Raw genomic sequence first — 57671 nt, forward strand, 5'->3', positions numbered from 1 at the left:
CAGTACAAGAAGCTGAACACCTTCCGGGGCAAATTTAATCTGCACCAGTTGCTGCAACTGGCACCGGAATTTGCTGGAACCGACAAGGTTGTGTTCACACCAGCCAATCAGGATCGTATCATTGTGCGCAGTACCTCCGAGATTACGATTGAAAAATCCGGGCGAGCTGTAGACACAGGCAACGGTCTTGAACTCAAAAACGGTGATCGTCTGACCATCCCGTTAGCCAGTGTGGACAAAACCATTTTGCTGGAATTTATTTCAGTAAACAGCTAAACGAACCCTTAGGAGGTCATATCTATGAAACCAGTAGTTAGAGAGCATATCCAACAATTAGACGTATCACTCGGCGGGGGGATCGTAAGCGATAAGATCAGAGTGGATACTATTGATAATCCTATTTTAATTATCGGACTCGGAGGTACGGGAATTGATGCCCTTCTCCGCTTGAAATATCAAATTAACCGCAGATTCAAGCTTCCAGCAGATCCGATCTCCAAGAAAAAGAGCGATAAACCGGACAATGTGGAATTTCTCGCTTTTGAAACGAATGAACAAGACCGCAACAAAAAATACAAGGGGATTGGTTTGGACCCCATCAATGAGTTTGTATTGCTGTCCAATGCGGAAATCGGCGGATTGCTGCAAAACCGTAGCATTCTAGAGCCGTACATTACCGATTGGCTGTCTCCAGAGCTGAGCATTACCGATGGTATGAACGGGGCGGCAGGGGTACGTCAGGCAGGACGATTACTGCTGTTTACCAAAATTAATCAGGTCGTTCAAAGCATTGACAAAAAAATCAAAACCTTGTCTGAGGGCACTAATAAGAAGCTTATGGTGTTCCTGCTGTCCGGTTTGTCCGGCGGTACAGGAAGCGGTACTTTCCTCGATATCTCATATATCGTCCGAGGAATTATTGAGCGCGATTATGGCTCTGCAGGTGTAGACCGTGTAAATACATTAGGGTATCTGTTTACACCAGATATTAATTTGGCGAACAAAAGCCTGAGTGAGCATACACGTGAATATATTAAAAAGAACGGCTATGCTGCACTGAAAGAGCTGGACTACTGGATGAATGTAGACAGCCGTGGTGAACGCTTTAAGCAGCAGTACGGAAATATTTTGACCGTGAACTCGCCGCTTCCGCCGTTTAATCTGTGCCATCTCATTTCGGCCACGAATACGGAAGGCAAGCTGTTGGAAAATGCTTATGATTACTGCATGAATGTCACCGCCGAAAACATCACCAACTTTATGGCGAGTGAGGAAAAACAATCCGGCGAAGAATTTGCCATTCATGACTATATCAGCAATATCCGTACCAACATCGCACAAATGAATAAGGCGTATCCAGCAAACTACGATTACAATATTATCGGGGCTTCCTCGGCGGTGCTGCCAATGGAGGAAATGACGACATATCTGGCTTATCGAATGTTTGGCAAAATGTCCAAAATGTTCGAGCAATCGCCAAATCAAGAGGATGTAGAGAAGTTTGCCCGCAAGCTGGGCGTGGATCTGGATAGCATGATCAAAAACTTTGAATCCCGTGTACCTGAGCCGCTTCCGGGCTTTGAAAACAGTGAACGGTTAAGTTATAGCAATGTCGTTAAAATGCAAGTTGTCAATATGGACACCGAGCTGGAGCAAACGTTCCTGACGCGTGCTCGCGAAGAGTATATCAAAGCGAAGAAGCAGCTTCCTGGTGAAATTACAGGACAGTTTACGGATCAAATTCGCCGTATGTTTCTGCATCCTGAGCAAGGACCGTTTTATGTATCCCGCATGATTTATACTGAAAAAGGATTTAGCTTGCTGAAAATGCTGCTTTCATATGTGGAGACGTTGCGTGAATCACTGCACCGTATTCCAACGGACATTGAATGGGCGCGTGAGCAGGCGAACGAAAAGCTGGGCGATGCCAAGAGCGCGTTTGTATCCAAGGATAAAAAGAAAAATGCGTACATTGAAGCGAAAATTAATGAATATTGGCTGCGTGCTGATGTGGAACGTACAGAGCAGCTCATTGAATTTTATGAAGACCTGTATGACCTGTTGAATAAGGAAAATAGCCGCATTTATAATGTATTTACTGAAATTTTGAACGCATTGAGCGCAATATTTGAGAAGAATGGCGATCTGCTGATTAACGGCGAGGAACAGTCCGATCACAAAGGTAACAAAACGTACTATTGGAATCTGGTAAGTGTACCGGATATTTCTGAAGTTGTGACCAAACTGCTGGATAACCGCAACGGTGACGATTTGATTCGTGATTTTGCCCAAGAATTGCTCGAAAATTCAGATCAATGGGTGAAGGATCAGGATATGGACATCATCAGCTCAATCTCCAATTTCTTGACTGATAAGTTCGGTGATCTCATTACCCGTTCCATGGAGGATTTCCTCGTCATGAAATACGGGCAAGATGAAGCCATTGAAAAATTTGTGGAGCGCTACATTGCGAGCAAACTGGATGAGGAAGCTGTACCTGTGTTCCATCTGAGCAATAGCTCTGGCAACTTGTACTTCCCGTCTTGGGGATTCGTTTCGGTACCTGTACAGTCGCCTAATATCCTAAAAGGCGTTCGCAATTATCAAAATAATGCAATTGGAAAATCACACTTTACTATTAAAGAAAGTGAAGTTCGTAACCGGATTTTCTGGCTCAATACGCGTAATGGTGTTCCTCTGTTTGTATATACGCCGCTCAAAGTGTATGAAGAAAGCTATGAAAAAACGATTCTTGACCGCGAAGGTATTGGCCGCCATCTGGTGCAAACAGGCCAGAACAACTGGACTAATCTGCCGTCGCCGATTCCTGAAAAGTCATGGGGCGAAACTTACGTCAATTCGCGTGTGCAAGCATACAATGCACGCATTCGTAATGATTTTGACCGTGCCAAGTCACTTGGTGTGATTCGAGAAAAGGATGTCGATCAGAATACGAGCAGCCGCTTCACTGTAATCCGTTCGCATGAGCTAGATCTGAATGCGATGCTGGCAGGCTACGATATGCGCTTGCATGAATCCAAGCCGAATTTGGGTGAGGTGAAAAGAGCATGGTCTGAGTTGAAACGTCTGCTGGCTGAAGGGCTGGAGCAGGCCGGAAGCAAGGACATCTTTGGCAGCATCAATGAAGAGATGGCGAAGGAAAACCTGATCCGTTCACCAGAGTTAACACAGGTGGTTCGTGAAGAACTGGTGAAATATACACAAATTGAAGCGAAAGCCGCTGAACTGGAAGCTTTGCTGGGTAAATATCAGGATGAAGAAAAATGGCTTGATCAGTTCATTCAGGCTCTCTATACGGACACGATTACGAAAAAAGGCGCTTTGTATGTCTATGATCGTGACGAAGAGGAAGAGGCTTGGGAGCCGTTTGCCAACGTCATGAAGAGTCGCAATTATGTGGAGTTTGAAGTGTTTACAAACTTCCGTGGTTTGGAAGAAAAGAAATTTGCAGCTCTAATGCGCAAGGCGGATCGCCGTGATGCTGTATTGACTTCATCTGAGGATATTACACCATTGCTGGCAAAGCTGGATGAACTGGCTGCAACTTACACAGAGGCCCGTAATCAATTGGAATATGAAAAGGTGGAGCTGGCTAACGGAGCGGAACTTTATGCATTCTATGCTCAAATGGCTGGAAAATTAAACGACATCCGCAGAAAGTTGAAGTAAAGTATGAGAGAGCAGCTGTTACGTTATGCGGCTGACTATGCAGCCGCAGAGGACCAATTAATCGGAAGCGGGGATGGACGCAGCAGCATCCATTTCCCGTCCGTGTTTCTTTTTATCGGTGATCGCATGAATCCGGTGATGAACACCATTGCAGATATCAACCGGACCAAGTGGGATAACAGCACGGGAGTAACGTATATTCAGATCCGCTCGCAGGAGGAACATGCGGCTGTAGATCGTTCGGTGGATGCTATTATTCATACGATAGCGGTACCGGAGGAAAGTGGCCACCAAACGATACGCCGTGACTTACACCAAGCCTTTTATACACATGAATCGCAGCTAATTGAGCTTAACACCGCGTTGCGCCGGGCTAGTGGACATCTGGCAGATTACGGTCGGTTGTATTCTTCGTTCGAGCGTGTCCATTTGTCGATCTTGACGACAGCGGATGACCCCATGAACGTATTAATCCCTGAAGTTACGCTGTTGGCGGAGTATATTTTTGCGCAGTCTTTTAAATCGGTACAAATGGATCTGTATGTGTTGGTGAATGAAAGCGATCAGACTGCCCAATTTGGCTACAGTAGTGCAACGTCCGTTGCTTTCATGCGAGAGCTGGACTATATCCAGAGTCCGGAGTATACGTTTACGGCACCGCTTCATATGACCGAGGACAAATTGACCATTCCGGTATCCCATGCTCCATCGCCGTTGTTCGATCTCGTCTATGTGCTGTCCGACAAGAACGAACGCGGCGTAACGGTGCCAAATAGTCTGCGAGAAAGCTGTGACATCATTTGCCACATTCAGCTTCTTAAAAACCGTTATCAGGCAGGAGATTCCTATCGGTCACAGGATGGGGGATACAACAATACATCGTTTAAAAACAACATCATGACGGAATCCGGGCGGCAGGGTTATGTGTCGGCTGGATTTTCCCGAGTCAACCGCCCTAACCAGTCAATCGCACTTACGGTGCTGTATCACTTTTATGTGAAGCTGTTAGAGCGTATGAGAACAGAGCAGGAGTGGGACATACGCGATAAGCTGAATTATTTTGGTTTAGATGCTGCTGAGCGCGGTCGCACGCGAAATGATCTAGTTCCTGGTAATGAAGCGATCACGGACATGAGTGCACTGATGACCAGCGGAGCCAGCTACGGCTCGTTGAAGCGAATGACATTACGTGAGGCGGAGGAAGCCTTGTTTGGTCAGGGCTGCGAAGCCTTTTTCCGTGATAATTGTGAACGGATTGTGCACAAACGGTTGGGAGATTTTCAGGCGAAATCAGGTCTGCAGTTGGCTGTGAATGCAGCTGCCAAGGAATATCCTGAAATCGGATTTTTCGAGCTGACAGACTGGACGGATGAAAATAAAACAGGGAATGTACTTACGGCTGTTCGGGGGCTGATTCGGGATACGTCCAATGACTTGCAGATTAGTGCCGCTGAACTGGATACCCTGTATAACGGGCGGGTGGAGGACCAGCCTTTTCAACGACTACCACTCATGGATAAGCATAATGTGCGCAGCTTGATCCGTTACCTGACCGAGACAGTTTACGGGCACAAGCTGCACATGCTGCGGATTCAAGCGGATTTGGAGTTACTTCGCCGCTATGAACTGGCACTAGAGAAATGGCATGCACAAGCGAAGCATATTACAGTACAGCTTGCCAGCCTGGAGCGTGAACTGCATCAAGCTGCAACGGACAGTATTCGGCAGGCCGACAGTTACACAGGTCAAAACCTGTTCGAGTATTACGAGCGTGTGACAGAGGATGTCATGCGTGAGCTGGAAAGCAAGCGGGGAAAATCTATATTCTTTGATACCCGGCATATGGGGCCTGTATCCGGATTGCTGGACGGGGGTCTGTCCGCATTGGTGGATCGACTTACGCAGACCTGTCGTACCTTGATTCTCAGTTCACAGCCGTTTAATCAGACCTTCGAAGAAGAATTATTGCGGCGTGCGAATGTAGCTGCTGCATATGAAAATCGGCTGGTCGTTCCGAAGGATGAGCTGTTTAGAAAACTGTATCAAACGTTAGAGGAACATGGCGGAATTAACGTACGTTTGCTCGACTATACCCATGAGCATCGGTATGAAGAAAAGTACTTCTTTGGTGACTACGAAGGCGAATTTCTTCCTTATGCGATGGATGTGGACATTACTTCACGTATTTACAAACTGGGTTTTGTGCATGAGCGCCGCAGTAGCGGGGTGGAAAAACTGCATTTGATGGGCGGCTTCCATCTGGAGGATCTGATGGTTTACCGCAACGGCAAAACGTATTATGAGACATATACTGCGAATGGTTTCGTGTTTCACGGAATCGACGTGGACCGGTTGCCGGAATTGCGGTAGCCACATATTCATCCTACTTTAATGATGGAAGGAAGCAACGATTCTTATGAAGCAGCGTAAATTTAACGTTCTCCTATTACTGTTCGGCTTGCTGGGCGCTGTAGTAGGCTTCATCTTGGGAGAGCTTATTCTTCACAAATTGATAGGGCACTGGCCGCATATCATCGTGATCGGGCTGTATTTTGGCATCATGGCCCTGTGCATTGGCCTAGGCTGTCTGATTGGCGAACTGATTTCGCCACAGTTAAATGGACATTCATGGCGGCAGCGCTACTCCGGGTTATCCTGGAAGTTACTGGTGCCTGCTACGTTGGTGATGTTGTTCGTGGCAGGTCTGCTATTGGAGTTGGGCTATCAGGTTAACCCTGAAGGGCGCAAGAGCGTACAGGACCTCGTACTTGTGATTGATAATTCCGGAAGTATGCAACAAACAGATCCTGATAATGAACGCCTAACGGCTGCCAAGAGTCTGATTGGTCAAATGGATGGAGACAAGCGGGTAGCCATTGTTTCATTTGATTCTACTGCACAGTTGGTTCAGCCGTTTACTCCCATTCGCACAGATGCAGAGAAGCAAGCGGTTTATTCCAAAATCGATAGTATGCAGACTATAATGTCAGGCGGTACGGAGATCAGACTTGCTTTGGACGAGACGATCAAGGAGATTGAAACCCAAGGCAATGCAGAAAAAGGTTCTCTCGTTATTATGCTCTCTGATGGCTTTAGCGAGTTGGATACCCAGACAGCATTGGCTCCTTATATCGCGCGCCAGATTCCGGTCAATACAATTGGGCTGAAACTGGCAGAGTCGGATGGTATAGCCTTATTGCAAAATATTGCTAACCTGACAGGCGGAACTTATTCTAATGTAGCCAATGCCCAAGGACTTACTCAGGCGTTCGGTAAAATATATAACAAAATCGGTGATCGCACACTGGTAACGGAGCGGACAGGTGAATATGCCGACAGTCTGTATTTTGCCATTTATCGTGTAACGGCTCTGGTCATTATCGGCGCTCTATTGGGATTAGCTCTTGGGCTGATGTTCGATAACCGTTTTCTTGCACGGAACTTCGCCATTGGTGGAGTCCCGGCAGGCTTGCTCGCTGGCTTTATTTTGGAAAAAGGATTATCTGGATCGCCTATAGGAGACTTGATGATTCGTTTGTTGGCAGCGCTCGTACTGGCAGCCCTTATTGCTATCTTTTCGCTTGTTCTGCCGATTGCGGAAAATACTCGCCGATCTTCCGGTGGAGGAAGTCAGGGTGAGTCGTCAGGACGCCGGAGAGGGGCAGCGGAAGCCCCGACGCGCAATCGACGCAGCAGTGGATTTTAGAACGGGAGGCTGGAACTTATGCAGTATAGGGAAGCACAGCCCGGTGATCCTATTATTTCGGAGCTGAGCCACAAAATTGATGACAACCGGGTTGTGTTACGCTGGCAGTGGCCTGAGGGCGCAGCCGTGGTATATATTGCGAAACAATCAGCCGATGCAGGTGTGAATGGGCAAAATGAAGGTGAAGTTTTACCGCCTTTTTCAAGCCTAAAACTTTTTACACGCGAGGAGTATAAGGCTGCTGGCAGCTATCGTGACCGAATTGAAGGCATTGGACGCGTGCGGTATACCGTGTATCCGGCTGTTCGGGAGGATGGAGACACTTACGTGATCCGTCAGCAAGACGGAGCCAACCAACTGGAGTTGAGCACCGGAAGGGCTAAAATCAGATATGCGGTTCACCATAAAAAAGGCTGGTTTCGCAGCCGCAAAACCGTCCAAATTCAGGTGACAGCCGAAGTTCCTGTCCCGCAGGAGGCGCTTTGCTACGTGAAGAAGCGTGGGGGCTATCCCGCAGATCGGGACGATGGAACCTTGTATCCGTTCACAGCACCTTTTGTTGCGGGACGGAATGTTTTACCCGCTGTTGAAGTGGGGGGAGATGAATATGTGCGGCTGTTTTTTACGGACGGCCAGAAATATGGCACGGTATATGAATTAGTTCCTGAATGAAAGGAGGCCGCAACCGATGAGTTTTCTTAGCAATTTATTCAGAAGAAAGCCACAGGCAGCGCCAAGGCCGTTATTTTATGATATTGTGTGCCCTTATTGCTTTAGTAAATTCTCCCCGGAGGAAGTAGTATTCCGTGCTTCTCATCACCGTGAAGATGACGAGGACTACGCTTTGGGTGAAGATGAGCTGTTGAACAAATATCGGGAGCGTTTTGGCTTGGACAGTGTGCATGATATGGAGGCGATTTTACATCCCCTTGATGTTCCTGAGGAACATCGATTGTATTCTGATCATGTACTGACAGGACTGACCGACCGTTATGGCGAGCTGACGCGTCACCGACTGTGCCCGCACTGCCATAACGAGTTGCCCGTGACTGCGGGTAAGGTGCCTAGCAATATCATTTCGATTATTGGAGCTTCGCAGGCAGGGAAATCTGTTTATATGACCTCCCTGATTCACACGCTGCAACATGTTACGGCCGATCATTTTGACGCGGCTTGCATGCCACTCAATGCAGAGATCAGCCGAAAGTTCCGCACTATGTATGAGGAACCCTTATTTGAAAGAGGCGATCTGCTTACATCGACACAAAAAGAAAAGATGCAGGAGCCTTTTATCTTCCAGTTCGTATTTAAGGATGAGGAAAAGCCGCCACTGACGCTAGTGTTTTTTGATGTCGCCGGTGAGGGAATGGTAGATCAGGACTATCTGGGACTGCATGGACAGCATATTAAGAATTCTGCAGGTATTCTCTTTATGGTCGATCCACTACAAATCCGCTCTATTCGGGAGCGCATTAAGATTAACCTTGGCGATAAGCCGGGTGAGTGGGTCTCACAATATGATGAACCGCGTGACGTTGTACTTACGATGTTCGGTGATTTTATCGCCTATCAGGAAAAAGGGAAAACGGACATTCCGACCGCTGTCGTCCTGACCAAAAGTGATATGCTTACTGCGTTGGCAGATGAAGAAGGCACATACATCAAGACGAACAGCAATATTTTTAATCCGATGGAGCATCGCAAATATATGGATTTGGATGAGTTTGCGAACATTGATGGCGAAGTTCGGCGCTTCATCGAAAAGGTGGATAAACCGTTCAAGGGCACGATGGATGTATATTTTACGGATACGGCCTATTTCGCGGTTTCCGCGCTGGGTAGCAATCCGGTTGAGCAAAAGCTGCAAGGGTTGGTTAGTCCGATCCGTGTGGATGAGCCATTTATTTGGCTGCTTTATAAGTTGAAGTACATTGAGGGGAGAGAATCACAGTGAGTTATGCTACCTCTCATTTGATACAACAGCAGATGTACACACGGGAACGGCGTGGTATTTTCCGTTCTACGGAAGGCTTCGATACAGTGGCTAATTCCAAAGGATTGGATGCTTCTTTTATTAAAAAGGTGCTGCATCCCTTATGTGTATATGATGCGCCTGCTGCTTTGACGGCGCGCGGCGAGAAACAGGAAAGTGTCTATCCGGAAGCCATACATCTGGTACGGACGGAGTCCGGGGATGTAGTACTTGGCCGCAGTATTTATAAGGCTGCGGATTTTACTGGGCTACGAAGCGCCCTTTTCACGCACAACTATGTGATTCCAGCCGGACATGGTGAATCTCCGTCTGACTATAAGCAGTGGCTGAACACCTCCTTTGTTGATACTTATGATATTGAGCAGGGAACGGATTTGCCGGAATTGGAGCGCCTACCAGGTGGAAGTGTATTTCCGGCTGTTGACCCGTCTACAGTGCTGGCTCAATTGCAGCTGAGCGAAGAAGTGTTCAAACAGCTTTTATACGCAGTCATGATGTCCGCAGCGGGTCGCAAAAAGGTATACGTAGCGCTGAATGTTCCTGTAGAAGCGGTCGGATCTTCAGCCAAGCAGCTGCTGGGTGTGTTGTATGCGGCACTGCCTTATGCATTTCGGAACAGACTCGGATTTCTTACATATGCACAGGAACCGAACAGCAGAAAAGGTATTCACTTGATGTTTGTTGAGCCTTTTAGTTTGCGTCCCGGTGATCGGAATGTAGAAAAGGACTTTGTATTTGACCTGTCTAATCATAGTCGAATACTTAATGTGGATGCAGAGCAGGTGAGACAGCCGTATTTTGACTGGATCGTCCGTACGTTGTTGAATGGTGAGACGCCGGACGATTTCTTCAAATTTGCCGAGCAAATGCTGACAGGTATGGAGGCCGGGCGTGATTTGACGCCATCCAGCTATCATGAGCTAATTACGTTGTACAGAATTGAGCAGGGAGAGCGGGCATTATACAACGAACAACGAATCACTGTGTTACGAAGCCTGACTGATTATTTATCGCCACCCGATGCGCTGCCACGTAAAATGAGGCTGAATGATCTGTTTCTGTCGTTCTTTGATCATGAATTTGATCGGGTGAAGGATGGATATATTCCGGATGTAGGCCTGGTAGATAGTTTCAAGGACTATTATAAAGTTCATGCACGCAGCAGCGAAAATCGGTTGGTGGAATATTTAATCCGTTCGCTAAACAATGCTTATACTGCCAGAAATACGGAAGCAGTCACGTATATTTATCATACAATTGAAGAGAATCCATCATTAGGCAAGGCATATTTTACGAAAGTGTTGGGTAATCCGGCACTGACAAAAATGCTGTTCATTCCCTACATGGACAGTCAGATGAAAAGAACACCGGATGCCAAGGGGCTGCTGGCTGTTGTGCACGAATGGGGCAGTAGGTATATCGAAGTGTCGGCGAATGCCGATTTTCAGCTTTTGGCAGAATCTGCACTGATGGGCCGACTGCGTGCGGAAAGAAAACCAGTAGAGGCTGTGGCTGCCATTCACCAACGCTTGCGTCAATGGGACAGCAACTCTGCCGTAGGCAAACTGTCCCCGCTGGAGCAATCTGGATTGACAGAACGCTTGCAGGAAGCGTCGGATCGGTATTTACTTACCGAAGTAGAGCTAAAGGAAATATCACCCGATCAGGTCGTACAGATTCCTTTTTTCACACGGCCTGATTTGGTGCAGTGGGTTGGAAAGCTGCCTGCTCCTCTTAAGGGACAAGCTGTGCGATTAGTTGCGGCTTATGATTGGTTTAACACGGAGGACCCGGAACCGTCGGTGCTGGACGGTCTGGAGCCCGGCGAAGTAGAAAAGGTACAGGATTGGGCTTACAGCTGGCTGCCCCAGCAGCTTGCGGAAGGCCATTTTGCCCGTCTGTTGCCTGCCTTTTATCGTTCTGACGGGCCGGGAGATGGAATATTGGATTTCGCTCGCCTGGTCAGTTCGATTCGCAAATGGGCAAAGGATAACGATACGATGTACCGCTTTATCCGATGGTCGGAGGAACACCCTGAGTTTGCTACTCCACGCGGCGGTTTTGAACCATCCTACAGACGTGCGCTACTTCTATTCTTCCAAAAGGAAGGACGAGAGGGACTGCATAAAAAAACGCTGTGGCGTCAATATTTTGAACCTGCGAAGCCTGCCTTTAAAAATTTCTATTTGGCAGCAAAGCGTGAGACGGACACGCCTCTGGTCAAAACGCTTCGTCGTTTCCGTAAAGGTGGGGTGATTTCCGGGATCGTGCTGATTGTCATTGCAGGTACGCTAGGCGGCCTGAAAGCAACCGGGGTGATCGGATCTGCTGACACACCTGCGCCTGTTGCCACTCCGAAGCCTGTACAACAACAGCCTGTAGAGCCTACAGTGCCCGTAAAAAAGGAGCCTACGGCGATAGTGACACATGTGCCTAATACCAAGTCCACTACGAAAATGGTCAAGCTGTTGTTTGCGTTTCAGACATCGACAGAGCAGGCAGAATTTAAGCCGAAGAAGCTCGTCATTGTCGGTGCGGATCAGCAGGAGCACTTATACGAAAATTTTACACTTGCTGAACAGAACGACAAGGAAGCAGCCAGTAAGGCGAACAATGATCCATCCGGTGATGTAAACACTGGGAGCGCCACTACAAAAAGCACGACAGCAGATGGACAATCCACGGACAATGGTTCCACAGCTCGTGGGGGTACATCCAGTGGAAAAAGTGGTGATCAATCTCGAGCAGTGACTGGCAACACGGACGGAGGCTTGACTTCGGAGATTACTACTGAGGGTAGTGGCAATGGAGCAAATACAGACACAGACACTGACACACCATCGGAGTATGATCTGAAGAAGTATCCTTATCGTACGCTATTGACCCTTTGGCAGCGGTTGGAACTGAATGATGCTAGCACGGTTACCGTTGATGGAGAAGAATATCCGCTAGTTCAAGTGAAAACTGCGGACTAAGCAACTATAAAACAGAAATGAATGATGAATGAAGTAAAAGACGGGTTTCCTTCAAAGGACTCGTCTTTTATTGTGCCTATATTTCCATAAAGGATGAATTTGTAATTCAAAATTAACCCTATCTAATAAAGCATCATGTTACGAAAGTATTGACACTAAGTAGACAGCTGATTAAAATTAGTTGGAATTCAAACTATTAAAATTAGATAGATATGGAGGTTCGTAGTGAGATGGGAAGCGAGGTGTATCCCGTTTGTCTTCCTTGGGAGGAAGAGAGCACGATGTATTTAATTAAATGGATTTTCACTACCGTCAGGCGCGAAATTGAAATAGCACTGCGCCCTTTGGGGCTCACCTCCCCACAATCGCAGACGCTCTATATACTGGCGATGTCGCCTGGAGTCACCAATACGGATTTGGAAAAGCTATTGCTTATTGATAAATCAAGCGTTACTAGCCTGGTTAACGGGATCGTTAAGAAAAACTGGGCAGTACGCAAAAGTCACCCGGAAGATGCACGCATGAAGCAAATCTATTTGACTGAGGAAGGCTTGAAGATTCACAAGGTAGCTGAACGTACTATTGAGGCAATTAAAAGCTCGGTAGGGGAAACGTTATCTGTCGGAGAATCGGAGACGCTGCGCGGCCTGCTTAAAAAAATTCTCCGCGACTACCACCCTGCGGACGCCCGTGCATGAGCGAATATATAGAGATTTTACCCGGATAGGGGTATTCAAAAGCAGTGAATTACGATCTTAGATAAGAGGTTTACAGGAGAGGGAGACAACCAAATGATAAATGAACAAACTTATCCGAATGCGGATAAGCTTATGCGTGTGCTAGCTTTCTCACTTGTTTTTTCAGTGATGAACGCTTTTATGTTTAATGTCGTTATGCCTGTGATTCGAGAGGAGTTTCATATTAGTGCTTCCGATGTAAGTTGGTTGCTGACTGGCTATATGATCGTGTATGCGGTTGGCTCGGTGACCTACGGCAAATTGGCAGATAAATATCGTCTTAAGGATTTGCTGACGTTTGGGATTATCTTTTTTGCACTGGGTTCGCTTATTGGACTGTTGGCCAATCAATTTTGGATGCTCATTGTAGCTCGTTTGCTTCAGGCTGCAGGGGCTGCTGTTATTCCGGCCACTGCTATGATCGTCCCAGTCCGTTATTTCTCGGCTGAAAAAAGAGGACGTGCTTTGGGCGTCACAGCAATCGGCTTGGCGTTAGGTACTGCACTGGCTCCGATTATTTCCGGTTTGATCACAGGCTTTGCAAGCTGGCGTTTTTTGTTCGTCATTTCCATGCTGCCACTGATCGCATTGCCGTTCTTTCGTAAATATTTGGACGATCAGCGTGGAGAGGATCAGAAGTTCGATTTTCTTGGTGGATTATTGCTGGGTGGAACAGTAGCCTTCTTATTACTTTCGATTTCGCAAACCAATATGATGTTTTTTCTGGTCGGTATGGTGCTGTTTGCACTGTTTATATGGCGCATTAACACTGCACATGACCCATTCATCCAGCCGAAGCTGTTCCGTAACAAACAATATTCATACGGGCTCCTTATCGCTTTTTTAGGGACGGGGATTAGCTTTGGATTGCCGTACTTGGCACCGCAGTTTCTGAACAGTCTCAATCAGCTTACGCCCGCAATAATTGGACTGGTTATGTTTCCGGCTGCTATTGCTTCGGCTCTATTGGGTAAAAGAGGGGGGCGTTTGGCGGATAGCAAAGGAAATTCGTTTCTCGTCTATACAGCTGTATCGCTTTTGTTTATTTGTTTTATCAGCTTGTCTACGTTTGTGGGTGCGTCTCCGTATCTGATTTTGTTTTTGCTTATTTTCGGAAACGTAGGTCAGACCTTCATGCAAATTGCCATGTCCAACACGATTTCTCGTACCTTGTCGAAAGACCAGATTGGTGTTGGAATGGGGCTGCTATCTCTGCTGAATTTCATTGCCGGAGCGATTACGACAAGTATCTTGGGCAAAACGCTAGATAGTTCGTCGTCCTTTCATCTGAATCCTGTCGTATCTAATGTGCAGGTGTTCAACTTTAGCAATATTTTTACGGTGCTTGCACTGATTGCGCTTGTGACGATGGGACTTTATGCGTTGCAATTCCGAAGGGGTCCACGCGGTAATACGCCTGCTGTTGAACAAGGATAAACATTTGATGTAACCTCATGCCAAAACAAGGGTATAATATAGAAGGAAAAGTTCATCTATGGAAGGACGGAGTGTCCGGCATGACAAGAAACCTTCAATATGTACCCTATGGTTATGAGCCTCCGATCGAGACGCATAAAGGGACCATGGTCTACTATGATACGTTCGAGCAGATTACAGCCAGAGAGCTGGAGCTTTTTGCCGAAACGGGGGCTGCATTATCTTTTACAAAGCTGGTGCTGTATCCGCTGCATGAAGAAACCGTCAGAAGAATGTGGAAGCAGCCGGTACGTTCGTATTACAAGCGGGTGGACGAGCTGGGAGAGTGGCAGCGGGAGCAGGCTTTGAGTGCTGTTGTCATTGAGAGCTGGGAAGGTAAGCGTAAAAAGTATACGCCGATTGAAGCAGCTATTCGTTTTTTGGCGGAAAAGTATACGACCCCACTTTTTTTGTACATGAGTCCTGAAATGGCAAATTTGTGCGCTTCCTATGCATCGTTTGGAGAATGGATTAGAAATGTCAGATTGGTGCTTTCGAGCGAACCACTACAACTTCATCCGAAGCTTGCACAGTACCGTAATCGCTGGAACACGGTAGAAGAAGCGATAAACCGTGACTCTAAGGTTGACAAAGCGGAGCATGAATTATAGAATAAAACTAATCGTAAAAATTACTATTGTAATTGTATACCATGTATTCCAATTAAGGAGGAAGAGAAATGCGCGTAATTGTTACCTTGGCATGCACCGAATCCGGTGACCGCAACTATACAACAACTAAGAACAAAAGAAATCATCCGGACCGTCTTGAAATGAAAAAATACTCTCCGCGTCTGAAAAAGTACACGATCCATCGTGAAACTAGATAATTTGAGGCCTGCTGTATAGCAACCTGAATTATCCTGCTTCCTGAGCGAAGCCTGTTAAGTTTGCAAAAGCCTGCGTTATGGAACCGGCGAAAACTTGAATTAGTCCAGTGGACAGAGCGTCTAAAGTTAAAGCTTGCATCTAAGAGAACGGCTTTTTTTTACGGCTGAATGATAGATGCTGAGCTACATGGCACGCTTTGCCTTTTGAATCGAAAGCACGTGGCTACCGACTTCTCCTGTGCTGGTGTCAGCATTTGGGACGAGCCGGAGGACCATTCACTATATGCTTATATAACGATGAAGGCTGACGAAAGATCCGGAGCGTTCGTGCAATGGGCGATGCGATATATGCGGCATCGTTTGCTTGTCGTTTACGAGCTTGAGCGCAACCGTTATGATCTGTCGTCTTTTTTTCTGGGACATAACCGTTCCTTTTGCCAACTGATGGAGTATTGCGCCAGTACGTTTGAGTTTGAAACTAAAACTACATGAAAGATTAGGTGAAACTAATGAAAAAAGATATTCATCCAACATTGAACAAAGTTATCTTTTTGGACCCTAGCTGTGGATTTACTTTCCTGAGTGCTTCTACTAAATATTCGCAAGAAACGATGGAATGGGAAGATGGTAACACATACCCAGTTATCCGTGTAGATACTAGCTCCGCTTCCCACCCGTTCTTCACTGGTAAACAAAGAAACGTGGATATCGGTGGTCGTGTGGATCGCTTTAACAAAAAATATAACCTTAAGTAAGAACAGTCGAGCGTTGTGTTCATGGATTATGCTCATAATCCGTGAATATCGCTTTTTAAAAACCTCCTGCATCTGCAGGAGGTTTTTTTGTCTTAATTTAGACCTGTTATTTATAGCGAAATGAAGCACTGTTCCCATTGGTCGGTAATGGATGCTTTGTCGAGTTGCTCCCCAATGAGCGTGACATATCCCTGACTCACGGGAAGTGCAGTCGGCTGCCACTCCAAGTGATTTCCTGAAAATTGCAAAAGCATTGTCCCTTCCTGAGGAAGCACGCAATAACCTTTCGCTCGAAGCAGAGAGGAGCCTAGCCCGGTCAGAAAGCGCTCCAATCGTTGTTTTTCGAGTGGCTGAGGAGAATATTGATGCAGCGTTAAGCTCTCCAAATGGGAAAACGAGTGGGTCTGGTTGGGATCGTGGCTGTGGCTATGACTGTGTGCAGAAATAACTTTGAACGGCGTACTTATAGAGGTAATACTGGGTCGTCCGGAACTTTTGACGGGAATGGGGACAGACAGTGCATCTGCATCAGTGGGCTGGACCTGTGCAGGTGCTGGTTGAGGTGTCTGTACAGGTTTCGCGGCAACGGATGTGGAGGCCAGAACAGGCTCTAGCAGTGGTTCAAGGTCAACCCGGCTATATTCAGTAGTTTGCAGCTTGGCCGTATCGTTGAGCTTGCGGATGCTTTTGACGACCTTCGTCACTTCACGGCTGCTTGCTGCATCCGTCTTGTTCACCACAATGAAGTCTGCGGTGCGCAGTTGTCCGTGCAGGGTGCGAACCAGTTCTTTATCAGCCGTAAAACGGCTATTGTATTCATGGAACAGCTCAGCATCCACAACACTGATGCTGTGAACCAGATAAAGCTGATCTGCCAGTAGAGGGGAGCGAAGCTCCTCCAGTACTTGTTCGGGGTTGGCTACCCCGGTGGTCTCCATGAAGATCAGATCTGGCTCCTGGCTGAGCAGGGTATGCAAAGCCCCTGCCAGTTCATTTCTTTTGCTGCAACAAATGCAGCCTTCTAGCAATCCTTCTACTGTTACGTCAGGCATTTCCTCTGAAATTATAGCGCTGTCTACATTATATTCACCCATTTCGTTCATTAAAACAACAGCACGAAGGGGAATTTGGCGGGTATGGGCTAACAGGCGCAAAAGCAGTGTTGTTTTGCCGCTTCCAAGAAAACCACTGATTAAAATAACAGGAACTTTGTTCATCATTTTTCCTCCTTGGCGGGGTTAGTGTGTTGTGTTCAAGCGATCAAAGGTAGCTACCGAGTCTGCTTGGGTATAGACATAAGGGGATTCTGGCTGCTCGACAGCGGTTATTTTTTCGGATCGAATTTCAAGTACGGGAGCGTTTCCCTTTTGTGCGGTATGCAGTGTTCCTTCAATGGTCACCCAGGTATCCTTGTCAAAGGACGGGGCTTTCTGGGATTGGACGATGATCCCGAAGGGCATGGCATCGGCAGTACAGCACATGACGAGGAATCTTCCTACTGCAAAAAGCCCTTTACCCGGCAGATTGTCGTCTTTATACACAAAGCCAGTCACCTGTACTTTTTTTCCTTCAAAAGCTTGTTTATATAATTCAATGGCTCCAATAGTTTCGGAAAAAATCTCTGGCTTGATCTGTATGATAGGTTGCTGATACAGGCGTTTCGCCAGTTCGGCGAATTCCGCATTGTACTTATCAGGCGGAACGAACAGCTTATCCAGCGTTTCCTGACTCCATTTCCCCTCTGGAGGGGGCGAAGTGGGGACAGAAGATGCAGTTGATAAAAGGGAGGAGGTGGATGCTTTCGTGGTCTGTGTATCTGTTTTCCGTCGGATGTCCGGGTTGGGATACGTGAAGGACATGCCTTTTTTGGCGGCCATATCACTACCAAGTGCCTGATTGGGCAGCAAAGAACCGAATAGGAGCGGAATGAGCAGCATTCCATATACGAGTGTTTTTTTGAACCAGCTTTGCGGCAACGGGTGCTCACAATCACATACATCCTCACCGTCCCGCCCCCCAACGATTCCGTGCCATGCCATCGCCAATGCGATGAACAAGAGGGGTACAGGACAGAGTAGGAGTAGCTTTTGCATATGGGGAGCTAGGTAGTAATGAAGTGCATTCGTGCGGCTTAATGAGATGATGTATACAGCCAATCCGATCATGAGCAAGGAGCGAATGCCATATTGCCAGCGGATGCTAAAGGTTGAATTCACGTTTGTATTCACCTCCCCAATAACCATTCAGCAGCTATAGAACCCACTAGAACAAGTGAAACAATGAGCAAGGCCAGGATGGCGACAAATTTGGTGCGGAAGGTGCTTAGTAGCATGAGCGTGCCTTTGAAATCTAGCATCGGACCAAGTACAAGAAAGGCCGCCAGTGGACCCAGTGTAAAGGTATGTGAAAAAGCAGTGGCTACAAAGGCATCAGAGGTGGAACACAGCGACAGTATGTAGGCAAAACCCATCATAAAGGCGTACGATCCGACCGTTCCTTCACTTAACGAAAGCATCTCATTACGTGGGATGAAGGTTTGGATGCAGGCTGTCAATAATGCGCCGATAATGAGATATTTACTCATGTCCAAAAACTCGTCCCCAGCATGTACAAAAAATCCCCGCCATGTGCGATTATGCCGATGAGTCTGATTGTTCTGCTTTTGCTGGTTAAAAGAGAGTAACGACCGTTTGAGCGGATGTACTCGCACAAAGGCATACACGATCAGTCCGATGATCGCGGAAACGGTAAAAGCCAAACCCGTTCGAACGGCAGTGACCTCGGGATGGGAAGGGAAAGCCATCATCGTCGCAGCCAGTACCACGGGATTGATAATGGGCCCGCTTAAAATAAAAGTGATACCCATATAGGCAGGCATTCCCTTGAGCATTAATTGGCGAACGACAGGGATCATGCCGCATTCACAGATGGGAAACAGTATACCTAGTAAGGAGGCCAGCAGGACACCCGGTACAGGATGTGCAGGCGCTATTTTGCGAATCCATGTCTCCGGTACAAGCCACTGCAAAAGGGATGAGACGAGCACACCGATCAGGAGAAACGGAACAGCTTCCAGAAAAATACCCATAAATACCGTTTTTAATGGCTGCAGCTGCCCCATATCTAACAAACGAAGCCACTGGGGAGATAGCGTGACAAGCACAGGGATGAGAAAGGCAAACGGAATCATAAAAGGCAGCATCTTCAACAGCGTACTGTTTTTCATTCCACGTCTCCTTGGGAATAAGGGTTCTTATCTACAGCCTATGCCTGTAAGGGGACAATCATGCCCGCCGGATTGTGTGTGAATCACCTCCCTATATTGACAAATCTGAGCATGCTCATATATATTTATACTCATTAATAGTAATTATTACGATTAAAATCCGATAAATGATTGCAAGAAGGAAATTTTTAAGGTACGATCCATATTAAATGTTGCAAAGACAAGGAGGGGTTATATGATACCGATTGTTGTTTTATCCGGTTTTTTGGGTAGCGGTAAAACCACTCTTCTTCAGCATGCGCTGGCTTACTACAAGGAAAAGGGTCTCAAGCCAGCCATTTTGATGAATGAGTTGGGTGATGTTAATCTGGACGGTAGTTTGGTGAATGGACAAGCACCCATGAAGGAAATGCTCAGTGGCTGTATATGCTGTACCATTCGCGGGGACTTGGGCGTCGAGCTCATGAATCTTGCTGAGGAATATAAGCCGGACGTGATTATTGTAGAATGTACCGGAGTGGCTAACCCGATGGAGATTGTAGATGCAGTGACAGACGCCTCAATTTATTCTACTATGATATTACAATCCGTTATCACGGTCATAGACGCGCGTCAATTTTTGGATTTTGCCTCGGGGAACGAGAGAAGCAAATCGCTTCGTTTGATGCAGGATCAGCTTCGATGCGCTTCCAAACTGATTATTAACAAGACCGATTTATTGGCTGCGGGCGAGTTACAGAAAGTACAGGCCCTCGTAAAAGAGTTAAATCCATATGTTTTGACTGTGAGCACGCAACGAAGTGACGTGGACGCTGGAATTTTTTTCTCCACTCAAGGAGAGGAGCGTATGGATGTTTCGCGACATAAGGAATCCGCAGTTGATATTGAGAGTGAACATCCTCATTTGGAAAATCATCTGCACACGTATGACCATGATGACCATACAGATCATCAGTCTCATGACCATGACCACGAACACGAACATGGGGAGCATTATCATTCCTACGACCATGTAGTTGTTCACACGCATTTTTTTGGACAACCTGTGCCACGCTACGAGTTTGAACAGTTGTTCCGCAGTTTGCCAGCTGAAATTTATCGGGCCAAAGGAATTGTGCGGTTTCTGGAATCAGAGGGTCAGATGATGTTTCAATTTGCCTATCGGGAGATGGAAATCATTCCGATCCGCCCGCAAAAGCCAGTGAACGATGTAGCGGTGGTCATGGGTGAGAATTTCTCTGCTTCCGCGGTCGAGGAACAATTGAGAAAGCTGGAAGCGGCCGAAAAGCCATTGAGTAATTCATGACTTCGAGAACGAGTCACCTTAATCCATCAAGACCTAATCCATCGCAACATCATTCTCGTGCACACCTAGCGGGCAAGCCTACTTGGGGATTTACAACAATTCTGCTGCTGACTGCTGGGCTGTTGCTTTCGGTCACACTCGCGGTCATGCTGGGCCCTGTAGCTGTCGCACCGGGGACGATATGGCGAATTGCACTGTCCCATCTTCCCTGGCTGGACCAGTGGATACCCGTGACATGGACCAAGCCTGAGCAATATATCGTTTGGGAAATCCGCTTTCCGCGCGTGTTGTTAGGTGTTGTCGTAGGAGCAGGACTTGCTGTTACAGGGGCGACTATACAGGCATTAATTCGTAATTCGTTAGCGGATCCCTATATTTTAGGAGTCTCGTCTGGGGCTTCGGTGACAGCCACATTGGTAATTGTGTTCGGAGCTTTCGGATTTTTAGGACGACTTGCGCTGCCTTTATCTGCTTTTATAGGATCGTTAACTGCAATGCTTATGGTGTTCGCGTTAGCACGTGTGGCTGGGAGCATATCGACGACCCGCTTATTGCTGGCAGGGGTGGCGGTGTCTATGATGCTGTCGGCTGTGACTAGCTTTATCGTGACGATGGCCCCGAATGAAAAAGGCATTCGTGACGCGATGTATTGGATGATGGGAAGTCTGGCAGGTGCTCAATGGGACACGCTTTTCATTCCAAGCCTTATTGTAGTCGTTGGAACGGCTGTGCTTCTGACCCGATACCGGTCGCTGAATGCTTTGCTAACGGGTGAAGAGACCGCAGTAACGCTTGGTGTGAACGTACAGGCGTTCCGCGTATTACTGGTTGTGGTGGCGTCTCTTTTAACCGGGGCAGTCGTATCTGTGAGTGGCTCGATTGGCTTTGTCGGACTTATGATTCCGCACATCGTTAGACTGATAGTGGGATCAGATCATCGGCGTGTACTGCCCGTCAGTCTGTTAGCAGGAGCTATTTTTGTCGTGTGGGCTGATGTATGTGCCCGGCTTGTGCTGGCTCCACAGGAGCTGCCGATTGGTATTGTGACGGCTGTGTGCGGAGGACCTTTTTTTGTGTGGCTGCTGCGTCGTAGTTCCTACTCGTTTGGAGGCGAAAAATGAATATAGAAGTCGAATGTGTGACCTTCAGTATTCACGACAAACGGCTGATCGACGACATCTGTCTCCAGGTAAAAGCAGGGGAACTAGTCGGATTGATCGGTCCGAATGGTAGCGGGAAGTCGACGTTGCTCAAAAATATGTATCGTGTGCTAAAGCCTGACAGTGGTGTGGTTACGTTGGATGGCCAGGATATGCTACGGATGAAGTATAAAGAGACAGCCCGACAAATGGCAGTGGTGAGTCAGGATACGCCGCAAACGTTTGATTTTTCAGTACGGGACATCGTCCTGATGGGTCGCCATCCGCATAAGAAACTGTTGGAAGCAGATACTGTCGTCGATCATGAACTGGTCGAGCAGGCGCTGGAGCGGGTAGGCATGAATGCTCAGGCAGATCAGGGCTTTGCCACCTTATCCGGCGGCGAAAAGCAACGGGTATTGATCGCCAGAGCTTTGGCCGGGCAGGCGAAATTTCTTGTTTTGGATGAGCCGACGAATCATCTGGACATCCGGTATCAGCTGCAAATTCTGGATTTGGTCAAAACACTTCGGATAACTACGCTAGCTGCACTGCATGATTTGAATTTAGCGGCATTTTATTGCGATCGAATGTATGTATTAAAAGAAGGCAAAGTGGTAGCCTCCGGCATAACAGAGGATGTGCTTCAGCCAGACCTGCTGTGGAGTGTATTCGGGGTCGAGACAGAAATCTGCATTCATCCAAAAACCGGAAAGCCGAATATTACCTTCTTACCGGATTCTCTCAGGAGAGGAGGCCATCCATGATGTTAACAGAAAAGGCGATACGATGAGGTAAGATTAACTACAAATAAAAGAGGAGACGGTACATATGAAAAGATATAGCAGGCCCGCGTTACCGCTGGTTATGCTCGCTTTGGCAATGATGCTGTTGTTATCAGCCTGTGCAGCAGGAAACACGGCCCAAACAAGCGATCCATCCGCAAACGGGCAGCAACCTGCCGCATCCCAATCAGCAACCAAGGAGACGTCGGTAGAGCTTGAGAACATGGGCGTTAAAATGGCATTTCCCGAGGAGCCTAAACGCGCGGTTACACTGAACCAGCACGCGACTGAGGTTATGCTGGCTCTTGGACTGGAATCCTCTATGGTAGGAACTGCGTATCTGGATGATCAGATTTTGCCAAAATATAAGGCTCAATATGACAAAATCCCGGTACTGGCCGAACAATATCCGTCCAAAGAGGTGTTTATGGCCGCTGCACCGGATTTTGCCTATGCGGGCTGGAAGAGTGCCTTTAATGATAAAAATCTGGGTTCCCGTGAGGAGCTAGCCAAACAAGGGGTGCTGACCTATATACAGGAGTCCTCAAATAAGTCGGGCCCCACATTAGAAGATGTATATCAGGATATACTAAATATTGGGCGTATTTTTAGGGTTGAGGAGCGTGCAGAAAAGCTGGTAAATGAAATGCGTGAACAAGTGCAGTCCATTCAGACTCAAATTGGTGTTGTTGAACAGGCACCCAAGGTGTTTGTTTATGACAGCGGAGAAGACAAGCCCTTTACGGCTGCCAACAATTATCTAACGTCTTTGATTGAAAGTGTGAAGGCGAAAAATATTTTTGATGATATCGACAAAAGTTTTACTGAGGTAAGCTGGGAAGAGGTCGTAAACCGTAATCCTGACGTCATTGTCATTCTCGACTATGGAGATACTTCACTGGCGGATAAAGAGAAACTGCTTCTGAACAAGCCTGCGCTGGCTGGTGTGGAAGCGATCAAAAACAAACGGTTTATAGTCCTGCCATTATCCGCAGCGGCTGAAGGCGTGCGCGCTCCGATCGCGTTGAAAACCTTGGCTGCAGGCTTGTACCCGGACAAAGTGAAGTAAACAAACAAAAGAGTTGCCAAAACATTGACGAACCTTGCCTAAACTGTTAAACTTGCTAATGCGTAAAGGTTACGTTTATCAAACGCCTATTTTTTTATTACCAAATCGTAATAATTACGATAGATGGTTTAATGATCATAAACGACCTGGAGAATCTGCGCAAAGGATGATTGCTCAGATGGCTCCAGGCTTTTTAAAGGAAAAGGAGATTTGCGTCATGTTATTGGCCTCATTGGAACAGGTCACATTTGGCTACGGAGATGTTCCTAACTTGGTGGATGCCAATGTTGAAATTTTTTCGGGAGAATTTGTAGCCATTACCGGACCGAATGGTGCTTCCAAGTCAACCATGCTCAAACTGTTGCTCGGCTTGCTTCAGCCTTGGAAGGGCAAGGTATTCATGTCTAATCGTACAGGTGAAGGCAAAAAGCTCGTTGTTGGATTTGTATCCCAACAAATTGCCGCCTTCAATGGCGGATTTCCAAGTACGATTTTGGAATTTGTCCGTTCAGGAAGATATACTCATGGCTCTTGGTTACGCCGTATGCGGTCTGAGGATCATGATCTGACGGAGCAGGCGCTGCGTCAGGTAGGCATGTGGGATTTGCGTCACCGTAAAATCGGCGAATTGTCCGGTGGACAGAAGCAGCGTATTTGTGTGGCAAGAGCGCTCGCTCAGGAATCGGATTTGCTCATTTTGGATGAGCCTACGACCGGAATGGATCAGGAAAGCCGCTACCACTTCTACGATCTGATGAATCAACAGGTTAAGGAATATGGAAGAACCGTGGTCATGGTGACCCATGGACTATCGGAAGTGCAACATTATCTGGATCGAATTATTGAGCTTGAGAGGAAGGAAGATGGCGGATGGAAATGTTGCACTACGACTTCATGCAGCGGGCATTTTGTGCCGGTGGGGTAATTGCACTGCTGGCCTCGGTGCTTGGAGTATACTTGATGCTACGGCGTCAGGCTCTCATGGCGGACATGCTATCGCATGTATCGCTGGCAGGGGTGGCAGCAGGTGCCTATTTAGGCATTAACCCGACGATAACCGGATTTATTGTTGCCGTAATCGGCGCGATTATCGTTGAGTACGTCCGCAGGTCTTATAAAACATATAGTGAGATATCTGTGGCTATTATTATGGTAGGTGGCCTCTCGACGGCCGTTATTTTAATGAATCTGAATCAGAGCATCAACAAAGGATTTTCCGCTTATTTATTTGGTTCGGTAGTAGCTGTCAATCAGACAGAGCTGATGTTGATGATCGTTGTGGCTGTGATCGGAGGTATTTTCTTTTTCGTGTTTCGGCGCCCTTTGTATCAGATTACTTTTGATGAAGAAACGGCGAAGACCAACGGTCTTCCTGTCAAGTCCATCTCATTTGCATTTAGTATTTTAACAGGGATGATTGTAGCTGCTGCAATGCCGATTGTCGGTGTGCTGCTTGTCTCCTCACTCATCGTGCTCCCTGCAGCGCTGGCGATTCGAATTGCACCGAGCTTCGCGGCAGCCATCTGGATATCTATGGTCACTGCATTGATCGGCGTATTTATGGGTTTAACGGCATCGTATGAACTTAGTACACCCCCAGGGGGGACAATTGCCATGGTGCTGTTATTATTCCTGATTGTAGGAGTTGGTATACAAAAGCTGGTCCGCAAGCTGGGCAAGCAACAGGCTTCGCGACGGCAGAATGCGGCAGGTCAGTGAGTGTAATTACAGTGAGAATAACTAAAAAATCTAACGGATAAAGGAGTAATGAATATGAATACATGGTTCAAAAAATCATTTGTATTGTCTGCGGGACTAGCACTTATTTTGTCTGGCTGCGGAGCCAAATCTGATAATACAGCTACAAACGCTTCCCAAACCGAGCCGAATGCGGCACAAACAGCAGACAAGCTGAATGTGGTCACCACTTTTTATCCAATGTATGAATTTACCAAGCAAGTTGCTGGAGACCATGCTAACGTAACCGCGTTGATTCCAGCTGGTGCCGAGCCGCATGACTGGGAACCGAGCGCCAAAGATATGGCACAGGTAAAGGATGCTGACGTGTTTGTTTATAACGGTATCGTCGAAGGCTGGGCAGAACAGGCTTTGAGTAGCGCGTCCAACGATAAGCGTGTTGTAGTTGAAGCGAGCAAAGGGTTAAACCTGATGGAAGGCACCGCTGAGGAGGAAGAAGGAGAAGAAGCACATGCAGAGGAAGGCCATGATCACGATCATGTGATGGACCCTCATGTATGGCTTAATCCAGTCTTGGCCCAAAAAGAAGTGGAGTCCATTGAAGCAGGGCTTGTAGCAGCCGATCCAGCAAACAAAGCTGATTATGAGAAAAACGCTGATGCTTATATCGCCAAGCTGAAAGAGCTGGATACCGAGTTCAAAACAGGTCTGAAAGATGTAAAACGTAAAGACTTTATTACGCAGCATGCTGCTTTTGGTTATTTAGCTAAGCAATATGGTCTGACCCAAGTACCCATTGCCGGATTATCTCCAGAGCAAGAGCCTACACCGGACAAGCTGGCGGGTATTATCAAATTCGCTAAAGAAAATAATGTGAAAACGATTTTCTTCGAAACTCTTGTTGATCCGAAGGTCGCTGAGACCGTAGCTACTGAAATCGGTTCAAAAACCGATGTACTGAATCCGCTCGAAGGATTGACGGATGAAGACAAACAGAAGAACCTGGATTACCTTGGTGTGATGAAAAACAATCTGGAGGCTTTGAAAAAAGCTCTGAATGAATAAGAAATGCTAAACGAATAAGTTTATAAACTGAGGTCGGAATGATACCGACCTCAGTTTTTTTTATAACTATCCAAGAAGATTGTGCTTTTATGGCTAGTGCTCAAGATACAGTAGATATATAGTCCTTTGTAATTTGCTTTTCAGAAATGATTTACGTCATTGTGAAACGTTTTTTTGAAAACTAATTCTGTAGTAGCTAGTTTCAAATTTCTTTTATAATTCATTGGTAGCGTTTTTATTTTTACAGATTCTTTCTATTAATATTACCAGTTTATTCACCGATATTGAAGTTTGGGCGTGCATATCATTTGACAACGGATTGGAGAGATTAATTTGGCAGCAGTTATAGTAGTGGATGATTCTTTGTTTATGCGTTCTGTGCTTAAAGATATTCTTTTGGATTTAGGTCACGCTGTTATTGCGGAAGCAGAAAACGGGTATGATGCTGTTTTGAAATACGCACACTTTCGTCCCGATTTAATCACCATGGATATTAATATGCCTAAGATGGACGGGCTTGAGGCTGTTAAAAAGATCATAGAACTTGATCCCCAAGCCAACATTTTGATGTGTTCTGCTTTGGGGCAGCAGGAAGCGATTATAAAAGCATTTCAGGCAGGTGCAAAAGACTTTATTGTTAAGCCATTTGAGATGGAAAGGGTCGTGAATGCAGTCACAAAATTGCTTGATAGTTAATGAATCAAGATTTTTAATACATAATTATTGAACATGTAGAAGCAGGAATTCCATGCTTATTTTCACGAATATGGAGATGAATAGGATGAGCAATCGAGTGTTGTCTCAAAAAGTATTTATAGACGAACTGATCGCTACGATCAAGAAAGGAGGGCTTGTCCCTGTAAATTATGAACAACTCGTCAGCGAACAAAGAGAAAGAATGGATGCTCTTAACAATGAACTCACCCTTCGAATTGAGGGATTAGAGACAGATTTGATCTCTGCTTCGACATATTCCATTCCTTTTGCCAATGGCGAAATTATGTTTCTTGCTCGCTATATTGTACTCATTGGGGATCATACCGAGGGATACTTTGTGTTCTATCGAGCAGAAGACTGTGAAAGCCCAGAGGAATATCAGTTTTTAACAAGCTCTTATCAACTTCCCCATTTATTACTTGAATTATCTCTTTCTTTAAAAGAACATGGTACTAATGAGCCGCTTGATATTCTCACTTATTGGAATGGCCCTGTCCATCCTCTGAAAGATTTGAATAAAGAAGATATTAAGCTATCCACTTATGAATTTTAATTCCCTTGAGAGAGTCAAATCCCTCAGGGGATTTTTTTACATTGATAATCAAACGCATGTTCGCATATAATACAAACAAACGTTCTGATAAGGAGTGAAGGATCATGTTGGAAAAATACGTGGGGCAGATCGTGGAAATCGTGTATTTGGATCGGAAGGGCAAACTGTCTCATCGGCGTATTGAGGTGCATCGTGTGCAGAATGGCTTGATACGAGCCACCTGTTTACAGACAGGCCAGCCACGTGTTTTTCGATTAGATCATGTATTGGCATGGCATCCGGTAACCAGAACAGCATAGGAGGGGCTTACGATGGGGAAAAAGCTTGAAGGAAATGGCATATGGGAAAGCTCGCGCATGATTTTGCCTGAGCATCGGGAGGCATATTTAAGACTGATGAAGGAGCAAGGAAGGCGCGGCAAGCCGACACTGGACGATCAGGAAATGCAGCAGATTGAACAGGCCATCATCGTATCCTATAACGAACGTAAGCCTATTACGCTAAAAGTGTTCAATCCATTTGATGATGAGGAGCTGCGTGGACTGGTCACGGTGATTAATACAAGTCGGCGAGAAGTGAAGCTGTCCCGTGGGGAAGAGGATTTTAGCTGGATTAAGTTGGAGGAAATTATCGAGGCGGATATATAAAAACAGTCTGACTAAGTCGGAGTGTTTTTTACATTTGTCCCGCCGTTTTTTAAAATAAGATTGTAGCTCTATGAATCCATATTTAAAATGAAACTGTAATTGCAAAAAGGAGGAGTTCAATATGAAAATAAGTAAAAATAATGCTGAACATTATATATGGGGAGATCAATGTGATGGTTGGCGCTTAGTGAAAAATAAGGATTTGAGTATTATTCATGAGCGGATGCCCGGAAATACTCATGAGGTCAGACATTATCATCATCATGCACGCCAATTTTTCTTTATTTTATCAGGTACAGCGGTACTTGAAGTGGATGGTGAACAAATCCAATTAGGATCTCAGGAAGGGTGTGAGGTTCCTCCTATGGTACCTCATCAAATGTTTAATGAAACGAATGAGGATGTTGAATTTTTGGTTATCTCTCAGCCTGCGAGCAGAGGCGATCGGGTTCTGACCGAATAACTTAGAGTATAAAAATAAAACCAGCCTAGCACATATAAATCAAGTGCCGACTGGTTTTTTATCAATAAATGTCCTTAGCATCTGCTGGGAGAGCTTTTACGCGATGGAGATAGTTCGTAACACGTTGATCGTCCAGAGTCGGATATTCGTAACCATAATGGTTCGCTACTTCCAAGGCAACTTCTCTAAATAAATTTCCCATGATCAAAAGAGACTGCCACATATGTTCATAATCTGCATCCGCAAACGTTTGAATGTAGAGCGTCCAAAGTCGAGGCTCAAGATGGTTCTCGAAATATTTTCCCTGCTTTCCCGGATCTGCCGCGAAGTCGGTTCGTATACCAATATGCCATTCCAGCATCAAGTGAAGCGCATCTCTCACAGGCCGATCCAGCATAAATTTGGCATAGGGCAGCTCCTGTCGCCATAACCCTTTAGCTACATAAGTACTGACCCACCAGAACTCGTTGCAGGAATCCGCATAGACTTGGGCAGTTGGAGGTATCGTCTTATAATCTTGAAGACTTGGCGGTGGGAAAGGCTCCACCAGTCCATCTTTATCCAGCAGCAGTACACTTAAGCTGTCTCGGGTACAATTGGCGATGTTATTCGCAGGGTAGAGAGTAAGATCTATGCGATTGCCGTCCGTAAATAACATGAGAAAAGCAAAGCGATCATGGGGCGTCGAAGTAGGTTCCATATGCTCATCGGGCGTCTGCATAATGATCAATTCACCAAAATGGTTGATCCAGCGACGTTCCTGAATAAAGCTGTCCATGGAAGATACGAGAAAGACGATATCATAATCCTGAAAAACGTCTCGTGGAGCATGTGGATTAGCGCGTGAACCATTCATAATCACGGCACGCACCTGTTCGTCCTCTTGAGCAAATTGGAGAATGGTATGCAGCATCTCTTGTTCACTTCTCACTATAGTTGTCTCCACAAGCGGTATCGAAAGGAAAAAAACGTAGATAAGACAGCAGTAGAAATAATGGCCACCAGTTCAATGATCATCAAGAAAAACGACCTCCTGTAGTTCAGTTTATCTGGAAAAAGTCTCCTGTACTTACAATAGCCTATACACAGAAGCTACTCAACTGTACTGCCAAGGCCCTGAAGTAACTTTATTTTTCGTTTTGGTTTCATCATATATTTCTATATAGTTTTGGTCATATAGGGGTGATTCCAAATAAGTCCCTTTCATTTTCGCGATCTACGAAAATACTGAGCATGTATACAGAATTAAGACCTTTATCTAATACACTGGATTTTCTTAATTTCATTTCAGCAAGAGCATTGAGGTACTTTGAATTTCATTTTTGTCTTTTACCAATTGGTCTGTATAGTCTGGCGATTTACTAATGAGAATAGTATTAATCTTGGCTGTATCCATGCGATCCAAAACGACTTTTCTAAAAGAGGTATCCAGATTTACGATATAAACCATTCCGATTATAGCTGCGATCAGAATGATTGCAGACTTAACGATGTAACGATTACGTCTTCTCATAGGCTATATCTCTCCATAGTTGTAGAGTTGATGAGCTTCAAGGCTTGATACCGACTGCAAGCATATGCGGGCTCATACCGATCACAGATTCCTGCTCTTCAACCTGCTGTGCTATATCCAGCAAACGGCTACGATGGGAAGGGATCGCCCACTTCTTTTCAAATCCGGGTGCAATCCAGCCGGGTCCTTCCACGCCCAGTACACGAGGCTTCGGCAATCCAGCCGCCTGCCAGTCTGCACGCAAGGCATCCGATGTATGAAAGTAGGACCGTGTGATAAAAGAGGGATAGGCCGCCGGTCGTACATGCTGACCATCTGTCAGCTCCTGTCTAACCATATTCATGAACTCATCTTCCTCCACAATGGTATTGCGCTCGTCGTACACCGATAGTCCCCACAGTAGCGAGCCAAACCTGGAAATAGCTGAAGTAATCAGCGTTCCGCCCTTCTTTAAGACACGCGCCGCTTCTTGTAGTGCTTTTACTCGTTCCTTCTGTTCCGTTAAATGATATAAAGGTCCCATCAATAGCACGATGTCCGCGCTTTCATCTTTACGATGAAGATTTCTGGCATCCGCGGTTTCCAGCTTACTGATGATGGGGTTATTCAGTTGCTGCTGACGAGCGAATTCAATGGCTTGGGAAGATAGATCAAATAGATGAACTTCGTATCCCAGCTCCGCCAGCCACGAAGAATAGACCCCTACACCGCCGCCGATATCGTAAATAACATGAGTAGACTCGCTGAGATAACGTGAAATGATTTCTTTTGATCTTTCCAGTTCTATTTTTCCTATGCCTCGCTCTAACCTGCCTATTTCTGCACCGCCATCATAATAAGCCAGAATTTCATGCGTATCATTTTCAAGCATAGCGCACCTCATCTCAGGTGATTGGAATAATATAACATTATCACTTACATCATGAACAAGTCTACCGTATTTAGGATAAAGAAATCGTCGGAAGCATTGGGAAAGAAAAAGCTGTTCCCCAGTAGCTAGACCTACTTTTTGGGAACAACCCATATTTAAATGATGTTTGTTTCCAGCATCCCTTCGAGATCTTCTTTGGTGAGATGGTAGTGTGCATTACAAAAGTGGCAATGAGCTTCAGCTTGTCCATCGGTATGGATCATATCTTCTATTTCCTTATTCCCTAAGCTGATAATGGCATTGGTAACACGCTCTTCTGAGCAGGGACAATGAAATTGTACAGGCATGGTTTCCAGTATGTTCAGGTTGCTTTCTCCCAAAATCTGACCCAGAATCTGCTCTGGCGTAAGACCTTCCATGACCATTGCGGAGATGCTTGGAATGCTCTCAATGCGTCTCTCGATAAAACTGATAACTTCCTCCTGCGTATCTGGCATCAGCTGAATAATGAAACCTCCAGCCGCCTGAATAGAGTTATCCGGGTTAACAATAACTCCCGCTCCTACAGAAGAGGGGATTTGTTCGGATTGGACGAGATAAGATGTGAAATCCTCGCCCAGCTCACCCGATATGAGAGGGATTTGTCCAACAAACGGGTGTTTTAAGCCGATATCTTTGGATACAATGAGCGCTCCATCTGTTCCTACAGCTCTGGCGACATCTAATTTCCCTATCTGATTAAGCTCAAAATGGGTTTGTGGATTTTTTACATAACCCCTAACTTCACCTTTGGAGTTGGTATCGACAAGAATAGTGCCGATAGGCCCGCCACCGTTGATTCTGATCGTCAGTTTATCCTCATCTTTAAGCATGGCTCCCAGCATGACGCCGACCGTCATAGAACGTCCCAATGCAGCCGATGCTGTGGGCCAGGTATAATGACGCCGTTGGGCTTCACTTACCGTTTCCGTTGTTCTCACGGCATAAGCCCGTACCTGATTATTGTAGGCAAGAGCTTTTACTAAGTAATCGTTCATGTTCATGTTCCTCTCTGATAATTAGTGTTCTTTACAAGACCATTTTTTCCTGAATCCAGTTCTCCAAAGAAGTAATTTTGGCATCATATCCTTCTTTAAAAAAGTCAGCGGATAGTGACGCGATGGTTTCCCTTTTCAGAACGGCCTTCCAGGAGGCTTCCGCTTCTTCCATCAAATTTGTCAGTAAACAACACTGATCGTCTTTCTTTAATTCAAGCATTTCGTTGTATATACCACTGGAAGAATAAAGGGTTTGTTGTCCCTCAATCGCTAGGTAAATATCAAATACCCGTATATCCTCAGGTTTTTTCTTTAATTTGAACCCGCCCTTGACACCAGGTACAGAAGTAATCAAATCGGAGCTAACCAATTTTCGTAACAGTTTATGAAAATAAGTAGGTGAAGCACCTAACTGCTGGCTAATGGCCTCCCCAGGTAAAACAGCTTTGTCCGGCAGCATCGTGAGTAGAAGAAGAGCGTAGACAGATTGTTCGACACCTGTTTTCATATGCACTAGCAATCACCTCAATATTTATAACCAGGCTAATGTGGATAACCATTATCCACATATTTGCATAATAGATGAGCTTATCATAAAAGTAAACTGATTTTTGATAAAAACTAAAAATTTAAATCATTTGCAATTCATAACGGGACACATTATTATAATTGACGTATCAATTGATAGGTCAAAGAATTAAGGCGTTGAGGGAAATACGTATAATAATATTTTGACAGGGGGTTTATATATAATGACTACGCGGAACGTTGCACTATCTATATTAGATCTTGCACCTGTCATTGAAGGCGGCACTCCTGCCGATTCCTTCCGCGACACGGTGGATCTTGCCCAGCATGCAGAACAATGGGGGTACCATCGGTACTGGCTAACGGAGCATCATAACATGCAGGCAGTTGCTAGTGCAGCTACGTCCGTGATCATCGGGCATGTAGCTGCACATACAAACAAGATTCGGGTCGGTTCAGGCGGTATTATGCTGGCGAACCATGCTCCACTCATGATTGCGGAGCAGTTTGGAACATTAGAGTCGCTCTATCCGGGACGAATTGATCTGGGACTTGGCCGTGCTCCAGGCACGGATCAACCCGCGATGAGGGCACTGCGGCGAGGGCTTCATAGTACTGGGGAAGATTTCCCCGAGCAATTGAATGAGCTGCGTTCTTACCTGAATCCAGCGCTAAGCGGAGCAGTTCCGGGAGTAAGAGCGGTTCCTGGAGAAGGGCTGGACATTCCCATCTGGTTACTGGGATCAAGCGGATTCAGCGCACAGCTGGCAGGTCAGCTTGGGTTGCCGTTCGCGTTCGCCAGCCACTTTGCCCCGGCTCATTTGCTACAGGCTTTAGAGTTGTATCATCGCAATTTTCGACCATCTAAAGCACTGGATAAGCCCTATGTGATGGTCGGTGTTAATGTGCTTGTTGCAGATTCTGATGAGGAAGCGAAAAGGCTCTTTACATCACAAGAACAACAGTTTCTAAATGTGCTGCGCGGGCACAGCGGAGGACTGAAGCCACCAGTTGATGACATGGAGAAACTCTGGAGTGAGCAGGAAAAGGAGGCGGTTCGTGGTAATATGCTGGGGTATTCAGCCATTGGCAGTCCTGACACCGTCAAGCAAAAGATAGATTGGATTATAGACCAGACTAGAGCCAATGAGCTGATTACAACCTCTCAGGTATATGACCATCAAGCGCGCCTGCGCTCGTATGAGCTGCTAGCCAAAGTAATGCGAACAGACGATTAGTTGGTCAAACCATAAGGCCGTGCTGAAAAAGGTTCTCATAACCTGATCTGGCATGGCCTTATTATATTTTAAAGCTTATATTTACGAATCAAATAGGTTGGGGTCCAGCTCCACGCGTGACAGTAGCTGTTGATTAGATAGCTGCCGTAGGGTGAAAAGGCTTTGTTATGGGGATCGTACAACTCTCAGAACGTGTCCGCTCCATTCTGATGGGAGGCATACTGCTTTACCTGCAGGGATGTTATAAAGCCACCCTTCAAAAACCAGTGAGAAGACGATTTGGAAAACTGCGGGACTAGGTAAGCTAAAAGACTTAGAAATCCCCACAATTTGTAAGAATTTCTCCATTTGGAGGGTTGCGAAAATGTTGGAAAAGCGAGTCTATTCAGACATGGAATGTTGTTGTAACATAAAGTTACGCACCTTTCTTGTTGGCATGGTTGATTTGACACTTCCATGATACCAAACAAGTAAGGTGTTTTTTGTCAATACGGAAAAATTTATTCGATTTTTCCTTACTCACTCAAAGGGTTAGGCTGATTTTCTAGGTGCGAAAGTTGAGTTAATAATTTGTTAGATATGATTGTTTGTTTACCCACAAAATTTAGACATTTATTCAGTCAATCGGTCCGATCAAACCTCAACCTAATCAGCGGATATGACGGTGCTTGGAATTCGTGTATTCGCAGCCGTTGTTCATCACAAAAAATTATTGTTCAAAAGTTTGGTGGGATGAATTGAGCTAAAGAATTATATGATGAATGGTGAGAGTGGCGGCCGGAAGTCCAAACACTCCCAGCCTGACGAACCCGCCGTTCCTGCCACAGGATCACCTGCTTGCGAACCAGCGGAAGCCTTACAAATTTAAGAAGCTTTTCTAACCGTAGGAATGATTCAGCTATCCTGTACTAGAACATCGGCCATTGTAGCCACATATGTATACGGGAAACGCCTGTGGTGTACAGCTTTAGGGAGCAGCAACTTAAGAAAGGGTGAAAGTATGGAAATATTTAGTCAGCAAATTCAATCGCATACTAACCGGCGTCTTGCAGTAATTGATACGAAGTTTCCATGGAAGCTAAGTGGTTTTCGATATTGGGAGAACTTTAATATATTCGAGCAAAGGCCTGATACTTTGTTCTTTGCAACTGAACCTAATGATGATTATTTTCCTTCTAAAGTTTATCCTTTTTCTGATTTTATGAAAGTTGCAGTGTCTGAGGGGGTTACAGATGTATATTGTGTTTTCTTAAATTTAACACTTAGTTTGCTTGGGCATGGCTTTCTTCCGGATGGAAGTTATTTGCCAGGAGCAAATCCTAATCTAAATATTAAGCCATTCTTAGATGACCGAAATATTAATCTTCATGCTACCTTGTACCCTGGTGGCGGACTGGATCCATGGACAAAAAAAGAGTTTCTTTCCATTGCAGGACAGCATTGTTCGACCGTATTTACAAACATCAATGAAGTTATGGAATCGATTGTTGGAAGTATTTATTATCCCGTTGTGATTAATACCGACTTATATACATTCAAACAGAAGAAAGTTGAAATGCCTATACAGTTAACATTCTGTGCTTTTAATGCCATTAGAAAAGGTTTCCCCATTATGGCAGATGCATTTAATCGACTTACGGATGATTTTCATCTTAATCTAATTGGTGATTGGGAAGATCAATTACTTCTATTGAAAAATAAGAATTATACATTCTATGGCCTACTTTCCCCTGAAGAGTTAAAGTCAGTGTACGAAAGAACTCATATATTTCTAAATTGCAGTGTTCCGGATCGATTTGCTTTAGATGGTTTTCCAACTACGGCTGCCGTTGATGCGATATCGACAGGATGTGTACTTGTTACGGCAAACCCCCGAAATGATAGATTTATTCTTGAGGAAGGAAAGGATTATTTTGAAGTTGAACCTAACGGGTACGCAATTTCTGAGAGGTTGTTTTGGATCCAGGATCACTTTGAAGAAGCGTTGATTGTTGGAAAAAATGGTTCTAATAAGATAAAAAGTAAATTTAATGCTAGTCAAATAGTGAAATCAAAGCTTGCTAACATATTTAAGTAATTTATAAATATTTGGGTTTTGACTATATTAACTCACGGTTTTCAGCTTTGAAGCAAGAGCTGCGAGAAGGGGATACCGCAAATCGATGGGGGTTTCATTATTTATGGAATGAGAAACAAAAGCAGGAACAATTTGAGGATTTAAAAAACAAATCTGTAAGAGTGTTGTAGCATGACGCAAGTGGTATTTGTAACAAGGATGAGGGCACCCCTTTCTCTTAGGGTGCTTTTTTTATGGTTTGGAATGATATAGGAAGGGGCAAATCTTTCATTTCCTTTCCTTGAGAGAGAATTAGGAGATTTCCAAAACTTGAGAACAACGAGTAGATTGAGGCTCGATCGGACCGAATGACAGAATAAATAATATCTTATTTTTTAATGGGTAAACAAACAATCATATCTAACAAATTATTAATATAATACATGGGAACTCCAGGTTCCTTTTCTATTTTCGTCCTAGTATTTTACTTGATTGCATGGAGTTATTGTTAATAACCAGTAAAGGAGGCGTTAACTTAATGGCAATATTAACAACTGGTCCTATTGAGAACAGTCCTGTTGGTGGGGTCAGGCCGATCCAACAGGTCACTGTTAAAATGGTAAACCGTGACTTAGTCAATTCTTCAACAATATTAATTCAGGGATTCATTTTAAATGGTTTACGAACATTACATGTACTAGAACAAATAGCTTTAGCCCCCAATGCAGTTGTTACGAGAAATTATCTAGCGAACTTCGACGCATATGAATTCGTTTTTACCACAAGCGGTTTGGCAGAAGAAAGTACTGATATTTCTGTTTGGGGAAAAAACGGGAGTGGTACAATCATTGGTGCTCAGCGTATTGTTGCGGATGAGCAGTTAGAGTCTTAAAACTCAACAAATGTATAGAGGTAAAGCCACAATCATATCACATGTTTTAGAAATAAAATAGAGGGAACATGATCTTGAGATAGACCTCATTGTTTACAAGAAAAGCTTGCTTTTACTAGAAAGGAGGGAATATCTAAATGGCAGTATTATCTACTGGACCCATTGCAAACGATCCTGTTCTAGGAGTCAGACCCACCCAACTGGTCACAGTAAAAATAGATAACCGAGATTCTGTAAATTCTTCTACTGTTTTGATCGAGGGTTTTGTTTTAAACGGCAGTAGAACAGTATATGTACAACAACTAGTTGTAGTGGGACCAAATGCGGTTATAACTAGGAATTTCTTTGCAAATTTAGACGCATTTGAATTCGTGTTTACCACAAGCGGACCAGCAGTGAATGAAACTCAAATTTCTGTTTGGGGTAAAGATGCATTGGGGCAATTAGTACCTGCGCATCGGTTAGTATCTGATGAACTTTTAGGAACCGATCAAGGCGTCCAAGGACCTCAGGGTGTTCAAGGCGACCAAGGACCTCAGGGCGTACAAGGTGACCAAGGACCACAGGGAGTTCAAGGCGTACAAGGTGATCAAGGACCTCAGGGCGTCCAAGGCGACCAAGGACCTCAAGGAGTCCAAGGCGACCAAGGACCTCAGGGTGTTCAGGGCGTTCAAGGTGACCAAGGACCTCAGGGTGTTCAGGGCGTACAAGGCGACCAAGGACCTCAAGGAGTTCAAGGACCACAAGGTGACCAAGGACCTCAAGGAGTCCAAGGCGATCAAGGACCTCAAGGAGTTCAAGGTGTTCAAGGCGACCAAGGACCTCAGGGTGTTCAAGGAGTTCAAGGCGACCAAGGACCTCAGGGCGTACAAGGTGACCAAGGACCTCAGGGAGTTCAAGGGGTCCAAGGCGAACAAGGACCTCAAGGAGTTCAAGGACCTCAAGGAGTCCAAGGCGATCAAGGACCTCAGGGTGTTCAGGGCGTACAAGGCGACCAAGGACCTCAGGGTGTTCAGGGCGACCAAGGACCTCAGGGAGTTCAAGGCGACCAAGGACCTCAGGGAGTTCAAGGTGACCAAGGACCTCAGGGTGTTCAGGGAGCCCAAGGTGACCAAGGACCTCAAGGCGTTCAAGGCGTGCAAGGCGACCAAGGACCTCAAGGTGTTCAAGGCGTACAAGGTGACCAAGGACCTCAGGGTGTTCAAGGAGCCCAAGGCGACCAAGGACCTCAGGGTGTTCAAGGCGTGCAAGGCGACCAAGGACCTCAAGGAGTTCAAGGACCACAAGGTGACCAAGGACCTCAGGGTGTTCAAGGCGTGCAAGGCGACCAAGGACCTCAAGGAGTTCAAGGACCACAAGGAGACCAAGGACCTCAAGGAGTTCAAGGTGACCAAGGACCTCAAGGAAGGGTGTTCAAGGACCAAGGTCAAGGAGTTCAAGGACCAAGGACCAAGGACCTCAAGGACCTCAAGGAGTCCAAGGCGATCAAGGACCTCAAGGAGTTCAAGGCGTGCAAGGCGACCAAGGACCTCAAGGTGTTCAACAAGGTGACCAAGGACCTCAGGGTGTTCAAGGAGCCCAAGGCGACCAAGGACCTCAGGGTGTTCAAGGCGTGCAAGGCGACCAAGGACCGTTCAAGGACCACAAGGTGACCAAGGACCTCAGGGTGTTCAAGGAGCCCAAGGCGACCAAGGACCTCAGGGTGTTCAAGGCGTGCAAGGCGACCAAGGACCTCAAGGAGTTCAAGGACCACAAGGAGACCAAGGACCTCAAGGAGTTCAAGGCGTGCAAGGCGACCAAGGACCTCAGGGTGTTCAGGGCGTTCAAGGTGACCAAGGACCTCAGGGTGTTCAGGGAGCCCAAGGCGACCAAGGACCTCAAGGAGTTCAAGGCGTGCAAGGCGACCAAGGACCTCAGGGTGTTCAGGGCGTACAAGGCGACCAAGGACCTCAAGGAGTTCAAGGCGTGCAAGGCGACCAAGGACCTCAAGGAGTTCAAGGCGTGCAAGGCGACCAAGGACCTCAGGGAGTTCAAGGAGTCCAAGGCGATCAAGGACCTCAAGGAGTCCAAGGAGACCAAGGACCTCAAGGAGTCCAAGGAGACCAAGGACCTCAAGGAGTCCAAGGAGACCAAGGCCCTCAAGGAGTCCAAGGCGTACAAGGTGATCAAGGACCTCAGGGAGTTCAAGGTGATCAAGGACCTCAAGGAGTCCAAGGTGACCAAGGACCTCAGGGCGCTCAAGGCGACCAAGGACCTCAGGGAGTTCAAGGAGACCAAGGACCTCAGGGAGTTCAAGGTGACCAAGGACCTCAGGGAGTTCAAGGTGACCAAGGACCACAGGGAGTTCAAGGTGATCAAGGACCTCAAGGAGTCCAAGGTGACCAAGGACCTCAAGGACCTCAAGGAGTTCAAGGAGACCAAGGACCTCAGGGTGTTCAGGGCGTACAAGGAGACCAAGGCCCTCAAGGAGTCCAAGGCGATCAGGGACCTCAAGGAGTCCAAGGCGATCAAGGCCCTCAGGGAGTTCAAGGCGTACAAGGAGACCAAGGACCTCAAGGAGTCCAAGGCGATCAAGGACCTCAGGGTGTTCAAGGCCCTCAAGGAGTTCAAGGCGATCAAGGCCCTCAAGGAGTCCAAGGAGACCAAGGCCCTCAGGGTGTTCAAGGACCGCAAGGTGACCAAGGACCAGCTTAAGGTCAAGGTATATTTAGAGGACTCAAAAGTTATTTATAACTTTTGGGTTCTTTTTTTGTCTTAAGTTCATGTTTGCAGTCCTGCTGTAACAAAAAAAACCTTTGTCGAAGTCTCATGGAAATGATTCAGAGAGACTTCGACAAAGGTATTGGAAAATAATTGTTGGCTAATATTCTAATCAGCCTTGTTGTAATTTACGGCAACACAACCACTTTCTCTTTGCAGGACGCAATAAATTTTCCATATTGAATACAAGTTTCTAATGAATCATTTGGCTCCATAGGCCACCATCGTATGGCTCCCCTGGGAGCTTTGGAGGCATAGGTTTCGATTTCTGATGGAATTCGACCTACAACCACAATTTCGATCTCCCTAAAGTTGTTTTCAATGCCCTTTTGGAGCGTTTTAATTAATTGGGTGTGCTCTATTTCAGGACAGGAATGGGGGATAGGGAACAATATCGAGAATTTAGAAGTATCTTCTTGAATAACGTGAGCAGATTTCCGGGCAGGATCATCCGTAGAAGTCTCCCATATACGACGATAAGGCAATTGCTGTGGTAAATCGAGTTCTTTCAGTCTCATTTGTATCCTTTGAAAATAGCATCTATTTAGTTCCCCTACAAGAACCTGAATCTGCTTATTTCTTAGGAATGTAGTGTTATTCCCATGTTCGTTACGATATTGGATATATATCAAATCGGGGATGTTTGCAAATTTAGTGCAAAGAAACGTCCGGACCAGCATATCGTAATCATCTGCAACCAGTAGTTCATTGCGATGTCCCCCGATCAGATGATAACAGTCCCTTGTCCACGCACGGGGATGATTGGGTAAACCGACCAAATGTCGAATGGTTTTGCCATTAATGGTCGTATGTTTTTGTACATTTTGCCATCTGTTCATTTCATGCAGCCAGACTCGATAATGAACACTGTAGCCAAAGCCACAATCCCAGCCATACCAATGTGCATGATTGCTCCCTGCATACACTTCAGCACAATCCCCATAAACAAAGCCACAGTCAGGGTTTTGTTGAAATGCTTTGACGATTTTCTCCAGGCAGTCAGGAGTTAGCTCATCATCATGATCGACTTCTACCAAAATTTCCCCTGTACATAGACCTGCTGCAAACCTTTTGATAGCCCCTATATAACCATTGCGGGAATCCTGGCGATATCTCCGCACACGGTGATCCTCTAAAGGGAGTAAATACTCCTTGTACGTTTCATCTTCATCACCGGAATCATCCACGATTACCCATTCCCAGTTCTTGTAGGTCTGCTTCAATAAAGATTGATAAGGTCGTTGAATTTTTTCCTTTGATCTGTAGCTGGCAGTAAAGACGGATATTAAAGGTGTGTTTGAAGAAAAATGTGTAGGAGGAATCGTTCTATTCTCCGGAAGAGGATCTGTTGCCTTAAGCCAGCAGAAAAATAAATGCATAGGTTGAATTTCGTCAGGTGATTGGAAGTGTAACCAGCGTTTTTTTTCGTGACCAGGCAATGCTTTTAGTGCTGAAAATTCTCCCCACTCTTCTCCGATCGAGACGTAAACCCGAGGTTTTTGGAGGCTATTGTCTATAAGTGGCTGATCAGCCTCATACAAGTTTATTGTAATGTTATTTTCTTCCAATCTATCTATCAATTCTTTTACATGATCCTTTAAAACCTTCTTCGATACAAATAAATGAGTTGTCAGTAGCGGAGTGAAATTCAATGACATGATCATTCCCCTTTACCAGTTTCGAACATCAACGAGAGGGAGGTGCCGTTCAGACGTAAGCTATTGTTTTTATTGAAACAACCATTTTCCTGGCATCATTTTATTTCCCAGTAGTATATATGTATGTGTATGTGTTCGGGGATGTGAGAAAAATGCCAGCCCATATGAACATAGCGAATAAACCGTTTGAAACCTCCGTCGTAAACACCGAAGCATTAAAGAAAGGTGGAGTAAGTGTGGAATGCCCATTAGTAAGTGTAGTTATACCTGCATATAACCGGCCGCATACACTAAAAATCGCCATCGACAGTGTATTGGAACAAACTTACCCGAACATCGAAATTATTATCTGTGATGACAGTACAACGAATGAAGTACAAGAAATGATTGATTCTTATTTAGATTCTTTTCCCCAAGTTAAATATTATAAAAATGATAAAAATCTTTTTCTTGGAAATTGGCATAAATGTTTTGATTTGGCATCAGGTGAATATATCAATTACTTGATGGATGACGATATGTTTCATAAAGAAAAAATAGCAAGGATGCTCTATTTTTTTGAAAATTTTGAAAACATCACACTGGTTACCTCGTATCGGCAAACCATGAATGAATTAGGGGCTATTCTCCCACCGCTCTATGCAACGGAAAAGTTATACGAAGAAACAAGGATAATGGACGGAAGAATGTTGGCAAACGTTGCATTAACTCGTTGTTTAAATGTGATTGGTGAACCTACAACAGTGTTTTTCAAAAAAACAGATCTTATCGAACGGTTTGGAGTTTATAAAGGGAAACAGTATTCTCTTCTTAATGATTTAGCTTCCTGGTTGAACTTACTATCCAAAGGAAAAGCAGTTTATATTCCTGAAGCGCTAAGCTATTTTCGAATACATCCCAATCAAAATAATCAAACGCTTGGTCAAAATGCGTTCACGGAATGGTTAGATATTATGATTGCCTCGAGAGATGATGGATTTCTTGATACCAACGATTTGTTTAAAACTGCACTTCATTCTTATCATGAACGTATAAAAGGCCGTCCACAATTTGTTGCAGATATCAAGCGAATTGAAATGATATTAAAAACATTGGAATCCTAACTTGCTCATCCCATGTGCAAAGGAGGCTTGGCTTATGTTTGAAATTCCCTTCTTACGACCTAGTTTAGTAAAAAAGGAACGATTTATTGCTAATTTTGAGAAAATAGAAGAGACGCGAATTTACTCCAATTATGGCCCCTTAAATAACCTGTTTGAAGAGCGGGTCATTGCGCAAGTGTTTAATGGAATCGGTTCGGCTGTGACTGTTAGTAACGCTACCATCGGCTTGATTTTGGCTATCGCTCACAGCAAGCGACCACAGGGCAAATATGCAGTTATGCCAAGTTTTACTTTTGCTGCCACCCCACTTGCTGCTGAGTGGTGCGGGTTAGAACCCTATTTCCTTGACATTGAACCGGAGAATTGGCAAATGAATAGGGAGCAGTTAGAGCAGGCAGTCAAGCTGCTGGGAGATGAGATTGCGGTAATCGTTCCTTATGCCACTTTCGGTACAGCCATTGATTTGTCTGTATACAATAAGCTGCAGGAGCAAGGAATTCCGGTAGTCATTGATGCTGCTGCCAGTTTTGGGACTATATCTCCCGAGGAAGCCACCCATTTTGGTAAAGGCTTTGGAGGGGCCGTAGTATTCAGCTTTCATGCCACCAAATCTTTTGGTATCGGAGAGGGTGGATTGGTATACAGTTTGGACCAGGATCTCATTAAGCGAATTCGTCAGGCGGGGAATTTCGGTTTCTCCAGCAGCAGGGAGTCTGTCACCCAAGGTCTTAACAGTAAGATATCCGAGTATACCGCTGCTATCGCTTTAGCTACTCTCGATCACTTCAAAACTGTACGGGAGAATAGAAGGACGATCTACGAATATTATCTTCAAGAACTGCTCCAAGCAGACTTATTAGAACGAGGATGGTCTGTACAAAAAACACAAGGATCGGTTGTCCATCAATTTATCCCTATTCTTAGTCCGGATTCACACACGAATCAAGAGGTCGTTAAGTTATTAGCCTCTAATTCAATAGAAGCCAGAACCTATTTTTCTCCGGCGTGCCATCAGCAGAAGCAGTTCCAAAGTTATCCCCGGTCTACTCTTCATGTTACCGAGCATATTACCAAACATATTGTCAGCCTGCCCTTGTGGGAGGAACTGGATGAGATTATCGTTCGAAGAATTGTAAATGTTCTAAGAAGCTTGGGAAGAGAGACAGCCAGATGAGGAAACTCGTGATTTGGGGATCGGGCGGACATGCCAGGGAAATTAACTGGTTATGTGAAGAGTTAGGAGTTCGAGTGATAGGATTCTTAGACGAACGGCCTGAGACGAAAGGGCAGATCGTAAATGGGGTTCCTGTACTGGGGACGTTGACCGACATTAAAGCGTTAAAATATGAGGTGGAACTGATATGTGCGGGAGTGGGTGACCCAGCATTAAAGAAACGATTCGCTTATCATACAATTCAATCGGGATTTCGTATCGCAGCCCCGCTAATACATCCGCGTGTTCGTTTGTCTCGAAGAAACACCATTGGAGAGGGAAGTATGATCTTTGAAGGGGCTGTCCTGTCGGACAATATTAAGATCGGACAGCATGTGATTATCAATCGGAGTGTTAACGTGAGTCATGATGCGGTTATTGGCGATTATATAACCATAGCCCCTGGTGTGAATTTGGCAGGTAACGTAACCATAGATGAGGGGGCCTATATCGGCGTCGGTGTCTCGGTACGGGAGAGATGTCACATTGGTTGTTGGTCTATGATAGGTGGAGGTGCCTTTGTTAAAGATGATATACCCAGCTTTACCATGGCTGCAGGGGTACCAGCAGTCGTTAAAAAACGACTTGATATTCCCTGAGTAGTCTTTCTTTGGACGGACGTATTCGATTTGTAGTAATATGCTTGGCAATGAAGTGATTTACCTACCAAAAGGCCGTGCCGGAAAAGGTTCTCATAACCTGATCCCGGCGCGGCTTTTGATTAATGTACACAGATTACAGATGGATGAAAATTAAAATTTATTTTTGATTATTTTTGTATTACTTATTTTCAAATTAAAACAAAGGTGTTATAGTCTCCATAAACAAAGAATAACCACTGTAATAAAGCCTTTCAAAACTAAAACTAAACTTGGAGGTCTTTTTCCTATGGTACAAAGTCTGTGGATTTCTTCACAAGCGTCTGAGCAGAAAAGCATGCTGGAACAGCTCGTATACCGTTCTAACCTGATTGGTACAGATAGGAGTGTGTGCAATTGGGGAGGCGGTAATACTTCGGCCAAAACGACGATACCAGATTTTCGCGGGCGTGAAGTAGAAGTGATGTACGTCAAGGGCAGCGGTTCCGATCTCGCAACAATGAAAACGCATAACTTCACAGGACTTCGTATGGAGGATATTCGTCCTTTATTTGAAAGAGAAGATATGTCTGACGAGGATATGGTCGCATATTTGGCGAACTGTATGATAGATGCCAAGCATCCACGGGCTTCAATTGAGACGCTATTACATGCTTTTCTGCCTTTTAGACATGTCGATCATACGCACCCGGACGCGATTATTAGCTTGTGCTGTGCGCACAACGGTAAGGAAATCGCTAAGGAAATTTTCGGTGACCGTTTTGTATGGGTGCCTTATATCCGTCCTGGATTTAAGCTGTCGAAAATGATTGCCCAAGGTGTACTCGATCATCCACAAGCTGAATTGGTATTGATGGAAAAACATGGTCTGGTTACGTGGGGAGACACATCCGAAGCGGCTTATGCCAAAACGATCGATATCATCCGAGAAGCAGAAAGCTATATTAAAGCTCGTCAAGAGGAAAAGCAGGCGTTTGGAGGAACAAAATATAAAGCGCTTACTTATGAAGGGCGCCGTAGCATTGCATCTCAAGTTATGCCGTCGATTCGGGGAGCGGTCAGTGATGAGAAAAAGATGATTTTAACCTTTGATGACGCGGAAGATGTGTTGGAGTTTGTGAACGGCCGGGATTCTGCTGCTTTATCCCAGGTCGGGGCTGCGTGCCCGGATCATCTGGTCCATACCAAGATGAAGCCACTCTATGTAGATTGGACACCGGATGTGGAGGATGTAGAGGGCTTGAAAGTTAAGCTTGCCGAGGGTATTGCAGCCTATAAGGAGCAGTATCAAGCTTATTTCGAGCGCAATCGGCATGAGGGAGATGTTATGTTTGAGGCTGCGCCACGTGTAATTTTGGTTCCGGGTGTTGGTATGATCAACACAGGTAAAAGCTGGAGCAATGCGCAGGTAAGCGGTGCTCTGTACCATCGGGCTATCGCTGTCATGCAAGGGGCAACGACGTTAGGAGAGTTTGTTTCACTCAGTGAGAACGAGTCATATAACGTGGAATATTGGCCGCTGGAGCTTTATAAGCTGTCACTCGCGCCAGCAGAAGTTGAATTTTCCCGTAAAATTGCGTTCATTACAGGTGGTGCAGGCGGAATTGGCAGTGCAACCGCACGTCGTTTGGTGGATGAAGGCGCACATGTCGTACTGGCAGACCTGAATCTGGAAGGCGCGCAAAAGGTAGCCGCAGAGATCAATAGTAGCTACGGAGAAAACTGTGCCATTGCCGTAAAAATGGATGTGACGCAGGAGGAGCAAATTCAGGCTGCCTATGCAGAAACGGCATTGACCTATGGCGGTGTAGATATCATCGTCAACAATGCAGGCCTTGCTACATCCAGTCCGTTCGATGAAACATCGTTAAAGGAATGGAATTTAAATGTGAATGTGCTGGGAACGGGTTATTTTCTGGTTGCACGAGAAGCGTTCAAGCTCATGAAGGAGCAGACACTTGGCGGCAGCATGGTGTTCGTCGGCTCCAAAAACTCGGTCTACGCAGGTAAAAATGTAACGGCCTACAGCTCGGTCAAGGCGCTGGAAGCGCACTTAGCCCGTTGTATTGCCGCAGAAGGTGGTGAATATGGTATCCGTGTGAACACCATTTTGCCGGATGCCATTCTGCAAGGCTCGGCAATCTGGAACTCCAACTGGCGTAATGAACGCGCCACTGCCTACGGCATTGAGCCCGACCAGCTGGAGGAGCATTATCGCAAACGGACGACGCTGCTGGTCAATATTTACCCGCAGGATATCGCTGAGGGCATTGCCTTTTTCGCCTCATCCAAGGCAGAGAAAACGACAGGTTGTATGCTGACCATCGACGGCGGCGTCCCCGCTGCCTTTACACGCTAGCCGAATTAAAATGAACCTGGGTAAGCGATAGACTCATTTCAACGGCTCAACACTTAGGATTATAACGAACTAATTTAATGTACTAATCTATTTCACTAATCCAAGCCACATGTTATACACACACTAACACTTTAAAAATAGAAGTGACTTTATGGGTGGTCAGCAGCGGAGCGATCGGAAGAACAATCCGCACGCGAAGCGATCTCCCATAACTCACTTCATTTTTCCAAGGAGGAACCATGATGAGTGACAAAGCGTACGCCTTATTCGAGGAACAACAGCAACAACGAGGCATTGACCTGGAGCGAGTAAAGGCAAAGCTGAAATCGCTTAGCATAGAAACACCATCCTGGGGATATGGCGACTCAGGTACACGATTTAAAGTCTTTCAGAAAACGGGCGTGCCGCGTGATCCGTTCGAAAAGTTAGAGGATGCGGCGCAGGTTCATGCCGTGACAGGCTTATGTCCATCCGTTGCCATTCACATTCCGTGGGATAAAGTAGACAATTACGGCAAGCTTCGCAGTCATGCGGAAAGCCTCGGTCTGCGGATTGGGGCCGTGAATCCTAATCTGTTTCAAGACGAGGACTACATGCTCGGCAGTGTCACCAATGTAGACCCGGCCATCCGCCGCAAGGCCATCAACCATTTGCTAGAATGCGTAGATATTGCGAAGGAAACGGGCACGAACGACTTTAGCTTATGGTTCGCAGACGGAACGAATTATCCCGGTCAGGGGGACATTCGCAAACGGAAAAATTGGATGCTGGAAGCGCTCAGTGAAATGTATAAGGCGCTCACATCTGACATGCGCATGCTGATTGAATACAAGGCGTTCGAGCCAGCCTTTTATCATACGGATATTGCCGATTGGGGCATGGCGTATAATTACGCAACCAAGCTGGGGCCGCAGGCACAGGTGCTGGTGGATACTGGGCATCATCTGCCGGGAGCCAACGTGGAGCATATTGTGGCGTTTCTAATTGATGAGAAGCGATTAGGTGGTTTTCATTTTAATAGCTACAAATATGCGGATGATGATCTGATCGTGGGCTCCGCGAATCCGTATGAACTGTTCTTGATTTTTTATCAAATTTTAAATGCGGCTCAGGATGTGGATAAAGATATTCGGCATACGGTGGACAAAATTGCTTATTTGATCGATCAGTCGCACAATATTGAGCAAAAAATTCCGGCGATGATTCGTTCGGTGCTGAATGTGCAGACTCAATATGCGAAAGCGCTCCTAATTAATCATGCAGAAGTGGAGGAAGCATCGAGCCGCCAGAATGTGCTGGGTGCAGAGGATGCTGTGCGACAAGCGTTTGAGTTTGATGTGGCACCATTGCTCAGAGCGATCCGTGAAGAGCAAGGCTTACCAGCAGACCCGATGAAAGCTTACTTAGCGTCTGAGTATGGCACGCAGATTTTGCAAAGAGGCAAGGGTGGTGCAAGCTGGTGAGTATCCTCGCTTATGATTTGGGGGCAAGCAGTGGCAGGGTTCTACTCGGAGAATTGACGGATTCACGTATAGTGGTGGAGGAAATCCATCGCTTTTCGAATGATCCGGTCAAGGTTGGGGAACATCTGCACTGGGATCTGTTGCGTCTGTATCACGAGGTTCAGCAAGGATTGATCAAAGCCAAGCATAGGGGAGTGAATCCATCCAGTCTAGCGATTGACTCCTGGGCGGTCGATTTTGGACTGATCGGAGAAACTGGAGAATTGCTGGGCAACCCTTATCATTATCGGGATTGGCACACCCATGGGGTAATGGAAGAAGTACAGGAACGGCTGGGAAAAGAGTTTATTTTCCAGCGCACAGGCATTCAGTTTTTGACGTTTAATACCATTTATCAGCTGGCTGCTATGCGAAATGCGAGTTCACCGTTGCTGGAGCAGGCAAAGCATTTCTTGATGATTCCAGATCTGCTACGGTATTTTCTGACAGGTGAAATGTACAATGAGTTTTCCAATGTGACCAGCACGCAATTATATAATCCGTTGCAGCAAAAATGGGATGATGAGCTTTTGTCTGGAATCAACATTCCTCATTCCTGGTTTGGTGAGGTGCTGGAGCCAGGAAATGTTGCAGGAACGATCCGCTCGTCGGTTATGAACGATTTGGGCATTGGAGCGATTCCTGTGATTGCAGTAGCAGAGCACGATACGGGATCTGCTGTGGCTGCCGTGCCTGCGCTGGAGCGCTCGTTTGCGTACTTGAGCTGTGGAACATGGTCCCTGATGGGAACGGAAACGGCACAGCCTGTAATCAATGACGATACGCTTCGTTTTAATTTTACGAACGAAGGTGGGGTCAGTCGAACTTACAGGCTGCTTAAAAACATCATGGGCTTATGGATTTTACAGGAGGCGCGTAGGGAGTGGGAACGGCAGGGGTACTCCTATTCCTTCCCTGAACTGGTTCATATGGCAGAACAGGCTCCAGCATTCACTTCTTTGATTGATCCGGACGATGAACTATTTCTGCACGCCGGGGATATGAGAACACGAATTCGCCAATATTGCCGCAATACCCGACAGCCATTGCCCGAGACGCCGGGAGAAATCACGCGTTGTATTTTGGAGAGTCTGGCGTTAAAGTACCGTTACATTTTGGAGCTTACAGAACAGGTGTCAGGACAACGGTTTAATGGTTTACATATGGTCGGAGGAGGGATTCAAAATCGCTTGTTGTGCCAATGGACGGCCAATTCGATTCAAAAACCAGTGTGGGCGGGACCTGCAGAAGCGAGCGCAATCGGCAATCTTGCGGTACAATGGATGACACAGGGAAAGTTCGCCGATATATGGGAAGCCCGCTGGGTCATCGCGAATTCTATTTCCGTGGAGGAATATGAGCCTGCCGAATCAGAAGCGTGGGAGGATGCCTATGGGCAATTCCGGCGGGTAGCGGGACTTTTTGTACATTAAAGATGTGGAGTGAGATTGCCATGCTGGTCGCAGAAAGATATGAGATGATTGTGCAGCTCGTGAATGAAAAAGGAAGCATACGAGTGTCCGAATTGAGTGAGTTGTGCAAAGTAACGGAGGAAACGATTCGTCGTGATCTGGACCGTCTGGAGCAGGCGGGACGACTGCGCCGTTCGCATGGGGGAGCGGTAAGTGTCAAAAACGAGCAGCCTGAAACGCCCTATGCGGTACGGGAAATTATGAACGCAGAGGAAAAGCGCAGAATTGCCGAAGAAGCGGTTAAGCAGATTCAGCCGAATGATCGTATTTTGCTGGATGCCAGCACAACCGCCTGGTATATGGCCTCAAGTTTACCGGATATTCCTTTGACGATATTAACGAATTCGATTCGGGTAGCTACAGAGCTGGCGGGTAAGGAAAAAATCGAGGTCATTTCGACGGGGGGGCAGTTGCTTCAACGCTCGCTGTCATTTGTAGGCCCGCTCGCAGAGCGTTCCCTGGAAACCTATTATGTGGATAAATTGTTTTTCTCCAGCCAGGGGGTTCATCTGGATCGCGGTATTAGTGAATCGAATGAACTGCAAGCTCGTTTGAAGCAGAAAATGGTCAGCATTGCAGACCGTGTGATTTTACTGGCCGATGCGAGCAAATTTGGGCAACAGGCGTTTACGCATGTCGTGAACCTGTCGCAGGTATCCGAGATTATTACGGATTCGAGGTTGTCGGATCCGATTCGCAGTCAACTTGCGGAGCAGGCTATTCCAGTTACGGTTGTGTGAATTTAAAAATGTCGAGGTGGAGAGTGTCGCTCCGCGTTTCATTTGCTCTTACGCTCGCTGTTGCAGTGGGATTCTTTGATGATGTAAAACACGTTTAGGTGAGAATCCCACTGCAAGCTTATGCTTACGTAGAGAGCTTTCCTTTGGAAAGCTTTTAGGCAAACGCTGACGCTTCTCCAGATTCAAATGAACCGATCCGCTGGTATCCTCTATAAAGTAATAGCTATTCCATAGACGTAAGGGGTGTTCCGTATGAAGGTATCTTTATTTATTACTTGCCTGAGTGATGCGATTTATCCCAAGGTGGGGGAAGCGATGGCATGCTTGCTTTCCAGATATGGTGTTCAGCTGGATTTTCCGAAGGTACAGACATGCTGCGGACAGCCGTCCTATAACAGCGGCTATTGGGATGAAACGAGGGTTGCTGCCAAAACAATTCTGAAAGCGTTTAACGACAGCGATTTTGTCGTATCTCCTTCCGGTTCCTGTACATATATGATTCATCATTACCCGGAGTTGTTTAAGGATGAGCCCGAATGGCTCGATTCAGCACGGAGGCTGGAACAAAAGACGTATGAGTTTACGCAATTTATGGTACAGGTGCTTGGCGTGACCGATGTGGGCGCGTCTTTTCCGCATATAGTAACCTATCATCCGTCTTGCCATGGCACACGTTTGCTCGGCGTGAAGGAGGAACCGATGAAGATGCTTGGCAGTGTAAAGGGGCTGCAATTAGTACCACTTCCCTTTGCTGAGGACTGCTGTGGCTTTGGCGGGACTTTCGCGGTGAAAATGCCAGATATTTCGGGAGCGATGGTGACTGAAAAAGTGGACCATATCAGGGAGACCGAAGCCGAGGTACTGGTCGGACTAGATATGGCCTGCTTGATGAACATTGCCGGAAATCTTCGGTATCGGGAGGAGCCAGTTCGGGTCATGCATCTGGCTGAGCTGCTGTACGAAGGGGTGAAGCACGCATGACCGTCGTACACTCACATTCCATGAACCAAAAGGTCAAAAAACGTGCAGAGCTGGCCCTAAATAATGATTTTCTGCGGAATGCAGTTCGTTTCACTACAGAGCGTTTGCGTAACGGAAAGCAGGTGGCTTCAGAGCAACACGGAAATTGGGAAGAATGGCGTGAACGGGGCCGTCAAATTCGTCTGCATACCATTGCCCATCTGGACTATTACTTAAATCTATTTGTAGAAAATGCCCGTGCCAACGGGGTGCAAATCCATTTTGCCGATACAGCAGCCGATGCCGTACGTATTACCCTGGATATTGCTGCACATAGCCAAGCCCGTTCCGTCGTCAAATCCAAGTCGATGGTGTCGGAGGAGTTACATTTGAATCAGGCGCTAGAGGGTGCGGATATCGAGACGATTGAAAGTGACCTCGGTGAATATATTATTCAACTGGCAGGAGAGCCCCCGTCTCATATCGTCATTCCGGCGATTCACAAAAACCGCTTTCAGATTGCCGAACTGTTATCCCAAGAAGCAGGTGAGAAACTGTCCGCGGATACGACGATTTTGGCGGGCTTTGTCCGCAAAAAGCTGCGTGAGAAGTTTCTAGAAGCGGATATTGGCATGACGGGCTGTAATTTCGCCATCGCCGAGACAGGCTCCATGGTCCTGTTTGAAAATGAAGGGAACGCACGGATGGTATCCACTCTGCCCAAAACCCAAATTACGCTGATGGGCATGGAGCGGATTATTCCATCCTGGACGGATTTGGAGGTGATGGCTACATTATTGCCACGATCCGCTACGGGGCAGAAGCTGACCATGTATATGTCTGGTATTTCAGGCCCTCGGCGCAGCCAAGATGCCGATGGGCCTGACGAAATGCACATCATCATCGTAGATAACGGACGTTCACTACAGCTGGGCAATCCCGAGTTTCAAGAGTTGCTGAATTGCATTCGCTGTGGTGCTTGCCTGAATGCCTGTCCGGTGTACCGACACATTGGCGGGCACGCGTATGGCGGGACATATAGTGGCCCTATCGGTGCGGTGCTTACGCCTGCCCTTCATAGCAACATCGAAGAGTGGAACGATATTGCGAGTGCGTCCAGTCTGTGTGGTGCGTGCTATGAAGCCTGTCCGGTCAAAATACCGCTGCATGATATGCTGGTATATTTGCGCAGACGCAAGGTGGAGGCGGGACAAGGAGATAAGCTGGAAACGGCAGGGATGAAAGGTTTTGCGACCGTAGTTTCCAACTCGAAGCGATTCGCAGTGGCGATTCGGCTAGGGCAGATCGCCCAGAAAGCGATCGTCCGTAAAGGTGAAATTACCTTGAAGCTGGGCCCGTTAAAAGGCTGGAATACGTACCGTGTGGCTCCCTCTCTGGCGAAAAAATCCTTCCGTCAGCAATGGAACACGCTGGAGCATAAGCTGGAGCAGGAACGCAACGTGATGCAGCCGGATGTTCTCAGCCGAATGGAGAAGATTTTGGCAGATAGAAGTAAAGGAGGGACGCAGCATGAGTGAGCATAGTAATCCTTCTGCGCAAGCAAAAGCGGCCCATGAAGCGTGGCTTCATCAAATGGAAGAAGAATCCCGTGCCAAGCAGGTACGCTTTATGGACGGCATCGCGACGCGGCTCAAGCGTCCACGACAGACGGAGCCGCCAGTTCAGCCGTTTCGCGGGGCACCTGCATTTTGGTACGAATTCGATTGGAGCGCGGAGCGGCGCATCGAGGAGTTCACTGCTAACTTTACAAGTGTTGGCGGGCATGTCGTGCGTCTGCCGAATTTGGAGCAGACCGCAGACTGGATCGCGTGCAAAGCGCGAGAGCTGGGAGCGGCCTATATCGTCCGGCAGAATGAGCCGGACCTGGATGCGCTCCAGCTGGAATCGGCACTGCCGCAAGTCCGTTTATCGGTGTGGAACACCGATCCAGTCGAGGATTGGAAGGCCCGCGCCGCTGAGGCGGATATCGGCATCGTCATCGCCGACGAAGCGGCTGCTTACACCGGCTCGGTAGCGGTGCTATCCTCGCCGGAGAAAGGCCGTGCGGTCAGCCTTTTGCCAACCGCACTGATCATTCTTCTGCCAGTAGAGCGCTTACGAACACGACTGGGCGAGATTCTAAGCCGCTTTGACGAAGTCGGGCGTGAGCAACTGCCTGCAGGCATTCATTTTATTACTGGACCAAGCCGCTCGTCGGATATTGAAAATGATTTGACGATCGGTGTACACGGGCCAGGTATCGTCTATACGTTGTTAGTGGGCTAGCGTGTAGACCGCCTAACGAGCATGATAGAGGGGAAAACGGGTTTCAAAATCTGTTTGTCTGCGATTACTCCTAACCGAAATGCGGCCATTGTGCAGCTCGGTAATACTTTTTGTAATCGCAAGGCCCAGCCCGGTGCCTCCAGTTTCCTTGGAACGTGATTTGTCCACCCGGTAAAACCGTTCAAACAAGTACGGGACATCTTCCGCAGGAATTGGGGTGCCGTAGTTGGTGCAGATTACCACCGCCTCGTCGTCTTCGCGTCCTATGGTGATATCAAGGCGTTTGCCGTCTTTTCCGTATCGAATAGCGTTGGAAAACAAATTTTCATACAGGCGTACCATCTCGTCGGTATCGGCTAGAATCCGAACAGGCTCGACGATTCGGACACGGTAGGACATGTCTGCCTGTTCCAGAGAGGGTACAAATTCCTCAGCAAGCTGAGTGAGCAATTTGCCGAGATCTACAGGCTCCAGCTCCAGTGGCAGGCTGCCACCGCTCACACGCGTGTATTCAAACAGCTCGTCGATCAGCTTCTTAAGCGTCAATGACTTTTCATAAGCAATGTTCACATAATAGCGCAGCTCAATTTCATCCCGATAGCGGTCGGTTTCAATATATTCCAAAAAACCGATCACGGATGTTAGCGGGGTACGAAGATCATGGGATACGCCAGTGATCAGGTCGTTTTTGGCCTTGGCAGAAGCCCGTTCTTCTTCCAGCAAGAGACGGAGCTTGTCCGCCATGGTGTTCATATTTTTCGCCAAGGTACCCAGCTCGTCCGCTGAAGAAACAGGAATCGTATAGGACAGGTCTCCGTCAGCAAACTCTTGCATCCCCGTCGTAATTTCGCGAAGGTAACCAATCGTATTTTTGGTAAAAAGGAAAAAGAAATAAATATATGTAGGTAGCCCGCCTACCAGCATGATCAGTGGGGACCCAATGTGATTTACGGTCCAGCGAACCAGACGGGTGCCAAAAAATGAACGGGAAGGATTCAGCCATAGTAGCAAAGATGCTCCATAATAAGACACCATCAAAATCAGTCCGGTTAGAGCGAAAGCGGCAAGGCTAAGGGCTGCCAGCTTCCATCCCAACGTATCATATCGTTTTGCCTTCAAGACGTGAATCCTCCATTAATCGAATTTTTCCATTTTGTAGCCGATGCCCCACACCGTTTTTAGATATTTGGGTTTTCTCGGATCAGCCTCAATTTTCTCGCGAATTTTACGCACATGAACCATCAGCGTGTTGTTGGATTCCAGATATTGCTCCTTCCACACTTTTTCATAGATCTGCTCCATGCTCAGCACTTGACCACGATTACGGGCCAACAGCTCGACAATGGCAAATTCTCGTGGGGTCAGCTTAATGGATTCTCCGGCGAGAGTGACCTCATGCGTAGCAGAATTAATGGAGAGTTCATCCAGTATCATTTCATGCTCCGATACAGGGGAGGAATGGGTATATTTCCGTACTCTACGCAGCTGGGATTTAATGCGTGCCACCAGTTCCAACGGGCTGAACGGCTTAGTGACGTAATCATCGGCCCCAACGCTGAGTCCTGTGATTTTGTCCATATCTTGTCCCTTCGCAGACAACATAATAATCGGAAAATGCTCGGTTTCCCTGATCTTCATGCAAGCTTCAACCCCGTCCATATTGGGCATCATCACATCAAGCACCATCACATCTATCGATTCCCGACTGATTTGCTCCAGAGCTTCCAGTCCGTCTCGTGCCATAAGCAGTCGATATCCTTCATTTTCCAAATAAATTTGCATCAGCTTAATAATTTCAGGCTCATCGTCTACTAATAAAATGGTTCCGTTATGCATGGCCCGTGCACCCTTTCTGTTCTTTCCAGCAGTATACAATATGGCGTATTATATACTTTTTTAAAGATGGAGGCTATGGACACTCTTCTCAGTTCGCTTGCTTGGGGACGTCAGCCTTTGGATAGTGCTGTTTCAGTTGAAGAAATACGGTTTTCTTGCTTGAATTGTCTTTTTTCTATTCCCGGTAGTTGACCGAACAGGATCCAAGCAAATGGTAGGAAACGGGAGATGGTAGACACGACGAGCCAAGAGCAAAGAAGTGCAAAGAAAAAACCTCCAGCGTACCACACATGAATAAGCTGCGGAGAACCGATATGTGGTGAAAACTGCCGATACAGAAGCAGGAAAAACGGATGAATCAGATACACACCAAAAGACAGTGTGCCCAGACGTTCCAGCTTGCGAGTGACAAAGGAATGTTGTCGTCTATACATTAAAAAGGAAATCTGTAGTATTACCAGCGTGCTAGACAGGCTGTACATATTATACATAAGTTCGAAAACTAGCGAATTATACGAGATTCCGTACATTCTATTTTCGCACCACATATAGACATGCATGGTGGCTGAAATCAGCCATAAAGCCCAAATTGTGATCCATGTCAGCACTCCGGCAACACTTCGTTGCCCCTTACGCATCAGAAACCACGTTTTCAGCTGTGGGTAGTAATAACCTAGAGCAGCACCCAGCATGTAACAGGCTACATAAGACAGTGCCCAACTGCCCTTATTTTGCACCTGAAATAGAAATTTATTGCCAATTACAAATGACCACTGTAGCAACAGCCCAAGGACAATAGACCATTGTGGAAGTTGCCGATATCGCTGGAACAGCCACAGTACGAATGGAAATGCAAGATAGAATTGTATCATGATAAAAATATAATATAAATGGGTATACGCTTTGCCTGTCGCCAGCTTCAGAGCAAAGCTTTTCGCAAGTGTGGCTATATTCCATGGTTCGGAGCTGCTAGCCATAAGAGACAGGAAGAAATAAAATAGGGAGAACATGACGTAAGGTAAGAGAATATACAGCAATCTCTGCTTATAAAAGCGACTTAAGAACTGTCGTCCCATTGGACGATCCTTGTAGTTGTAGAACAGTACCATGCTGCTAAGCGCGATAAATACGGGGGTTCCATACTTCATCAACACATTGAGCGCATTGTATACAACATATAGGCTGGAATTTGTAAGCTGAACCGTTGCATAAGAAGTGGCATGTACCATCAAGACGGCTAAAATCGCCATGGCTCTGACCAACTGCAATTCGGGAATTTTTTCTTTGGTCGTAGGCTTCATAAGCTTCATTTCCTTTCAGGAGTGAACTGTATCTTGTTGAACTCTTTCTATTAAAAGATAAAGTTCTTAACAACCCTAAAGGGAACGGCTTAAGAAACGCTTATGAACTTCTTAACTTTTGTTAAGAATTGAGGATTTTGCAAAAATCCTGAATTAAGAAAAGAACTTCCATAGCCTCAAAATGAGTGGTATGGAAGTTCTTTTTTATACTCATGATTATTCGTTATTTGCAACGTTTGATAGGTGCGCGTCTAATTTGTCCACGAATAGCACCATTCGGATGACGGATCGTGTGGACATTGACGTAGGCATTACCCTCTCTAATTTGGCACACCAAATCATAAATGGTTCTGCCTCTGAGTGGACCGGTAAGATCACATGCACGGAGCACGCCGCTAACGACGCCTCTTCTAACGGTTATTCCAAACTTCGAAGGACCAAACAGTGTAGCAACAACAGGGCCATTTTCACCTCTTCGTCCCAGATGAATATGCGCTTCGGTTACCCGTGAGATATTGCGTACAGTCAGTTCAAAGCTTAATTGTTGGCTCGTTGGACGGTAACGAAATTCGGCTGTTCCTGTCGCATTTGTTCTGACAGGAGGCACTTCATTAGCCCCCCTTAAGGTGGCTCTAAACTTATTAGACATGACATCCCTCCTTTCTCAGTGTTGGTTTAGTGTATTCACAGGGCTAGAGAAGGGGCTGCACATTAGCCTATTCATCAGAAGTTGTGTGTTTTACAAGTTATTCAGTCCAAGCACAAAACAAACTTTTTCATAGTCTATGAGTATCTGATAGAGAGAGGAGGAGAAACCATGGGAACATTTATTGATGGGAGAACATCCCAAAATGCTTCGACAGCCAACTCTATTGCCATTCCGATCACTCTTATAAATACGCCTCAATTGTTCGGGCA

General features: G+C 46.2%; 54 protein-coding genes (2 of these 54 running past the window's edge). 41 read left to right on the plus strand and 13 right to left on the minus strand.

Features of this window, described 5'->3' with window-relative positions; genetic code table 11:
* From NSQ57_RS10965 to NSQ57_RS11025, 13 genes are all read left to right on the plus strand, one after another.
* On the plus strand, positions 1–276 hold the 3' end of the coding sequence (locus NSQ57_RS10965) for a vWA domain-containing protein (protein ID WP_342426014.1). It extends 1527 nt beyond the left edge of the window; 276 of the gene's 1803 nt are visible here — the last part of the coding sequence; the start codon falls outside the window, past its left edge; it ends in the stop codon at positions 274–276.
* Between the two features lie 24 nt (positions 277–300).
* Entirely contained in the window at positions 301–3690 is a 3390-nt protein-coding gene (locus NSQ57_RS10970) for a tubulin-like doman-containing protein (RefSeq protein WP_342426015.1), read from the plus strand.
* A 3-nt stretch (positions 3691–3693) separates the two neighbouring features.
* Entirely contained in the window at positions 3694–6060 is a 2367-nt protein-coding gene (locus NSQ57_RS10975; protein WP_342426016.1) for a transcription initiation factor TFIID, read from the plus strand.
* A gap of 46 nt (positions 6061–6106) precedes the next feature.
* Positions 6107–7396 (plus strand): vWA domain-containing protein, encoded by a 1290-nt coding sequence (locus NSQ57_RS10980; protein WP_029519148.1) that lies wholly within the window; start codon positions 6107–6109, stop codon positions 7394–7396.
* Between the two features lie 18 nt (positions 7397–7414).
* Positions 7415–8068 carry a hypothetical protein gene (locus tag NSQ57_RS10985; protein ID WP_029519149.1) on the plus strand — a complete coding sequence of 218 codons (654 nt, stop codon included), beginning with the start codon at positions 7415–7417 and terminating at the stop codon, positions 8066–8068.
* Between the two features lie 16 nt (positions 8069–8084).
* Positions 8085–9350, plus strand: a complete 1266-nt coding sequence (locus NSQ57_RS10990) for a hypothetical protein (RefSeq protein WP_029519150.1) — start codon at positions 8085–8087, stop codon at positions 9348–9350.
* Positions 9347–12364 carry a hypothetical protein gene (locus NSQ57_RS10995; protein ID WP_342426017.1) on the plus strand — a complete coding sequence of 1006 codons (3018 nt, stop codon included), beginning with the start codon at positions 9347–9349 and terminating at the stop codon, positions 12362–12364. Before NSQ57_RS10990 ends, NSQ57_RS10995 begins: the two co-directional genes overlap by 4 nt.
* A gap of 230 nt (positions 12365–12594) precedes the next feature.
* Positions 12595–13062, plus strand: a complete 468-nt coding sequence (locus NSQ57_RS11000; protein WP_029519152.1) for a MarR family transcriptional regulator — start codon at positions 12595–12597, stop codon at positions 13060–13062.
* 93 nt (positions 13063–13155) lie between these two features.
* On the plus strand, positions 13156–14538 hold the full coding sequence (locus NSQ57_RS11005) for an MFS transporter (RefSeq protein ID WP_342426018.1): 1383 nt from the start codon (positions 13156–13158) through the stop codon (positions 14536–14538).
* A gap of 80 nt (positions 14539–14618) precedes the next feature.
* Positions 14619–15188, plus strand: a complete 570-nt coding sequence (locus NSQ57_RS11010) for a hypothetical protein (RefSeq protein WP_029519154.1) — start codon at positions 14619–14621, stop codon at positions 15186–15188.
* 68 nt (positions 15189–15256) lie between these two features.
* The gene (rpmG, locus tag NSQ57_RS11015; RefSeq protein WP_013310116.1) at positions 15257–15406 is read left to right on the plus strand and encodes a 50S ribosomal protein L33; all 150 of its coding nucleotides are present in this window, start codon (positions 15257–15259) and stop codon (positions 15404–15406) included.
* A 204-nt stretch (positions 15407–15610) separates the two neighbouring features.
* The gene (locus NSQ57_RS11020; RefSeq protein WP_340885230.1) at positions 15611–15898 is read left to right on the plus strand and encodes a hypothetical protein; all 288 of its coding nucleotides are present in this window, start codon (positions 15611–15613) and stop codon (positions 15896–15898) included.
* A gap of 17 nt (positions 15899–15915) precedes the next feature.
* Positions 15916–16161, plus strand: coding sequence for a type B 50S ribosomal protein L31 (locus NSQ57_RS11025; protein ID WP_013310118.1), 246 nt, complete (start codon positions 15916–15918; stop codon positions 16159–16161).
* Between the two features lie 110 nt (positions 16162–16271).
* Here the strand turns inward: NSQ57_RS11025 and NSQ57_RS11030 are convergent, their stop codons facing one another.
* From NSQ57_RS11030 to NSQ57_RS11040, 3 genes are read right to left on the minus strand one after another with little or no spacing between them, the layout of a single operon-like run.
* Positions 16272–17381, minus strand: coding sequence for a CobW family GTP-binding protein (locus NSQ57_RS11030; RefSeq protein ID WP_049817075.1), 1110 nt, complete (start codon positions 17379–17381; stop codon positions 16272–16274).
* A gap of 18 nt (positions 17382–17399) precedes the next feature.
* Complete coding sequence (locus NSQ57_RS11035; protein ID WP_342426019.1) at positions 17400–18377, minus strand: TIGR03943 family protein; 978 nt, start codon at positions 18375–18377, stop codon at positions 17400–17402.
* Between the two features lie 8 nt (positions 18378–18385).
* Positions 18386–19387: a permease gene (locus tag NSQ57_RS11040; protein WP_342426020.1), complete on the minus strand. Its 1002-nt coding sequence runs from the start codon at positions 19385–19387 to the stop codon at positions 18386–18388.
* Between the two features lie 235 nt (positions 19388–19622).
* On the opposite strand from NSQ57_RS11040, the gene NSQ57_RS11045 reads away from it, so the two are divergent.
* The 12 genes from NSQ57_RS11045 to NSQ57_RS11100 all read left to right on the plus strand — a co-directional run bounded on the left by NSQ57_RS11045 (position 19623) and on the right by NSQ57_RS11100 (position 28829).
* On the plus strand, positions 19623–20693 hold the full coding sequence (locus NSQ57_RS11045) for a CobW family GTP-binding protein (protein ID WP_342426021.1): 1071 nt from the start codon (positions 19623–19625) through the stop codon (positions 20691–20693).
* Positions 20690–21814, plus strand: a complete 1125-nt coding sequence (locus NSQ57_RS11050; protein WP_318626565.1) for an iron ABC transporter permease — start codon at positions 20690–20692, stop codon at positions 21812–21814. Before NSQ57_RS11045 ends, NSQ57_RS11050 begins: the two co-directional genes overlap by 4 nt.
* A complete protein-coding gene (locus tag NSQ57_RS11055; RefSeq protein ID WP_318626564.1) occupies positions 21811–22599 on the plus strand; it encodes an ABC transporter ATP-binding protein in 789 nt (262 codons plus the stop codon). Before NSQ57_RS11050 ends, NSQ57_RS11055 begins: the two co-directional genes overlap by 4 nt.
* A gap of 64 nt (positions 22600–22663) precedes the next feature.
* Positions 22664–23686: an ABC transporter substrate-binding protein gene (locus NSQ57_RS11060; protein WP_342426022.1), complete on the plus strand. Its 1023-nt coding sequence runs from the start codon at positions 22664–22666 to the stop codon at positions 23684–23686.
* Positions 23687–23903: 217 nt separating this feature from the next.
* The gene (locus NSQ57_RS11065) at positions 23904–24611 is read left to right on the plus strand and encodes a metal ABC transporter ATP-binding protein (RefSeq protein ID WP_039273487.1); all 708 of its coding nucleotides are present in this window, start codon (positions 23904–23906) and stop codon (positions 24609–24611) included.
* A complete protein-coding gene (locus NSQ57_RS11070) occupies positions 24557–25405 on the plus strand; it encodes a metal ABC transporter permease (protein WP_341039315.1) in 849 nt (282 codons plus the stop codon). Before NSQ57_RS11065 ends, NSQ57_RS11070 begins: the two co-directional genes overlap by 55 nt.
* A gap of 54 nt (positions 25406–25459) precedes the next feature.
* The gene (locus tag NSQ57_RS11075) at positions 25460–26449 is read left to right on the plus strand and encodes a metal ABC transporter substrate-binding protein (RefSeq protein ID WP_029519164.1); all 990 of its coding nucleotides are present in this window, start codon (positions 25460–25462) and stop codon (positions 26447–26449) included.
* A gap of 333 nt (positions 26450–26782) precedes the next feature.
* Positions 26783–27145 (plus strand): response regulator, encoded by a 363-nt coding sequence (locus NSQ57_RS11080; protein WP_029519165.1) that lies wholly within the window; start codon positions 26783–26785, stop codon positions 27143–27145.
* A gap of 85 nt (positions 27146–27230) precedes the next feature.
* The gene (locus NSQ57_RS11085; protein WP_029519166.1) at positions 27231–27719 is read left to right on the plus strand and encodes a hypothetical protein; all 489 of its coding nucleotides are present in this window, start codon (positions 27231–27233) and stop codon (positions 27717–27719) included.
* 104 nt (positions 27720–27823) lie between these two features.
* Positions 27824–28018 carry a hypothetical protein gene (locus tag NSQ57_RS11090; protein ID WP_013310131.1) on the plus strand — a complete coding sequence of 65 codons (195 nt, stop codon included), beginning with the start codon at positions 27824–27826 and terminating at the stop codon, positions 28016–28018.
* 12 nt (positions 28019–28030) lie between these two features.
* Entirely contained in the window at positions 28031–28366 is a 336-nt protein-coding gene (locus NSQ57_RS11095; RefSeq protein ID WP_029519167.1) for a YolD-like family protein, read from the plus strand.
* Between the two features lie 121 nt (positions 28367–28487).
* On the plus strand, positions 28488–28829 hold the full coding sequence (locus NSQ57_RS11100; RefSeq protein WP_069010190.1) for a cupin domain-containing protein: 342 nt from the start codon (positions 28488–28490) through the stop codon (positions 28827–28829).
* Positions 28830–28890: 61 nt separating this feature from the next.
* Here the strand turns inward: NSQ57_RS11100 and NSQ57_RS11105 are convergent, their stop codons facing one another.
* The 5 genes from NSQ57_RS11105 to NSQ57_RS11125 form a co-directional block, all read right to left on the minus strand.
* Positions 28891–29760 carry an aminoglycoside 6-adenylyltransferase gene (locus NSQ57_RS11105; protein ID WP_341039317.1) on the minus strand — a complete coding sequence of 290 codons (870 nt, stop codon included), beginning with the start codon at positions 29758–29760 and terminating at the stop codon, positions 28891–28893.
* Positions 29761–30111: 351 nt separating this feature from the next.
* Positions 30112–30342, minus strand: coding sequence for a hypothetical protein (locus tag NSQ57_RS11110; RefSeq protein ID WP_029519170.1), 231 nt, complete (start codon positions 30340–30342; stop codon positions 30112–30114).
* Positions 30343–30379: 37 nt separating this feature from the next.
* Positions 30380–31213, minus strand: coding sequence for a class I SAM-dependent methyltransferase (locus NSQ57_RS11115; protein ID WP_165147210.1), 834 nt, complete (start codon positions 31211–31213; stop codon positions 30380–30382).
* A 155-nt stretch (positions 31214–31368) separates the two neighbouring features.
* Entirely contained in the window at positions 31369–32250 is an 882-nt protein-coding gene (hslO, locus tag NSQ57_RS11120; RefSeq protein WP_318626561.1) for an Hsp33 family molecular chaperone HslO, read from the minus strand.
* 31 nt (positions 32251–32281) lie between these two features.
* Positions 32282–32758, minus strand: a complete 477-nt coding sequence (locus tag NSQ57_RS11125; protein WP_080658677.1) for an Rrf2 family transcriptional regulator — start codon at positions 32756–32758, stop codon at positions 32282–32284.
* Between the two features lie 244 nt (positions 32759–33002).
* Here NSQ57_RS11125 and NSQ57_RS11130 point away from each other — a divergent pair, with 244 nt between their 5' ends.
* The 5 genes from NSQ57_RS11130 to NSQ57_RS11150 all read left to right on the plus strand — a co-directional run bounded on the left by NSQ57_RS11130 (position 33003) and on the right by NSQ57_RS11150 (position 39722).
* A complete protein-coding gene (locus tag NSQ57_RS11130; RefSeq protein ID WP_029519174.1) occupies positions 33003–34016 on the plus strand; it encodes an LLM class flavin-dependent oxidoreductase in 1014 nt (337 codons plus the stop codon).
* Between the two features lie 1000 nt (positions 34017–35016).
* A complete protein-coding gene (locus NSQ57_RS11135) occupies positions 35017–36093 on the plus strand; it encodes a glycosyltransferase (RefSeq protein WP_342426023.1) in 1077 nt (358 codons plus the stop codon).
* Positions 36094–36610: 517 nt separating this feature from the next.
* Positions 36611–36964, plus strand: a complete 354-nt coding sequence (locus NSQ57_RS11140; protein WP_029519178.1) for a hypothetical protein — start codon at positions 36611–36613, stop codon at positions 36962–36964.
* Between the two features lie 513 nt (positions 36965–37477).
* The gene (locus NSQ57_RS11145) at positions 37478–38515 is read left to right on the plus strand and encodes a hypothetical protein (RefSeq protein ID WP_342426024.1); all 1038 of its coding nucleotides are present in this window, start codon (positions 37478–37480) and stop codon (positions 38513–38515) included.
* Positions 38516–38576: 61 nt separating this feature from the next.
* Positions 38577–39722, plus strand: a complete 1146-nt coding sequence (locus NSQ57_RS11150; protein ID WP_342426025.1) for a hypothetical protein — start codon at positions 38577–38579, stop codon at positions 39720–39722.
* 130 nt (positions 39723–39852) lie between these two features.
* Here the strand turns inward: NSQ57_RS11150 and NSQ57_RS11155 are convergent, their stop codons facing one another.
* Positions 39853–41382 (minus strand): glycosyltransferase, encoded by a 1530-nt coding sequence (locus NSQ57_RS11155; protein WP_069012380.1) that lies wholly within the window; start codon positions 41380–41382, stop codon positions 39853–39855.
* 236 nt (positions 41383–41618) lie between these two features.
* Between NSQ57_RS11155 and NSQ57_RS11160 the strand changes: the two genes are divergently transcribed.
* The 10 genes from NSQ57_RS11160 (at position 41619) to NSQ57_RS11205 (ending at position 53616) form a co-directional block, all read left to right on the plus strand.
* Complete coding sequence (locus NSQ57_RS11160) at positions 41619–42485, plus strand: glycosyltransferase family 2 protein (protein ID WP_029518455.1); 867 nt, start codon at positions 41619–41621, stop codon at positions 42483–42485.
* A gap of 34 nt (positions 42486–42519) precedes the next feature.
* Positions 42520–43659, plus strand: a complete 1140-nt coding sequence (locus NSQ57_RS11165) for an aminotransferase class I/II-fold pyridoxal phosphate-dependent enzyme (RefSeq protein WP_029518454.1) — start codon at positions 42520–42522, stop codon at positions 43657–43659.
* On the plus strand, positions 43656–44297 hold the full coding sequence (locus NSQ57_RS11170; RefSeq protein WP_039275128.1) for an acetyltransferase: 642 nt from the start codon (positions 43656–43658) through the stop codon (positions 44295–44297). Before NSQ57_RS11165 ends, NSQ57_RS11170 begins: the two co-directional genes overlap by 4 nt.
* A gap of 289 nt (positions 44298–44586) precedes the next feature.
* On the plus strand, positions 44587–46656 hold the full coding sequence (locus NSQ57_RS11175; RefSeq protein ID WP_342426026.1) for a bifunctional aldolase/short-chain dehydrogenase: 2070 nt from the start codon (positions 44587–44589) through the stop codon (positions 46654–46656).
* A 242-nt stretch (positions 46657–46898) separates the two neighbouring features.
* Positions 46899–48119 carry an L-rhamnose isomerase gene (gene rhaI / locus NSQ57_RS11180; RefSeq protein WP_342426027.1) on the plus strand — a complete coding sequence of 407 codons (1221 nt, stop codon included), beginning with the start codon at positions 46899–46901 and terminating at the stop codon, positions 48117–48119.
* Positions 48116–49591, plus strand: a complete 1476-nt coding sequence (gene rhaB / locus NSQ57_RS11185) for a rhamnulokinase (RefSeq protein WP_029518450.1) — start codon at positions 48116–48118, stop codon at positions 49589–49591. Before rhaI ends, rhaB begins: the two co-directional genes overlap by 4 nt.
* A gap of 20 nt (positions 49592–49611) precedes the next feature.
* Complete coding sequence (locus NSQ57_RS11190) at positions 49612–50370, plus strand: DeoR/GlpR family DNA-binding transcription regulator (RefSeq protein ID WP_029518449.1); 759 nt, start codon at positions 49612–49614, stop codon at positions 50368–50370.
* A gap of 252 nt (positions 50371–50622) precedes the next feature.
* Positions 50623–51351 carry a (Fe-S)-binding protein gene (locus NSQ57_RS11195; RefSeq protein WP_342426028.1) on the plus strand — a complete coding sequence of 243 codons (729 nt, stop codon included), beginning with the start codon at positions 50623–50625 and terminating at the stop codon, positions 51349–51351.
* Entirely contained in the window at positions 51348–52868 is a 1521-nt protein-coding gene (locus NSQ57_RS11200) for a LutB/LldF family L-lactate oxidation iron-sulfur protein (RefSeq protein ID WP_342426029.1), read from the plus strand. The genes NSQ57_RS11195 and NSQ57_RS11200 overlap by 4 nt, the downstream gene beginning before the upstream one ends.
* Positions 52861–53616, plus strand: a complete 756-nt coding sequence (locus NSQ57_RS11205; RefSeq protein WP_029518446.1) for a lactate utilization protein — start codon at positions 52861–52863, stop codon at positions 53614–53616. The genes NSQ57_RS11200 and NSQ57_RS11205 overlap by 8 nt, the downstream gene beginning before the upstream one ends.
* 12 nt (positions 53617–53628) lie before the next feature.
* On the opposite strand, the gene NSQ57_RS11210 is transcribed toward NSQ57_RS11205, so the two are convergent.
* The 4 genes from NSQ57_RS11210 to NSQ57_RS11225 form a co-directional block, all read right to left on the minus strand.
* Complete coding sequence (locus NSQ57_RS11210) at positions 53629–54735, minus strand: HAMP domain-containing sensor histidine kinase (RefSeq protein WP_165150818.1); 1107 nt, start codon at positions 54733–54735, stop codon at positions 53629–53631.
* Between the two features lie 15 nt (positions 54736–54750).
* Entirely contained in the window at positions 54751–55452 is a 702-nt protein-coding gene (locus NSQ57_RS11215; RefSeq protein WP_029518444.1) for a response regulator transcription factor, read from the minus strand.
* Between the two features lie 110 nt (positions 55453–55562).
* Positions 55563–56753, minus strand: a complete 1191-nt coding sequence (locus NSQ57_RS11220; RefSeq protein ID WP_029518443.1) for an acyltransferase — start codon at positions 56751–56753, stop codon at positions 55563–55565.
* A 223-nt stretch (positions 56754–56976) separates the two neighbouring features.
* Positions 56977–57402 (minus strand): CHRD domain-containing protein, encoded by a 426-nt coding sequence (locus NSQ57_RS11225; protein WP_023988435.1) that lies wholly within the window; start codon positions 57400–57402, stop codon positions 56977–56979.
* 168 nt (positions 57403–57570) lie between these two features.
* Here NSQ57_RS11225 and NSQ57_RS11230 point away from each other — a divergent pair, with 168 nt between their 5' ends.
* Positions 57571–57671, plus strand: the start of a protein-coding gene (locus NSQ57_RS11230) for a hypothetical protein (protein WP_029518442.1). The gene runs 322 nt beyond the window's last position; only the first 101 of its 423 coding nucleotides appear in the window; its start codon is at positions 57571–57573; its stop codon lies off the right edge, out of view.

It is taken from the genome of Paenibacillus sp. FSL L8-0502, from assembly GCF_038593055.1.
Classification (GTDB): Bacteria; Bacillota; Bacilli; order Paenibacillales; family Paenibacillaceae; genus Paenibacillus; species Paenibacillus polymyxa_D.

Excerpts from the sequence above, each read along its gene's own strand:
- NSQ57_RS11030 (WP_049817075.1), bottom strand. The coding sequence starts at position 17,381 with ATGATGAACAAAGTTCCTGTTATTTTAATCAGTGGTTTTCTTGGAAGC.
- NSQ57_RS11005 (WP_342426018.1), top strand. The coding sequence starts at position 13,156 with ATGATAAATGAACAAACTTATCCGAATGCGGATAAGCTTATGCGTGTG.
- NSQ57_RS11070 (WP_341039315.1), top strand. The coding sequence starts at position 24,557 with ATGGAAATGTTGCACTACGACTTCATGCAGCGGGCATTTTGTGCCGGT.
- NSQ57_RS11195 (WP_342426028.1), top strand. The coding sequence starts at position 50,623 with ATGAAGGTATCTTTATTTATTACTTGCCTGAGTGATGCGATTTATCCC.
- NSQ57_RS10970 (WP_342426015.1), top strand. The coding sequence starts at position 301 with ATGAAACCAGTAGTTAGAGAGCATATCCAACAATTAGACGTATCACTC.
- NSQ57_RS10975 (WP_342426016.1), top strand. The coding sequence starts at position 3,694 with ATGAGAGAGCAGCTGTTACGTTATGCGGCTGACTATGCAGCCGCAGAG.
- NSQ57_RS11025 (WP_013310118.1), top strand. The coding sequence starts at position 15,916 with ATGAAAAAAGATATTCATCCAACATTGAACAAAGTTATCTTTTTGGAC.
- NSQ57_RS11055 (WP_318626564.1), top strand. The coding sequence starts at position 21,811 with ATGAATATAGAAGTCGAATGTGTGACCTTCAGTATTCACGACAAACGG.
- NSQ57_RS10990 (WP_029519150.1), top strand. The coding sequence starts at position 8,085 with ATGAGTTTTCTTAGCAATTTATTCAGAAGAAAGCCACAGGCAGCGCCA.
- hslO (WP_318626561.1), bottom strand. The coding sequence starts at position 32,250 with ATGAACGATTACTTAGTAAAAGCTCTTGCCTACAATAATCAGGTACGG.
- NSQ57_RS11205 (WP_029518446.1), top strand. The coding sequence starts at position 52,861 with ATGAGTGAGCATAGTAATCCTTCTGCGCAAGCAAAAGCGGCCCATGAA.
- NSQ57_RS11110 (WP_029519170.1), bottom strand. The coding sequence starts at position 30,342 with ATGAGAAGACGTAATCGTTACATCGTTAAGTCTGCAATCATTCTGATC.
- NSQ57_RS11130 (WP_029519174.1), top strand. The coding sequence starts at position 33,003 with ATGACTACGCGGAACGTTGCACTATCTATATTAGATCTTGCACCTGTC.
- NSQ57_RS11085 (WP_029519166.1), top strand. The coding sequence starts at position 27,231 with ATGAGCAATCGAGTGTTGTCTCAAAAAGTATTTATAGACGAACTGATC.
- NSQ57_RS11100 (WP_069010190.1), top strand. The coding sequence starts at position 28,488 with ATGAAAATAAGTAAAAATAATGCTGAACATTATATATGGGGAGATCAA.
- NSQ57_RS11140 (WP_029519178.1), top strand. The coding sequence starts at position 36,611 with ATGGCAATATTAACAACTGGTCCTATTGAGAACAGTCCTGTTGGTGGG.
- rpmG (WP_013310116.1), top strand. The coding sequence starts at position 15,257 with ATGCGCGTAATTGTTACCTTGGCATGCACCGAATCCGGTGACCGCAAC.
- NSQ57_RS11050 (WP_318626565.1), top strand. The coding sequence starts at position 20,690 with ATGACTTCGAGAACGAGTCACCTTAATCCATCAAGACCTAATCCATCG.
- NSQ57_RS11135 (WP_342426023.1), top strand. The coding sequence starts at position 35,017 with ATGGAAATATTTAGTCAGCAAATTCAATCGCATACTAACCGGCGTCTT.
- NSQ57_RS11170 (WP_039275128.1), top strand. The coding sequence starts at position 43,656 with ATGAGGAAACTCGTGATTTGGGGATCGGGCGGACATGCCAGGGAAATT.
- NSQ57_RS11190 (WP_029518449.1), top strand. The coding sequence starts at position 49,612 with ATGCTGGTCGCAGAAAGATATGAGATGATTGTGCAGCTCGTGAATGAA.
- NSQ57_RS11125 (WP_080658677.1), bottom strand. The coding sequence starts at position 32,758 with ATGAAAACAGGTGTCGAACAATCTGTCTACGCTCTTCTTCTACTCACG.
- NSQ57_RS11075 (WP_029519164.1), top strand. The coding sequence starts at position 25,460 with ATGAATACATGGTTCAAAAAATCATTTGTATTGTCTGCGGGACTAGCA.
- NSQ57_RS10985 (WP_029519149.1), top strand. The coding sequence starts at position 7,415 with ATGCAGTATAGGGAAGCACAGCCCGGTGATCCTATTATTTCGGAGCTG.
- NSQ57_RS11175 (WP_342426026.1), top strand. The coding sequence starts at position 44,587 with ATGGTACAAAGTCTGTGGATTTCTTCACAAGCGTCTGAGCAGAAAAGC.
- NSQ57_RS11200 (WP_342426029.1), top strand. The coding sequence starts at position 51,348 with ATGACCGTCGTACACTCACATTCCATGAACCAAAAGGTCAAAAAACGT.
- NSQ57_RS11155 (WP_069012380.1), bottom strand. The coding sequence starts at position 41,382 with ATGTCATTGAATTTCACTCCGCTACTGACAACTCATTTATTTGTATCG.
- NSQ57_RS11010 (WP_029519154.1), top strand. The coding sequence starts at position 14,619 with ATGACAAGAAACCTTCAATATGTACCCTATGGTTATGAGCCTCCGATC.
- NSQ57_RS11095 (WP_029519167.1), top strand. The coding sequence starts at position 28,031 with ATGGGGAAAAAGCTTGAAGGAAATGGCATATGGGAAAGCTCGCGCATG.
- NSQ57_RS11115 (WP_165147210.1), bottom strand. The coding sequence starts at position 31,213 with ATGCTTGAAAATGATACGCATGAAATTCTGGCTTATTATGATGGCGGT.
- NSQ57_RS11090 (WP_013310131.1), top strand. The coding sequence starts at position 27,824 with ATGTTGGAAAAATACGTGGGGCAGATCGTGGAAATCGTGTATTTGGAT.
- NSQ57_RS11165 (WP_029518454.1), top strand. The coding sequence starts at position 42,520 with ATGTTTGAAATTCCCTTCTTACGACCTAGTTTAGTAAAAAAGGAACGA.
- NSQ57_RS11065 (WP_039273487.1), top strand. The coding sequence starts at position 23,904 with ATGTTATTGGCCTCATTGGAACAGGTCACATTTGGCTACGGAGATGTT.
- NSQ57_RS11060 (WP_342426022.1), top strand. The coding sequence starts at position 22,664 with ATGAAAAGATATAGCAGGCCCGCGTTACCGCTGGTTATGCTCGCTTTG.
- NSQ57_RS11220 (WP_029518443.1), bottom strand. The coding sequence starts at position 56,753 with ATGAAGCCTACGACCAAAGAAAAAATTCCCGAATTGCAGTTGGTCAGA.
- NSQ57_RS11225 (WP_023988435.1), bottom strand. The coding sequence starts at position 57,402 with ATGTCTAATAAGTTTAGAGCCACCTTAAGGGGGGCTAATGAAGTGCCT.
- NSQ57_RS11215 (WP_029518444.1), bottom strand. The coding sequence starts at position 55,452 with ATGCATAACGGAACCATTTTATTAGTAGACGATGAGCCTGAAATTATT.
- NSQ57_RS11000 (WP_029519152.1), top strand. The coding sequence starts at position 12,595 with ATGGGAAGCGAGGTGTATCCCGTTTGTCTTCCTTGGGAGGAAGAGAGC.
- rhaI (WP_342426027.1), top strand. The coding sequence starts at position 46,899 with ATGAGTGACAAAGCGTACGCCTTATTCGAGGAACAACAGCAACAACGA.
- NSQ57_RS11045 (WP_342426021.1), top strand. The coding sequence starts at position 19,623 with ATGATACCGATTGTTGTTTTATCCGGTTTTTTGGGTAGCGGTAAAACC.
- NSQ57_RS11040 (WP_342426020.1), bottom strand. The coding sequence starts at position 19,387 with ATGAAAAACAGTACGCTGTTGAAGATGCTGCCTTTTATGATTCCGTTT.
- NSQ57_RS10980 (WP_029519148.1), top strand. The coding sequence starts at position 6,107 with ATGAAGCAGCGTAAATTTAACGTTCTCCTATTACTGTTCGGCTTGCTG.